Genomic DNA, 55724 nt, shown 5'->3' on the forward strand with positions numbered 1-55724 from the left:
GGGTTGGGCAGTGCGCCGGGGGTGGCGCTCAGCTTCGGCACGATGCCGGGCAACTGGACGGGGGTGCCGTCCGGCAATTGCGCGTCCAGGATCATGTCGCGCGCGCGGTAGTGCGGATCGCTGGCGATATCGGCGACGTCGTAGATCTTGCCCGCGGGGATGCGGGCGCCATTGAGCGCGTCGAGTGCCGCTTCCAGGCTGCGCTGTGCCGCCCATTCGCCAATGGCGGCGTCGAGCATCGCGACCTGGCTGACCCGGCCGTCGTTGTGGGCCAGGGCAGCGTCGTCGCGCAGGTCGGGGCGCTCGATCATGTCCATCAGCCGCCTGAAGATGCCATCGCCATTGCCAGCGATCAGCACATACTTGCCGTCGGCGCAGCGGTACGCATTGGTCGGCGCGATGCCGGGAAGACTGCTGCCGGCCGCCTGCCGCACGGCGCCGAACACCGAGTATTCCGGCAGCAGGCTCTCCATCATGCTGAACACCGACTCGTACAAGGCCACATCCACGACCTGGCCCTGGCCGCCGTTCTGCTCCCGGTGCCGCAACGCCAGCAGGATGCCGATCACACCGTGCAGCGCGGACAGGGAGTCCCCGATCGATACCCCCACGCGCACCGGGGTGCGGCCCGGCTCGCCGCTCAGGTGGCGCAAGCCGCCCATCGCTTCGCCAATGACGCCGAAGCCCGGCCGGTCGCGATAGGGGCCGGTCTGGCCATAGCCGGACACGCGCAGCATCACCAGCCCGGGGTTGGCCGTGCGCAGGCTGTCCCAGCCCAGGCCCCAGCCTTCCAGCGTGCCCGGGCGGAAGTTCTCGATCAGCACGTCGCTTTGCGCGGCCAGCTTGCGCACGACTTCCTGGCCTTGCGGCGTGCGCAGGTCCAGCGTGACCGACTGCTTGTCGCGGGACTGTGCCTCCCACCAGACCGAGGTGCCTTCATGCAACAGCCGCCACTTGCGCAGCGGATCGCCCGTGCCCGGCGGCTCGACCTTGATCACTTCCGCGCCGAACGCCGCCAGCATGCGCGCGGCAAACGGCCCCGCGATCAGCTGCCCCAGTTCCAGGACGCGTACGCCGGCAAGGGGCTTTGACTTGCTTGTTTCCATCTCCATCAGATTTGCTCCGAGAAACCTCGCCATTCATGGCGGGGAGTGAAAGGAGTGCTGCCGGCAGCAAGCAATCCCAAATTAGAATGGCCGGCATGCTTCTCGTCTATCGCTACCGGGTGAAGTCGCTGAACGGCCTGCTCAATCAGCAGAGCCGCGCGGTGAACTACGTCTGGAACTTCTGCAATGACTCGCAGAAGCACGCGCTCAAATGGGGGAAGAAGTGGCCGAGCGGGTTCGATCTGAACGTGCTGACCACCGGCAGCAGCAAGGAACTCGGCATTCATTCCGGCACGGTCAACGCGACATGCGAGCAGTACGCGAAATCGCGCAGCCAGCATCGCCGTCCTTACTTGCGATACCGCGGTAGGAAGAGCTTGGATGGGTGCCCATGAAGTGCCGCGATTTGAAGCGAGAGCGCGAGGCGTTTCGCTTTGCCGGGCATACCTTCCGCGTGTTCAATAGTCGCCTGTTGCCCGAAGGCAAGATCAGGGACGGCACCAACTTTGCGCAGGATTCGCGCGGGAACTGGTTTCTCAACATCGTGATAGAGGTTGCTGATATGCCGGCACGCCCGATTCAAACTGGCGTCGGCATCGATCTTGGTTTGAAGGACTTCGCGACGCTCTCGACCGGCGAGAAGCTCCCCAATGACCGCTTTGGCCGGCATGCCGCCGAACGACTGGCGAAGGCGCAGCGTGCGCGAAAGCACAAGCGGCATATTGCCAAGCTGTATGCCAAGGTGGCGAATGCCCGCGCCGACTTCCAGCACAAGCTTGCGCTCGAGCTCGTCCGGCGCTTCGATTACATCGCGGTCGGCAACGTGTCGGCTTTGAAACTCGCCAAAACTAAGATGGCGAAGAGCGTCTACGACGCATCCTGGTCGTCCTTCCGGGAGAAGCTCCGCTACAAAGCGATTGCGCACGGAGCTACGTTTGAGGAAGTGAACGAAAGCGGTTCTACCCAGTCCTGTTCGGCGTGCGGTTCGAAGGACAGCACGACGCGGCCGAAAGGTATCGCAGGACTGCGAATAAGAGAGTGGACTTGCAGTAGATGTGGTGTCGTGCATGACCGTGATACCAATGCTGCGTTAAACATTCTCCGATGCGGACGTGCATCGCCAAGTGTGGGAATCCCCTGCCTTTAGGCAGGGGAGGACGTCAACTCGATGGCTCCTGCTGTGTGTGTGCTGGAGATAGTGGGTCAAAAGCCGTTGCCTGGTAATCGATGGATTCTCAACCGTCCTTTCCTGACGGGAAAAGGTGGTCCATATTGCTGTACGGGGGCACCACCACCGGCACAACCCGCCACTTGTCGGCTATCCCAGGCGGATCAAGGCTAGCATCGAGATTCGGGAAGCCCGGCGCGCCGTTTGACAAGGCGCGAGCGGCTTACTAGCCTTTCCTGACTTTCAATCCAGTCGGCGCGCGTCGCCAGTGCAATCCGATGATCAATCCTGCCCATTTCGATCTCCAGTCCCTGCGCGTCTTCCAGCTGGTGGCCCAATGCGGCGGGCTGACGCAGGCGGCGAACAAGTCACACATGACGCTGTCGGCCCTGAGCAAACGGATCGCAGACCTTGAGCGCACGGTGGGATGCGCGCTGTTCCTGCGGGTTCGGCGCGGGCTTGAGCTGACGCCGGCTGGCCATGAGCTGGTCCAGCATGCGCGCATGGTGCTCGACAAGGTCAACCAGATGGCGGGCGAGATGAGCGACTTCGCCACCGGCGTGCGCGGACACGTCAAGGTCTGGGCCAATACGTCAGCCGTGATCCAGTTCCTTCCGCACGACCTGGCAAGCTTCCTGGCTTCGCAGCCGATGATCAGGATCAGCCTGGAGGAGCGCCTGAGCCAGGACGTGGTGGTGGCGCTGCTGTCCGGTGAAACCGATATCGGCGTGTTCGCCGACAACGTGCCCGCTTATGACATCAGGAAGTCTGTCTATCGGCGTGACCGCCTGGTCGTCCTGGTGCCTGCCGGGCATCCGCTGGCCGGGCGCTCGGAAGTGAGTTTCGACGAAACCCTGGAGTACGACTTTGTCGGCCTCAACCAGGGCAGCTCGCTGCTGCAGCGCCTGACCGACGCTGCATCGGCACTGGACAAGGTTGTGCGGCTGAGGATCCAGGTCAGCAGCTTCGATGCGATCTGCCGGATGATCGAGGCCGGCCTGGGCATCGGCGTCCTGCCGGATGGCGCGGTCCGGCCCGAACTGCTGGGTGCCGGGCTGCATGCCGTCTACCTGTCCGACGCCTGGGCCTCACGCATTCTCTGGCTGGGCGTGAGGGATGAAGCTGGTCTCCTGCCGGAGGCAAGGACGCTGCTGCAGCATCTGCGTGCAGCGGGGTCTGCCAGCGCGAGTCGTTGATGGCATGGATGTGCCGTGATGCCGGTCACCGACGGTCCACAGGACGCATTTCACCGTCAGCACGGCCTGCCAGGAGATGACGCCGCGCCGGGCGGCGGCTAGTCACGCAAATGCTTGCCCATGAATTTTCGGAATATTTCCATGCTCGGTGCCTCGGTTCGCCCCGCCAGGGTGAAGAAGGCATAGCGGGGGCCGTCATCGACCGCTGGGGTAGTGTCCAGTTCGCATAGTTTTCCTGCGGCAATCTCCGCACGCACTGCCGCGACGATGCTGAACAGTATCGCGTCGGAATCCAGCACAGCTTCGACCAGGCTCCGGACATTCTCGCACCTGAGGCTCAGGCAATGCTCCGGATCGGCGCGCGGTCCGAAGCGCTTCACGAGGTTGCGCGCGACTTCCGTGCTGAGCGGGGCGGAAGCCAGCGGATAACGCATGACATCGTCAAACGTTACAGCGTCTCCGCCGGCGGCCTGTTGCACAAGCGGATGTCCTGTGCGGCAGATAAAGCGACCCTGCAACGCGTTCAGCAACTCGTGGCGAAGGTCCGTTGCTGGCGCCACGCTGCTCACCTCCACGACGACTGCATCAAGCGATCGCTGACGCAGCTGGATCATCAGCGCATCGGAAGTACCAAGCGACACGCTGACCTGTATGCCGGGATGGTGCCTGGCCATGTATCGCAGAAACGGCGTCGCCAGCACTGCGCCCGGCCCGGCGCCCAGGCCGACGCGGATGGCACCCAGGTGGTGGTGGTGGAACAGTTCGACGCTGCGATGCAGTTCCGCTTCCTCGAACACGATGCGCCGGGCCCGGTTGGCAATCAGCTCCCCCAATGGGGTCAGCACATTGCGCTTGCCGTGCCGGTCGATCAGGCGGCCTCCCAGTTCATCCTCCAACGTCTGGATGCTCCGGCTCAGCGCGGACTGGGTCAGGTGCAGGCGTTGCGCCGCCTGGCTGAAGGACGCCATATCCGCCACCATCAGCAGATGCTTGAGATGTTTGAGATGCATTGCGCACTTCGTGATGAGATTTTTGAATAAATTTTAGTCTGATAATGCATTGGACGCATGCTTGATGGCGCTTTACGATCCGATTCCACAAGAACACGGATTGAGGAGACAGCCATGACCCGATTCAAGAACGTCGGCCGCCGTTGGCTCGGCGGCCTGGTTGCAGCACTGCTTCTTGCCGGCCTGGCGCCGGCACACGGCTTTCCTGACCGGCCGGTAACGCTGATGGTGCCGTTCCCGGCGGGGGGCCTCTCCGACGTTGTTGCCCGGAACCTGAACGGGCCCCTCGCCCGGCAGTTCGGGCAGCCGGTCATCGTCGAAAACCTCGGGGGAGCTGGTGGAGCAATTGCCGCGCAGAAGGTCCTTCACGCACCGGCCGACGGCCATTTGCTATTGCAGGCAGGGCCCGGCGAGCTCATCACTACGCCGCTGGCCAATGCCGCAATCAAATTCAGGAGCGAGGATTTCCGGCTGGTGCATATGGTCGGCGCGGTCGATCTTGCCATCCTGGTGCGCAGGGATCTGCCGGTAAAGGATGTCGACGAACTGGCCGCCTATGCCGCGCAGGCAGCCAAGGCCGGCAAACCACTGACGTATGCCAGCGTCGGCATCGGCTCGCTCTATCACCTCCTGGGGGCGCATATGTCCCAAACCATCGGAGCGCCGATGACTCACGTGCCTTACAAGGGCGGCGCGCCCGTGATCCAGGACCTCGTTGGCGGAATCGTCGATATCTTTATCTCGCCGTTTGGCAAGCCTGATATCGAACGCATGCGCACCGGCCAGGTCAGGATGCTGGCGGTCCTGTCGCCCACACGCGTGGATGCAGTGAAGTCGGTGCCCAGCGTCAATGAAAGCAAGGCGCTGCGGGGCTTCAACTATTCAACCTGGGCCGGGATCTTCGTGAAGAAGGACACAGCCGAGCCGGTTGTGCAGGCGGTGCACAACGCGATTGTGCATACGCTGGCCGACCCCTCGGTGCGCGCCAGCCTGGATGCCGCGAACCTGCCTGCGTCCAGGCCGGTGTCGCTTGCGGAAAGTCAGAAGGCCTATCAGCAGAGCATCGAACAATACCGCGGCATTGCCCGTGCCATCGGCTTGCAGCCGCAATAAGGACGCCATGCATCCCATCCTGGCCGCGCTGCGGGATAGCGCCGAAGAGTTCGTAGCAGTTCGCTGTGACCTGCACCGGCATCCGGAACTCGGCTTCGAGGAACATCGCACCAGCGACATCGTTGCCAGCCTGCTCGCCGAATGGGGCTATGAGGTCGGGCGCGGGCTGGGGACAACGGGGGTCGTCGGCCGGCTGCGGCGCGGTTCGGGCAACCGCAGCCTTGGCATCCGCGCCGACATGGATGCCTTGCCGATGGAGGAGGCCACAGGGCTGGCCTATGCCAGCTGCCATCCTGGCGTCATGCACGCCTGCGGGCATGATGGGCATACCACCATGCTGCTTTGCGCAGCAAAGTACCTCGCCCGGCGCGGCGGTTTCAGTGGAACGCTGAACCTTATCTTCCAGCCGGCAGAGGAGGGGTTGGGCGGTGCAAAGAAGATGATGGAGGACGGACTGTTCAGGAAGTACCCTTGCGATGCCGTCTTCGCCATGCACAACGTACCGGGCACCGCATCGGGCCGTCTGCTCTTGCGTGAGGGCGCGGCGCAGGCTTCGGCCGACAACGTGACCATTACGCTGGAAGGCGTCGGTGGCCATGCAGCGATCCCACACCACGCGGCCGATCCTGTCGTGGCCGGCGCCTCCATCGTGATGGCCTTGCAGACCATCGTGGCGCGCAATGTCGATCCGCTGCAAGCGGCGGTCATTACCGTGGGCGCATTCCAGGCCGGTACCGTCTCCAATATCATTCCCTCGCATGCCGTGCTCAGGCTGAGTGTCCGCGCACTGGACCGCGATGTGCGAGAGCAGATCGAACAGCGTGTCAGGGATCTGGTATCGGCGCAGGCGCAGAGCTATGGCGTCACGGCGCAGGTCGATTATCAGCGCGGATACCCAGTCCTGGTGAATACGCCGGCTGAAACGGCGTTCGCGAGCCAGGTTGCTCTGGAGTTGCTGGGCCCGAGCCACGTCAATTGCAAGGCGTCGCCCATTGCCGCAAGTGAGGACTTTGCCTTCATGCTGGATGCCGTGCCCGGCTGCTACCTGTGGATCGGAAACGGCGAAGGCGGAATGGCCGGAGGCTGCTCGGTCCACAATCCCGGCTACGACTTCAATGACGGGAACATTGCTGTCGGTGCGGCGTATTGGGCCCTGCTATGCGAACGATTCCTCGTGGACTAATGATCGGCCGGCGGGATGCACAGTCTTCCATCACCGGCTGGGCCGCCAGCGTTCGTCGTCCCGGCGCCACCTACGGTGATCAAATGTCGAAGTAGAGCTGGAATTCCCATGGGTGCGGCCGCACCTTCAAGGTATCGATCTCGCGCGTGCGCTTGTAGTCGATCCAGGTGCTGATCAGGTCTTCAGTGAAAACATCACCTTTTCGCAGGAACGCTGAGTCGGCTTCCAGCGCGCAAAGCGACTCTTCGAGCGAACCTGGTACCTGCCGGATGCTGGCCGCTTCCTCCGGTGGCAGATCATAGATGTTCTTGTCGAGCGGGTCGCCGGGATCCGTCTGGTTTTCAATGCCGTCCAGGCCGGCGAGCAGCATTGCCGAGAAGGCTAGATAGGCATTGGCGGACGGGTCAGGACAGCGAAATTCAACGCGCCTGGCACTTGGGGAATCCGAAACCATGGGAATCCGGGCCGCGGCGGACCGGTTGCGCTGCGACATGGCCAGGTTGACAGGCGCCTCGTATCCGGGCACCAGCCGCTTGTAGGAGTTCGTGCTCGGTGCGCAAAAAGCCATCAGCGCGGGGGCGTGGCTGAGCAAGCCGCCTATATACCAACGGCACATCTGGGACGTCTGCGCCCAACCGTTCTTGTCATAAAAGAGGTTCTCGGCGTCGCGCCAGAGGCTCTGGTGGCAATGCATGCCGCTCGCGTTGTCGGCAAACAGCGGCTTGGGCATGAAGGTGGCGACCTTGCCGTGGCGGCGCGCAACGTTCTTGCAGATGTACTTGTACATCATCACGTTGTCTGCCATTCGCATCAGTGGCGCAAAGCGCATGTCGATTTCGTTCTGGCCCGCCGTGGCGACCTCATGGTGATGCACCTCGACCTGGATGCCGGCCTGCATCAGCGCGAGCACGATTTCGGAGCGGATGTCCTGCAGCGTATCGCTTGGCGGCACGGGAAAATATCCTCCCTTGTAGCGCTGCTTGTAGCCGAGATTGCCGCCACCATAGGCGCCTTCGTCACGCCCCGAGGTCCATTCGCCTTCGGCGGATTCGACATGGTAGTAGCCAGAGTGCTGGTCCTGCCCGAAGCGGATGGAGTCGAAAATAAAGAATTCAAGTTCGGGACCAAGGTAGCAAACCGTGGCAAGACCGGTTTGCCGGAGGTAGAGCTCTGCCTTGCGTGCGATGTGGCGCGGATCGCGCGAATACGGCTGGTGCAGGACAGGGTCCAGCACGTCGCAGATCAGCGCCAGCGTTGGTGCTGCGCAAAACGGATCGATGAATGCCGTGGCCGGGTCAGGCCTGACCAGCATGTCGGACTCGTGGATTTCCTGGAACCCGCGAATGGAAGACCCGTCGAAACCGATGCCGGCCGAGAACAGGTCGTCGTTGACTTCCGGCAGCGTGATCGAGAAGTGCTGCCACACGCCGGGCAAGTCGGTGAACCTGAGGTCAACCACCTGGATCGCGTGCGTCCGGATCAGATCGATGACTTCGCCGGGGTTTTGTGGCGGTGCAACGTGATAGCTGCCGGGTTCTATTGAGACCATGCCCATATCCGCCTCCGTCATCTGCGCGCAGCTAGTTCAACATTAGCTTGTCAGATTCCGAATGGAAAGCGCCTCACCAACCCCGCAGTCCAGCCGAATGTCTGTGGTCGCCAGCCCGACTCAAGCCGGCTTCCCCAGACATTCGCTTGGTTTGCCTATTGTTCCCGCGCAGGCGATAGCACGAGTAGCGTAGACGTGCCATGGGCCAGAACGCGCCCGTCCTTCGCAAGCACGCGAGCTTCCGCGGTAATGATCTGACGGCCGTGGCTGACAACGCGGCCTTCGACACGGACCCGGCCTGTATCGGGCTTGATCGGCCGGGAGAAATTGCCCTTTGTTTCGATAGTGGTGTAACCAGTGCCGGCGGGAAGTAGGGAGTTGGCTGCGCAGCCGGCTGCGCTGTCGATGAGCGTCAGGGGCCATCCGCCGTGCACCGAACCCATTGGATTGAGCAGTCTGGACGACGGCTCGCCTTCGAACGCGGCGAATCCGTCGCCGACCTCAACTAACCAGAAGTCGAGGGCCTGTGAGATGGGCGGCTGCGGCAGGTGTCCGTCCACAATGGCTTGAAGAATTGCCCTGCCGTTCATGTTTGCGACGTCGGCGGGTGAGGCAAGGCCGTATCGATATTCCATCTCGTCAGATCTCCTCGTTGTTGGTACTATATGCAGATACAAACAATGCATCTGCATATAGTATCGGCATGCAAAAGCGAAGACAAGGAGCCAGGACCCTGCGCGCAGACGCCGCTGCGGTTCTCGATGTCGATCTCGGCTGGTGGTCGCGCCTGTTGGCGCGCAGAATTACAGCGGAGCTGGATGAGGCGTTGGCTTCATCTGGCCTGTCCAGTACCCAATTTGGATTGATGTGCCTGATCGCGTCAGCAACGGACGACACCCTTGCCTCATTGGCGCAACGAGCCGGACTGAATCAATCGACAATGTCGAGGAATGTGGATCAGCTTGTCAGCACGGGGCTGGTGGAAGTCGTCACGTCCGAAGCGGATCGCCGCCGCCGCGCGGTGTGGTTGACAGAGGCTGGCGCCTTCAAGTTGCAGCAGGCCCTGGCGCTGTGGCAGCCAGCCCACCGTGCGTTGCGCCAAAAGCTGGGTTCAGAGTTGCACGACATGGTAGGCGAGGTCGCAGCAAGGCTGGCAGAGTAGTGGCAGAGCGCCTGACCGACAACGACGCTGTTGTGGCATCCTTCCATTTCCAAAAAGAAAAAGAAGGGTAGGGGTCAACATGTATAAGGGCTTGCTGGTAGTTGCGGCCGTCGCGGCCGCCTTCATCTATTACAAAACGCACGCGCCTTTGGCAAATCCCGTTGCCCAGGCCGAGCCACAGCAGATCGAGGTTTCAGCCGTGGCAGCAACGGCGGAACCGGCATTCCGCTGCGAGGGCAAACAGCACTGCAGCCAGATGGCATCCTGCGCGGAAGCGCGCTTCTATCTGAAAAACTGCCCGGCGGTAAAGATGGATGGGGACGGCGACGGTATTCCATGTGAGACGCCGCCCCTGCAGTGCATGTTTTGACGTGCCGCTTGCTGTCCGACACCGGAACCGCGCAATGCGTCATGTGACCGACCGGCACGGGCCGTCACGAAACCAACGGCTATTGGCTTGCCCGATCATCGATCACGTGCTGCAGCGCCTGCACGAATTGCCTGACCGCTGGCGTCGCTACCTCCTCGTCGAACGCGAATTCCACGTCGAAGCGGTCAGCGACCTCAGGCAGTGGCACCAGCCGCACGGTCGGCGGACAGACGGTTGCCAGGCTTGCGGGGACAAACGCGCAACCCATCCCCGCCGAAACCAGACCGAACACGTCCGACGTGCCTGTGATCGCGGTAGAAACCGACGGTGCGGACTGCTACGCCCGCTCGGTTGCCGAAGGCAGGCCGGTGGAACTCTCACAGATCACCAGCGTGGCGATGTCGCTTGGCGCCAGGCGGCCGTGTGATGGCGCGCTCCGATGGGCGCAGCGTCACGAGATCCACAGCGTCGTTGTGTCAGACAAACAGGCGGTGGAGGCAGCGATAAGGTTTCTTGACGAACACCGCGTCCTGGTTGAGCCGGCATGCGGCGCAGCCTTGGCGGCATTGGATTGCGACACCCCGGTGCTGCAGGCGGCCTCCAGCATTGCCGTGGTGGTATGTGGCGGGGCCACGGTGACGGCACAGCAACTGCTTGACTTTGCTGCAAAGCTGGACTGAGCGGGTTTAAGGTAGCAATTTGGTAAGCTCGGCTACCCGCCGGCGAGATTCGCCCGGATTACCTGGTTCCGGGGATGCCCCTCACGGCCGATTTCTGTCAGCCTGGCGTGATCCGGAGATCGGCCAATTCCGGTGGTACAGCTAAACTCTGGCCGTGACCGCACCGTACCCCATGAGCCAACCATTGACTGACACCGGCGAATCGGTGTTGCCCGCGCCCTTGCTGGTCGTCGAGGACGAGCCACTGATGCAGACCAGGCTACGCACGATCCTGGCCACGCTCGGCTATGCCGATGAGGCCTTGTGGTTTGCCGGCAGCCTCGCCGACGCCAATGCGCTGCTAACCGCCCAGCCGTTTGCGATGGTGCTGGTTGACGTCGGGCTGCCCGACGGCAATGGCATCGACCTCATTCGCGCGTTGCACGAGCGCGATCCCGCCTTGCCAATTCTGGTAATCTCGACCTGGAACACGGAGCGCGTCATCGTGAGCGCGCTGCAGGCGGGTGCCACCGGTTACCTGCTCAAGGAGCGCGACGACCTCGAGATTTCCTTGTCGATCCGCAGTGCGCTGCGCGGCGGAGCGCCGATCGATCCTTTCGTTGCCAGGCATATCCTCGATCTGGTCGCCACGACGGCACCATTGCCCGGCGGGGCGCAAATTCATGCGCGCCGATTGGTCGGCGCGTCGCCGCTGAGCGCACGGGAAATCGAAATCCTCTCGCTGGTCGGCAAGGGCCTGACCAATCGGGAGATCGCGGATTTGCTGTCCTTGTCCAGACTGACGGTCGAATGCCACATCAGGAACATATACAAGAAGTTGGCCGTCCACTCCCGCACGCAGGCCGTTTTCGAAGCGCGTGCGCATGGCTTGTTGCGCTGATCTTGGGCGCCACGCTCCTCGCCGGCGCTGCAAACGCGCAGGAAGGGCCGGGCGCCACGGCCTTCACCCGCATAGAGGCTGCCCGATCGACCTGGCAGGGTGATAGCCCGCCGGCGGCGGGCTGGGTCCCAGTGAAGCTGCCGGACGACTGGTCCTCGCGCTGGCCCGAGTTCGACGGCGTGGTCTGGTACCGGCTGAGCTGGCAATGCACAGATGCAAGCCAACCCACGGCGCTGATGCTCGCTTACCTGAATATGGCGGGGGCGGTTTATCTCAACGGCAGCTTGCTGATGCGTGACGCGAGCCTCGTCGAACCGCTCACGCGAGCCTGGAATACTCCCCGTTATCAGTTGATATCTCCGCCGCTGTTGCGGGAGGGCACCAACACGCTGCTGATTCGCGTCTCGGGGCTGTCGGCATACCAACCCGGCCTTGGACCCGTATCGGTCGCCGACCCGGACCGCCTGCGGGCCGCTTACGAACAGGCCTACCGGCTGCGTCATGACCTGCAGTTGGTCAGCCTTGCAGTCACCGTCGCGCTAGGTTGCTTCTTCTTTTCGCTCTGGGTGATGCGCCGGCAAGAAGTGACCTACGGATGGTTCAGCCTGATGTCGCTGGCCTGGTGGTGGGTGGCGCTGAATCAGGTGGCGACGAGCACCTGGCCGTTTGCCAGTACCGATGCCTGGGGGCGCGCAAATATCATCGCGCTGCTCATCTACAGTGCTGCCTTCACGATGTCCATGGTGCGCTTCTGCGAACGGCGCCTGCCGCGCATCGAAGCGGTGCTCTGGACGCTGGTAGTGTTGGGCGCGGCCGTCATGCTCGGGGCGCCGCACGGTTACCTGACCGACGTACGCAACACGCTGACGGTGGGACTGGCGTGCAATTTCTTCGCGACGTGCCTTGTATTTCTCTGCTTTGCCTGGCGCAGTGGTCGCACCGATCATCGCATCCTCTCGTTTTGCATTGCAATTTTCCTTGTCGCCGCGGTACACGACCTGCTGAGCTTTCTTGGCATCCTCAAGGACAACCTCTACTACGCAGCCCTCACTTCGCAGTTCCAGATGATCGCCATGGCGCTGGTGCTGGCCTGGCGCTTCGTCGCCAACCTGCGCCGCATTGAACGATTCAATGACGAACTGCACTGCAAGATCGACGCGGCCAAGGCGGAGCTCGCAGCCAACCTGGATCGCCAGCGCGAGTTCGAAGTCGCCAATGCGCGGCTCAGTGAACGGCTCAATCTCGCACACGACCTGCACGACGGGCTCGGCGGCACGCTCGTCAGCGGAATTGCGACACTGGAGCGCATCCCTCACGACATCCCGCCAGGCCAGGTCCTGTCGATCCTCAAGGAGCTGCGCGACGACCTGCGCATCATCATCGATGCCACCTCCAGCCAGCAGTTTGGCGAGCACGCGCTGGCGGGTCAGATCGTGCCGCTGCGGCACCGTCTTACGCGGCTGTTCGAGAGCCACGACATCGAGTGCCGGTGGCAGCTCACTGGCCTCGATCAATGCTATCTGCCGACTTCGCAAATTCTTGATGTCATGAGGACCTTGCAAGAGGCGCTGACCAATGTACTGAAGCACAGCAAGGCGAGTCGCGCGGACGTCGTCCTGCGCAATGATGCCCGGGGACTGGAGCTGGTTGTCAGCGACAACGGAATGGGCTTCGAACCCGCCGCCATCGAACGGCATCCGGGCACCGGCATGCGCAGCATGCGCGCGCGTACCCGGCGTCTAGGCGGGACGCTCAGCGTGCGATCCACAGGGGAGGGGACTATGCTGACCGTGCGTATCCCAATCGCGGCCGCCCTTGGGTCACCACTTGACCTGCAGCCCGGCCGATCCGGTGATCGAGTTCCTGACCCTGGCATTACCCCCCGTGGCCCAAAGCCTGCCGGCTTCGGCCATAGAGACTGATCCTCCGGTACAGGGCCGAGGTTAGGCCCGCCAGCGAGACGAACATAGTCAATGTTGAACGGGCTGTGGACGCAGTTGAACCCTCGAAGCCGGGTGCAGGTCGTTCGCTGACGATCCCACGGCCAACTTCCGTAGGCGACCCAGAACGGCCAACCGATTGGTCGTGGTAGAGTCGACCATCATTTCTTATCGTGTAGCCTTATGTCGCCACCCGTTGAGATTCCGGTAATTGTTCCCGCGCAAACCGCGCTGGTGGTCATGCACTACCAGACCGACATCCTGGCGCTATTTCCCTCGGTCGCGCCCACTCTGCTCTCCAACACGCGCAAGCTGTGTGACGCCGCGCGGGCCAGGGGCGTCAGCGTCTATTTCGCCAAGATCCACTTTGCTCCAGGCTATCCGGAAGTCAGTCCGTTGAACCGGAACGGGCAGGGAATCAAGCAGCTTGGTCTTTTCGTCGACGACCAGATCTCGCCGGAACTCGGCCAGCAGGCCACTGAGCCGCTGATCATCGCGCATCGCGCCAGCGTGTTCTTTGGTACCGACCTGCAGGTACGGCTTTCCGCGCAGGGTATCGATACCCTGCTCATGGTGGGCATTGCGTCGACCGGTGTGGTGCTGTCGTCGGTCGCCTATGCGAGCGATGCGGACTTCCGCTTATTCACGGTCAAGGATTGCTGCTACGACCCGGATCAGGTCGTGCACGACCATCTCTTTTCAACGGCATTCGATTCGCGCACAACGGTGCTTTCGCTCGCTGATGCCTTGCGCTTGCTTGCCTAGCATTTCGACCTGCCAGGAGTGCCGCCGTGCCATCCCTCAGGCAGACGGGAAGAGCAGATGATCGGTCAGGTTGCCCTTCAGATCGAGCATCGAATAATTCCGGCGGCTGAAGCGCCAGCGTCCCTCGACCTTTTCGAAGGCGTCATGATAGCGACCGGCTGCGATCACCTGTAGTGGGATACGCTCGGATGCCTGGAGAACCGTATAGTACGATCTGACGGTTGCCGTCAGCTTGTCCGGAGCAATCTCAATGATCGGATTGCTGATGACATGCCGGGTTCTGGGCGTTCCATCCGCATGCAATTTCACATAGGCTTGCCAAAGCTTGAGCATGGCCTCGGAACCTCGCAGCACTGCATCTCCGGTTTCGATCTCCGCATGTTCGAACAGTGCGGCGACCCCCGGCAGATCACCGGCGTCCATGCGCTCGGCATAGATGTAGAGGAGATTGGCAAGCTGCACGGCATCGTCGGTCATCGACTCGTCTCCGGTGGTTTGCGAGGATTAAAGCAGTCCGGCGCTACTCCGGCATCGTCCGCTTGGAGTACGAAGCCCTCACCCCATCCCCACCACACTGGACAGCAACATCTTCACCAGCACCGCCTGCCGCGTCGCCCCGGTCTTGGCAAAGATGCCCCGCAGGTGCGCCCGTGCCGTATTCTTTTTGACGCCGAGCCGCATCGCGGCTTCGTCCAGCGTCAGCCCGTCGACCATCAGCAAAGCCAGTTCGATCTCGGTCGGGGTCAGGTGGAACAGCTTGCGCAGGCTGGCGTGGGTGTTGCGCGGCGATCCCGCCGGGTCGCGGATGAACACCGCCACCGCGGGTCGGCGCGACTTGTCTTCGCTGCGATAGCTGAGCGGGATCGGCCGCACCAGCACGCTCAGGGGCGTGGACGCGGCGGGCCGGCTCAGCGTGGTGACTTCGCTGCGCGGTGCGGCCAGCGCGTGGGCCTGGGCCGCGTCCTCCAGGATCTTGCGGAACCTGCGGTTCTCCACCGGGCAGTGCGCGTGCAGCGCGCCCTCCGACAGGTAGAGGCCGTCGCGCGCCTGCAGCAGGCGGCCGGCGACGTCGTTGGTCCGGATGGTCCTGCCGTGCTCGTCCAGGATCACCGTGCCGACCTGCAGCCGGTCGACCGCATCCGCGTACAGGGACCGTTCGGATGCAAGCACATCGAGCGCGGCATGCAGGTCCACTGCGCGCTTCAGGTGCGGCAGCAGGCCGTGCAGCAGTGCCTTGTCGGCCTCGCCGAAGTCCTGTCCCGCGTGGACGCGGCTGATGAACAGCGCGCATTCCACGCCGTCGGGCGTGACCAGGTTGGCCGCCAGGATATAGCGCAGGCCCAGCGGTTGAAGGTATTGCGTGTAGAACGGGTGTGCCAGCCAGCCGGCTTCGCCAAACAGTTCGTCGGCGCTGAAGAGCCGGTCCGGGTGCAGGTCCAGGAAGGGGCACAGCGCGTAGTACTGCTCGCTGTACGAGGGCTCGCCCGGCAGGTGCGGGCCGTAGTCGGAGGCATTGACGATCAGCCCCGGCCGGTCGGTGGCCGGGTGGCGCAGCACCAGCGTGACGAAGGTGGCGCCCAGGCGCTGGCGCACGCTTTCCAGGAAACTTGCCCAGGGCACGGCTTCGGTCGGGCCCTGGTAGAGCTGGGCGAGCAGGGCGCTCAGCTCGGCGGCGGGCAGGGAGGCTGGCAGCATGATGGCGGTGCGACGGTTTGCTCCCCTCTCCCGCGTGCGGGAGAGGGGCAGGGGTGAGGGCCGGCGGTGGCATACCAGCAGCCGGAACTTCGTGGACATTCCCGCCCTCATCCCAACCCTCTCCCGCAAGCGGGCGAGGGAGCGCCCAATCGGTCATGCAAAGGCCATGACTGGCGCCAGACGTGGCGGTAGTCCAGGGCAGGAATCCCTGTCCCATCGTACCGACCCCGTCCGTCGCCTCATCGTCCGTTCGGCCTAGGGCTTCTCCCGCAGCCACGCCACGATCCGCTCCGCCGCCTGCTCCGCGCTGTCGGCGGTGGTGTCGATGCGGATCTCGGGCCGCTCGGGCGGCTGGTACGGCGAATCGATGCCGGTGAAGTTCTTCAGCTCGCCGCGCCGCGCCTTGCGGTACAGGCCCTTGGGGTCGCGTTGCTCGGCCACCGCCAGCGGCGTGTCGATGAAGACTTCGACGAAATCGCCGTCGCCGGCCAGCGCGCGGGCCATGTCGCGTTCCGAGCGGAACGGCGAGATAAAGGACACCAGCACGATCAGGCCCGCATCGAGCATCAGCCTTGCCACTTCCGCCACGCGCCGGATGTTCTCGACGCGGTCGGCCTCGGCGAAGCCCAGGTCCTTGTTCAGGCCGTGGCGCACGTTGTCGCCGTCGAGCAGGTAGGTGTGGTGGCCCAGCGTGTGCAGGCGCTTTTCCACCAGGTTGGCGATGGTGGACTTGCCCGCGCCGGAGAGCCCGGTGAACCAGACGATGCGCGGCGACTGGTGCTTGAGCGCGGCATGGGCGCGGCGGTCCACGTCGATGGCCTGCCAGTGCACGTTCTGCGCCCGGCGCAGCGCAAAGTGCAGCATGCCGGCGCCGACCGTGTTGTTGCTGAGACGGTCGATGATGATAAAGCCGCCCAGCTCGCGGTTGCGCGCGTAGGGATCGAAGGCCACCGGCTGGTCCAGGTGCAGGTTGCACACGCCGATCTCGTTCAGCTCCAGCGTGCGCGCGGCCAGGTGTTCGAGCGTGTTGACATTGACCTTGTACTTGGGCTGCGCCACGGTCACGCCCACGGTGCGCGTGCCGAGCTTGAGCAGGTAGGGGCGCCCGGGCAGCATGGCGTCCTCGTTCATCCACACCAGCGTGGCCTCGAACTGGTCGGCCACTGCCGGCGGGTCTTCCGGGCAGGCCAGCACGTCGCCGCGGCTGATGTCGATCTCGTTCTCCAGCGTCAGCGTCACCGCCTGGCCGCGCATGGCGTGCTCGCACGCGCCGGCGGCGCCGACGATGCCGGCCACGCGGCTCTCGCGGCCCGAGGGCAGCGCGCGCACGCGGTCGCCACGGCGGATCTCGCCGGCGCTGACGGTGCCGGCAAAGCCGCGGAAGTCCAGGTTGGGCCGGTTGACCCACTGCACCGGCAGCCGGAACGGTTCGCCTTGCACGGGCGCGTTGTCGATCGGCACGTTCTCCAGGTGGGCCATCAGCGTCGGGCCGTGGTACCACGGGGTGTTCGCACTGGGCTCGGTGATGTTGTCGCCGCGCAGGGCCGACATCGGAATGCAGGTGATATCGGTCAGGCCGATCTGCCGGGCGAACTCCCGGTACTCGTTCTCGATGCGCGTATGGACCTCGCGCGAGTAGTCGACCATGTCCAGCTTGTTGACGGCCAGCACCACGCGGCGGATGCCAAGCGTCGCCACCAGGTAGCTGTGGCGGCGCGTCTGGGTCTGCACGCCGCGGCGCGCATCCACCAGCAGGATGGCCAGGTCGGCGGTGGAGGCCCCGGTGACCATGTTGCGCGTGTACTGTTCGTGCCCCGGCGTATCGGCGACGATGAACTTGCGCTTGTCGGTGGCGAAGAAGCGGTAGGCCACGTCGATGGTGATGCCTTGTTCGCGCTCCGCGGCCAGGCCGTCCACCAGCAGCGCGAAGTCGAGGTCCTCGCCCTGCGTGCCCATCTTCTTCGAGTCGGCTTCCAGCTGGGCGAGCTGGTCTTCGAACAGCATCTTGGATTCATACAGCAGCCGGCCGATCAGCGTGCTCTTGCCATCGTCGACGCTGCCGCAGGTGATGAAGCGCAGCAGGCTCTTGTTTTGCTGGGCGTGCAGGTAGCGGGCGATCTCGCCCGAGGTGGCGGTGGCTTGCGCGGCGTCCTGCGCAGGCGCGGGCGCGGTGTCGATCAGGGTTTCCATCAGAAGTATCCCTCCTGCTTCTTCTTTTCCATCGATCCGGCCGAGTCGCTGTCGATCAGCCGTCCCTGGCGCTCCGAGGTGGTCGCCAGCAGCATTTCCTGGATGATGCCGCCGAGGGTGTCGGCCTCGCTCTCGATCGCGCCGGTGAGCGGGTAGCAGCCCAGCGTGCGGAAGCGCACCTTGCGCAGCTGCGGCGTTTCTCCGGGGCGCAGCGGCAGGCGCTCGTCGTCGACCATGATCAGCGTGCCGTCGCGCTCCACCACCGGGCGCTCCTTGGCGTAGTAGAGCGGCACGATGGGGATGTCGTTCAGGTAGATGTATTGCCAGATGTCCAGCTCGGTCCAGTTGGACAGCGGGAACACGCGCAGGCTTTCGCCCTTGCGCTTGCGGGTGTTGTACTGGCGCCAGAGCTCGGGGCGCTGCATCTTCGGGTCCCAGCGGTGCTGGGCGGTGCGTACCGAGAACACGCGCTCCTTGGCGCGCGACTTCTCCTCGTCGCGGCGCGCGCCGCCGAAGGCGGCGTCAAAGCCGTAGTGGTCCAGCGCCTGCTTCAGGCCCTGGGTCTTCCACACGTCGGTATGGACGGCGGAGCCGTGCTCGTGCGGGCTGATGTTGCGTGCCAGCCCCTCGGGATTCACATGCACGCGCAGGTCCAGGCCAAGCCGCGCGGCGGTCTGGTCGCGGAACGTGATCATCTCGCCGAACTTCCATGTGGTATCGACATGCAGCAGCGGGAACGGCGGCCGCGCGGGATAGAAGGCCTTCATGGCAAGGTGCAGCATCACGGCGCTGTCCTTGCCGATGGAATAGAGCATGACGGGGTTTTCGCATTCCGCCATCACCTCCCGCATGATGTGGATGCTCTCCGCCTCCAGTTGCTCCAGGTGGGTCAACATCGGGATCTCCTCTTGGTTTGCCGGTGCCGTGCAGGGATGTCGCGGCGGTCTGGCATGGCCACAAGGTAGCGAGCCGGGGCCCTTCGCCACTTCGTCCGGGCGGACTAAGAAATCGCGGGACGCGGCGCGCATTTCCTAGTCCACCCGGACGAGGCTGGGGCGGCCCCGCGCTCGGTATCGTTGCTTCGCCGACGAACCACGGGAGCAGGCAGATGGCGAACTCCGCCGAAGAACAAATGCTGAGCGGCCAGACCTGGGCCGAGTTTTGCGAGGTGCTCAAGCGCAGCGGGCAGCAGATCCTGCGCCCGGAGGCCCCGTCGGATGCGCTCACGCGCGCCGAGGGCTTCCGCTACCTGAGCCGCCTGCTGCGTATTGCGCTGGAGATGCATGTGGAATTCGCCGATCCGGCGTTTCCCGGCTTCTTCTCGCCGTCGCACGAAACCGCCAAGATCGGCGCGGACAATCCGGACAATCTCTATCGCTACGCACGCCTGGACGGCAGTGCCGAGTACCGCATCCGCGGCCGGCGCGGCACCGTGGCCTACCTGAGTTTCGGCACACAGAAGGGCGGCTACGAAACCGACGGGCGCATGGTCCAGACCGGCTTTATCGACTGCAACAAGCTGGCAGTGGCGGCGGATGGCAGTTTCGAGATCATCCTCAGCGCGCGCCAGCATGAAGGAAACTGGGTGCGCATGGAGCCGGGCACCAATGCGCTGGTGGTGCGGCAGACCTTTCTCGAGCGCAAGGCCGAGACCCCGGCCGAACTGCACATCGAGCGCCTCAATGGCAGCGGCAAGCCGCCCGTGCTAGATGCCGAACGCCTGCACGGCGGCCTGCTGCGCGCCGCGGGCTTTGTCGAGGGCACCGCGCGCATCTTCGCCGACTGGGCCCAGGGCTATGGCGGCCATGTCAATGCGCTGCCGCCTGCCGACCAGGCCGTATGCCAGGCGGCAGGCGGCGATCCCAACATCTTCTACTACCACTCCTGCTGGGCGCTGGCGGACGACGAAGCGCTGGTGGTCGAGGTGGACCGGGTGCCGGCCTGCGATTTCTGGAATTTCCAGATCAACAACTACTGGATGGAGTCGCTCGACTACCGCTACCACGACATCTGCCTGAACAAGCACAGTGCCCGGCTGGATGCCAACGGCGGCGTCACCGTCGTCCTCAGCGCGCGCGATCCGGGCCTGCCCAACTGGCTGGAAACCGCCGGCCACCGCAACGGCACCATGTGCTGGCGCTGGGTGGGGGCGGCGCAGCCGGTGCATCCGCGCACGCGCGTGGTCAAGCTTGAATCGCTCAGGAATGAATGCAGGGAGAACGCATGAACACCATCGCATCCGACGACACCGCAGTGCTTGACGTGGAGCGACTGCTGGCACAGGCCAGCGCACAGGCCGGCGGGCTGACTGACTTTGGCCCGGGCGACTACCGCGAGGCGCTGGAGGTGCTGTTTGACTCGCTTGCACGCGAAGCCGGGCTGTCGCCGCAGGGCGCGCAGATGCTGCAAGGCAAGCTGCAGGCGCAACTGGTGAACCGGCTGGTGATCCAGGACTACTGCCGGCGCCATCCAGAAATCCTGGAAGAGCGCGTCGACGATCCGCTGGTGATCGTCGGCCTGCCGCGCACCGGCACCACGCTGCTGCAGCGCATGCTGGCCACGGACGCGCGCTTCCACTCGGCGGCCTGGTGGGAAACGCGCTACCCGGCGCCGCTGCCCGGCGAGGACGTGCGCGACGCCGGCCGGCGTATCGGGCTGGCGCGCGAGGAAGTGGCGCAGATGATCCGCTTTATCCCGGACATCCTCGCCATCCATCCGCTCGACGCGATGGCGGCCGACGAGGAATTCATGCTGATGGAGCATTCCTTCCTGTGCGCGATGGATTCCTACGCCAACGTGCCGTCCTATACCGACTGGCTGGCGCGCCAGGACCACACCCAGGTCTATGCCTGCCTGAAGACCATGCTGCAGTTCCTGCAGTGGCAGAAGCGGCAGCGCGGCGAGGCGCCGGCGCAGCGGTGGGTGCTGAAGACGCCGCAGCACCTGCATACGCTGGAAATCCTGTTCCGGGTCTTCCCCGGCGCGCAGGTCGTGCTGACCCATCGCGACCCCGCCCAGACCATTCCGTCGATGGCCAGCATGGCGCATACGCTGTGGAAGCTGTACGCCGACGCGCCCGATGCCGCCACGGTGGGGCGGCAGTGGAGCGGGCAGATGCAGCGCGCCACCGCCCATGCCATGACGGTGCGCGACGGTCTGCCTGCCGATCGCTTCCTCGACGTGCGCTTCGAGGATACCGTGCGCGATCCCTTCGGCGTGGCGCAGGCGGTCTACCGCTTTGCCGGCATGCCGCTGACCGAGTCCGCGCGCGCCGGCATGTGGGCGTGGATGGAGGGCAACCCGCGCAACCAGCGCGCGGCCCACGCCTATAGGCTGGAGCAGTTCGGACTGAGCCAGGAACAACTGGAACGCGATTTCGCCGGCTACCGCGCGCGGCACATCCTTAAGCAAAACTAAGACAGCGCACTGCGCATCACAGGAGACAACACCATGCTGTTGAAAGACAAGGTCGTCATCGTGTCGGGAATCGGTCCCGGGCTGGGCGTCAAGCTGGCCGTGGAGGCGGCGCGCGAAGGCGCGCGTGCCGTTGCCATCGCCGCGCGCACCGCGGCGAAGCTGGACGACGCCCAGGCCCGCATCGATGCACTGGGCGCCGACTGCGAAGTGCTCAAGGTGGTGACCGACATCACCGACCGGGCCCAGTCCCGGCACCTGGCCGGCGAGACCATGCGCCGCTTCGGGCGCATCGACGCGCTGGTCAACAGCGCCTTCCAGCACGGCAACTTCCCCGAGCCGGTGGAAGCGGCCGACCTGGACGTCTGGCGCCAGGTGTTCGACACCAACGTGTTCGGCACCATGACGCTGACGCAGGAAGTGGCGGCGCTGATGAAGCCGCAGGGCGGCGGCGCCATCGTCATGATCAACACCCAGGCCACGCGCAAGCCGATGCCCGGCGAATCCGGCTACGCGGCGTCCAAGGGCGCGCTGGCGGTGGCGGTCAAGTACCTGGCGCGCGAACTGGGCCCGCATGGCATCCGCGCCAACAGCATCTTCATGGGCTGGATGTGGGGCGAGCCGGTGCAGGGCTATGTGCGCCACGCCGCGGCCGAGCAGGGCGTGAGCGAGGACACCGTGGTCGCTCCGGTGACCGCGCAGATTGCGCTGGGCCGCATGCCGACCGACGACGACTGCGCGCGCGCGGCGCTGTTTCTCGTGTCAGACTACGCCAGGGCCATCACCGGCGCTTCGCTCGACGCCAACGGCGGCGATTTCATGCCCTGAGTCCTGACCACACCTGCCATGACACGCTACTTTGCCTTCAACGGCGATGCCGACGGCCTGTGCGCCCTGCAGCAGCTGCGCCTGGCGCATGCCGGCGACGCCACGCTGGTCACCGGCGTCAAGCGCGATATCCGGCTGCTCGAGCGCATCGACGCCGGGCCCGGCGACACCGTGACCGCGCTGGACATCTCGCTAGAGCAGAACCGCGATGGCCTGATGCGGCTGCTCGGCGCCGGTGCGCGGGTGGACTACTTCGACCACCACCATGCCGGCGAACTGCCCGGGCATGCCGGCCTGCGCGCGCATATCGACGAGGGGCCGGAGGTCTGCACCAGCCTCCTGGTCGACCGCCACCTGGACGGCTGCCACCGGCGCTGGGCGATCACCGCCGCGTTCGGCGACAACCTGGGCAGCGTGGCGCGCGCGCTGGCGGCGCAGGCGGGGCTGGGCGAGTGCGAAACCGCGGTGCTGGAACAGCTGGGCACGTGCCTGAACTACAACGCCTACGGCGAGTGCGTGGCGGACCTGCATTTCGATCCCGCCGAGCTGGCGCGGCACATGCTGCCGTTTGCCGACCCGCTGGCCTTCGCCGCGCAATGCGGCGCCTATGCGGTGCTGTGCGACGGCTATGCGGACGACATGGCCCGCGCGCGCTGCCTGGCGCCAGCGCACGAAGTGCCCGGCGCCGCGCTGCTGGTGCTGCCTGACGCGCCGTGGGCGCGGCGCGCGATCGGCGTGCTGGCCAATGAACTGGTGCGCGGCCGGCCCGGCGACGCCATCGGCCTGCTCTCGCCGAAGTCCGGCGGCGGCTTTGCCGTCAGCGTGCGGGTGCCCGCCCACAGCGCCACCGGAGCGGCCGATTTCTGCCGCGGCTTCGAGACCGGCGGCGGCCGGCGCCTGGCAGGCGGCATCAACCACCTGCCAGACGCCGAAGTGGAGCGCTTCACGCGCAGCTTTGCCGATTGCTTCGGTCCCCGTTCCTGACCGATCAGCACGGCGGCACGAACTCCGTGACCTCCAGGTCGAAGCCGGTGACGGCGCGATACGGCACCGGATGGCTGAGCAGGCGCAGCTTGTGCGCCCCCACATCGCGCAGGATCTGCGCCCCGACCCCCAGCGCGCGTTGCGCGAAGGCCGGCGCCGGCGAGGCGGCGGCCGGCGCTGCCAGCCGGTCCAGCCGCTGCTGCGGCGATTCACGTTCATCCAGCAGCACCAGCACCCCGCAACCTTCGGCGCCGATGCGGGCGAGCGAGCGCTCCAGGTTCCAGGCGGGCAGGGCCGGCGTGCCGAAGCCCAGTACGTCGCGCTGCATTTCCACAGTCTGAACGCGCGTCAGCACCGGCTGCCCAGGATCGGGCTGGCCCAGCACCAGCGCAAGATGAAGCGCATCCACCGGCGCGTCGTGGTAGGCGTGCACGGTGAAGCATCCGAAGGGCGTGGCCAGTTCCGTCGAATGCGTGCGGCGCAGCGCGCTTTCGGTCAGCAGCCGGTGGTGGATCAGGCCGCTGATCGAAACCGCCGGCAAGCCGTGGTGCCGCGCGAAGGCCAGTAGCGCGGGGCCGCGCAGCAGGTCGCCGTCGTCATCGAGCAGCATCGCATAGGCGCCGGCGGCGACGCGCCCGGCCAGCGCCGGCAGGTCGGAGCAGGCCTCGGCAAAGCCCGCGCGGCGCAGCACGCCGTCGGGCTGGGCCACCACCGGGAAGATGTGGCCGGGCTGGACCAGGTCATGCGGCTGCGCGCGCGCTGCCGCCGCCACGCGCAGCGTGAGCGCGCGGTCGGCGGCGGAGATGCCGGTGCTGACGCCGCCGGCCGCTTCGATCGACACCGTGTAGCGCTCGCGCTGGCGGTGGTTCGCGGCCATCGGCGGCAGCTGCAGCCGCGCGCGGCGCGCCTCGGTGATCGCCATGCAGACCAGGCCGCGCGCCTCGGCGGCCATGAAGTTGACGTCGGCCTCGCTGGCGCGCTCGGCGGCAACCAGGACGCAGCCGGTGGCCTCGTCGGTCTCGTCCTCGATCACCAGCACACGCTGGCCCGCGGCCAGCGCCGCCAGCACGTCGGCCATCGGCGGCAGTGTGGTGGCGGGGCTCATGCTGCCTCCTGCCGGCTGGTGCTGCCGAAGGCCTGCCGCAGCGATGCCGCGGCCGCATCCAGCGCATCGCTGGCGGCATCGATCATCCCCTGCATGCTGATAAAGCCGTGGAACTGGCCGGGCCAGCGGCGCACGGTGGCGTTGCCGCCCGCGCGCTGCAGGGCCTCGCCATAGGCCTCGCCCTGGTCGCGCAGCGGGTCGTATTCCGCGGTGATGATGGTGGCTGGCGGCAGGCCGTGCAGCTCGCGCTGGTGCAGCGGGCTGGCGCGCACATCGGTGGCGTCCGCCGGGTTGGCCAGGTACTGGGCGCGATACCAGTCCAGTTCCGCGGCACTGAGGAAGTAGCCCTGCGCGCATTCGCGGTAGCTGGCGCTGGCGGCCGCGGCGTCGCTGCAGTCCAGGTAGGGGTAGAGCAGCAACTGGTGCCGCAGCGCGATGCCGCTGCCGCGCAGCTGCTGGCAGGCAACGGCGGCAAGGTTGCCGCCGGCGCTGTCGCCGGCCACGGCAAGGCGGGCCGGGTCGGCGCCCAGTTGCGCCGCATGCGCGGCGGCCCAGCGCACGGCCGCGACGGCGTCGTCGGCCGCGGCCGGGAAGCGTGCCTCCGGCGCGAGCCGGTAGTCGACCGACAGCACCAGCGCGCCGCTGCGACGCGCCAGGCCGCGGCAGATGTTGTCGTGCGAATCGAGGCCGCAGAGGACAAAGCCGCCGCCATGGAAATAGACCACGAGCGGCAGTGCGGTGCTGTCGTCGGGCCGGTACAGGCGGGCCTTCAGCTGGCCTGCGGCGCCATCGATGGTGAGATCTTGCTGCGCGGCGACGGTGTCGCCGGGCGCGAACGCGGGCATGGCAGCCAGCGCGGCACGGTAGTCGGCCGCGCGCAGGGTGGAGAAGTCGGGGCTGGGCATGGCGGCCATGGCTTCAAGCACGGCGCGGGCCTGGGGATCGAGCGGCATGGGGTCTCCTGGATTGCGGTGGGGAAATCAGTGTCAGAGCGCGAATGCCGGCGTGGTGCCGGCGGCAATGCCTTGCGCGCGCGCCAGCGCCGCATGCACGGCCTGCTCGTGCGGCAGGATCCAGAACTGGCCGGCCGAGACCCCGTCCAGGATGTAGCGCGCGACCGCGTCCGGCGTCATGCCGGCGGCAATGCCGCTGCGCAGCGCGCCGTTCATGTGGTCCACCTCCTGCGCGCCGCCGCCGTCCAGGCCCGCAGCGATGCCGGTGGCCACCGGCCCGGGGCAGACCACGGACACGCCCAGCGGCAGGCCCGCGGCCTGCAGCTCCAGCGCGAGCCCTTCGCTGAGCGCCACCACCGCCTGCTTGGACAGCGTGTAGGGGGCCAGCCAGGGCCCCACGGCGAGGCCGGCCATCGAGGCCACGTTGACGATATGGCCGGCGCCTTGCGCCGCCATGCGCGGCACGAAGCAGCGCAGCGCGTGCAGCACGCTCCACAGGTTGACGCGCATCACGTGGTCGAACACTTCCGGCGGCAGCTCCCAGCAGCGGCCGGTGACGAGCACGCCGGCGTTGTTGACCAGCAGGTCGACACGGCCCAGGCGCAGGAAGCTTTCCTCGCACAGGTGCTCGATCTGCCGCGCGTCGCAGACATCGGTGGGCACGGCGATGACGTTTGCCCCCTGGCCGGCAAGCGCCTCGCGCACCGCTTCAAGCGCGCCGGCGTCGATATCGGCCAGCGCCAGCGCGTAGCCTTGCGCTGCCAGCGCCTGCGCGAGCGCGCGGCCGATGCCGCTGGCCGCTCCGGTGATCACTGCGGCTTGCTGCCGCGGGTTTGCCGCCATGGTCATGTTTCTCCGTGAAAAGAAGGCGGCGGGGATCGCCGCGCATGGCTGACTTGTAGCGGCAGCGCGGCGGCACGGCATCGTCTGTTTGGGTAGGAGGGCGGCGTCACATGGTGTCTAGGGGTTTGCCCTCGACAGGCCGGGATGGGTCTGTCCTTAGTCTGTTTGGAGTATGTGTTCGGCCCGCCGGCGCGTGAGGATTGGCCTGTCCCGCAGGACTAGTCCGGCCAGCGTGTGCAGCCGGTCTTGCCTAGGGCAAACCATGAAGGCGGGGGCAAGCCGCGACCCCTTTGCCGTCCCTATAATCAGGGCACAAAAAAGGGCCACAGAGCCCGTAGCAGGCCAGCGCCGACCCGGCACGCCCGAAGCGCTGCGCACGCCACAATGGAGACAGAGGAAAATGCTGATGGAGGTTAGCCAGAACCAGGCGGCCGCACACCTGTTCGCGCAGGCGACGGTGTCGCTGTCGGAGTTCAGCACATTGCTGGGCAATATCTACCAGGGTCCGATGGAGCAGGTGCCCTGGGGCAAGGCACTGGAACAGATCCGCCGCCAGCTCAACGCCAACTATTGCACCCTGATCCTGCGCTCGCCGGCCACGGACCGGCCCGGGCTGATGATCAATGCGTCCGAGCATGGCTCGACCCTGCCGGGCGAGACCTCCTACAACAACTACTACTACGCGCTCGACCCGTTCATCGGCCTGCCGTCGGACCGGGTGGTGACCATCGATGAGCATCTCGGGCCCGGCGCCTGGTGCCAGAGCGAGCTCTACCAGCAGTTCCTCAAGGACATCGGCATCCGCTACATCCTTGGCGCGGACCTGCGTACCGATGACGGCGTCGAATGCCGCTTCCGCGTGTGCCGCGAGCATGACGGCCGCGACTTCTCCGCCGCGGACAAGGCGCTGTGCACCGCGCTGCTGCCGCACCTGAAGCGCGCGGTGGACCTGCACTCGCGCATCGACGTGGTTGAATCCGAGCGCACCGTCTATGCCAGCGCCATCGACCGCATGCTGGTCGGGATGGTGATCCTGGACGAGTCCGGCACCATCATCAAGACCAATGCGGCCGCCGATGAAATCCTGGGCGCCAAGGATGGCATCCGTGTCGCCAAAGGCAGCCTGGACGTGGAATACGGCCAGGAGAACCGCAAGTTCCAGCGCCTGCTGCGCCAGGCCATGATGGGCCACCTCGGCACCACGCCGGCGCTGATGGAAGCGATGTCGATCACGCGCCCGTCCGGCAGCGCCAGGCTGGGCGTGCTGATCCGCACCATCCCGCTCAGCGAGTGGTCCGAGGACAACCGCAAGCGCCCCGCCTGCGTGGTGTTCATCCGCGACCCCGAGCGGCGCTCGCAGGCCTCGCACGAGGTGGTGCGCCAGCTGTTCGACTTCACCCCGGCGGAGACGCAGCTGGCGCTGCAGCTGGCCAACGGGCTCACGCTCGATGAGGCCGCGGACGAGCTCGGCATCAGCAAGAACACGGCGCGCGCGCACCTGCGCGCGATTTTCTCCAAGACCGGCGTGACCCGGCAGGCCACGCTGGTGCGCATGCTGCTGAGCAGCGTGATTTCTCTCGGCTAAGCCACGTAACGCACGTCAGGGCTTTGCGCTGAGCACCAGCGCAAAGCCTTCCGGCGTTTCCAGCACTGCGCGCGTCTCATGCGGCCCCTGCGCCGCGGGCAGCGTTACGCTGGCGCCGGCACCCACCAGCCGCGCCATCGCCGCGGCGATATCGTCAGCCTCATCCACCTTGAAGGCCAGCGCGGGCTGGTCCACCAGGCGTTCCTCGCCGGCCACCAGCGCCAGCGTCAGCGCGCCCGCGTCGAGCGCGCAATAGCGGTTTCCGTCGCGAAACTTCACCGGTAGTCCGAGTCCTTCCGTGAAGAACGGCAGCGCGGTGTCGATGTCCGCGACGGGGTAAAGCAGCAGCCTGGCTTGCATGATGTCCTGATCCTCCTGGTGAAAGCGGGCGTGATGCCCGTGGCCAATGATAGGGAGGCTCCATGTACTGCTCATAATCCAATCAGACGATGTTGCAACGCCTTGCGCCGACCACACTGCGATCACACAGGCCGCTTCGGGCCGGTGGCGCGGCAAGGGGCGGCGCCCCGGCGGCGGTCCTGAACCATCAATGCCAGACAAGGGGACTGCAATGCGTTTTTCACTGATCTATGAAGCCCAGACCGTCGATGCCTCGCGTGCCGGCGACCACAAGGTGTTCGATGAAATCATGGAACAGGTGGTGCTGGCCGAGGACATGGGCTTTGACGTGGTCTGGGCGGTCGAGCACACCGCACTGACCAACTATGCGCACATGAGCGCGCCGGAAACCTTCCTGGCCTTCGTCGCCGGGCGCACGCAGCGCATCGGCATCGGCCACGGCGTGGTGTGCCTGCCACCGGCGATGAACCATCCGGTCAAGGTGGCCGAGCGCATCGCCACGCTGGACATCCTGTCCGGCGGCCGCGTGCACTTCGGCGTGGGCAAGGGCGGCACCCAGCAGGAGGCCGGCACCTTCGGCTACGACCTGAACAGCCTGCACCCGATGATCGACGAGTCGATGTACCTGATCCCGAAGATCATGACGCAGGACGAGATCGAGCACGACGGCGAGTTCATCAAGATCCCGCGCCGCCCGATCCACCCCAAGCCGCGCCAGGACCCGCACCCGCTGATGTACCTGGCCTGCACCAATGCCGACACGCTGCAGCGCGCCGGCGCGCGCGGCATGGGCGCGCTGGTGCTCGGCTTTGGCGGCCCCGAGGATGTCGCCAAGAAGAACGAGATCTACCGCGCTGCGTGGGAGACCCGCAAGCCTGAGGACCAGGTGGGCTTCCGCCCGCACCAGCACCTGGCCGCGCTGTGCCCGACCATCGTGCTGGAAGACGGCCTGGCCGCGCGCAAGATCGGCATCAAGGGCCAGCGTTATTTCATGGAGTCGCTGTCGTACTGGTATGCCGGCGGCGAGCGGCCCGACCCGTCGACCTGGGACGACGAGCATGTCACCGCCACGGACGCGCAGGGCAAGGCCGTCATCAACACCAAGTTCGCCTCAGAGAAGGTCTCGGTGGATTTCAGCGACCCGGCGATGATGATGCTCAACCCGAACCATGCCTACGGCACGGTGGAGGACTGCATCGGCTACGTGCAGCGCCTGATCGATTCCGGCGCCGACGAGATCCTGTTCATCTGCCAGATGGGCACGGTGCCGCAGTGGGCGCAGCTGGAAACCATCCGCAATATCGGCGAGCACGTGATCCCGCACTTCCGCAAGCAGGGACGGAAGCTGCGCGCGCTGGCTTGATCGGCGCTATGCAAGCCTGCGGGTTTGCTCCCCTCTCCCGCTTGCGGGAGAGGGGCAGGGGGAGAGGGCCAGCACATCCACGAAGTCCCACTCACCAAATCGCGACATAGCTAGTCCCAACAGACGATGGCACCCGGCCCCACCGGTGCAAACATCAAGGCCAGCTACAAGACCAAGCAACAAGGAGACCGCGGTGCATCACGACAACAATTCCAAGGAACTGGCGGCACGGCTGATCGCGCGTGCCGAGCAGATGATTCCGGTGCTGGCCGAGCGCGCCGCGCAGGCCGAGGCCGAAGCGCGCATTCCCGCCGAGACCATCGCCGACATGCAGGCCGCGGGCTTCTTCAAGGTGCTGCAGCCCCGCCGCCACGGCGGCTACGAACTCGATCCGCAGACCTTCTTCCGCATCCAGATGGCGCTGGCCAAGGGCTGCATGTCCACCGCCTGGGTCTATGGCGTGGTCGGCGTGCACAACTGGCAGCTGGCGCTGTTCGACGAGCGCGCGCAGCAGGAAGTGTGGGGCAGCAACCCTGCCACGCTGATCGCCTCGACCTATATGCCGGTGGGCAAGGTCACGCCGGTCGAAGGCGGCTATCGCTTCTCCGGCCACTGGAAGTTCTCCAGCGGCAGCGAACTGTGCGACTGGATCTTCCTGGGCGGGCTGGTGCCGCCGGCCGAGCCGGGCGGCGCCTATGACTACCGCACCTTCCTGCTGCCGCGCTCCGACTACAAGATCGTGCGCAACTGGGATGTGCTGGGCCTGCGCGCGACCGGCAGCCACGACATCGTGGTCGACGACGTGTTCGTGCCCGAGTACCGCACCCACCGCGCCGTCGATGGCGCCATGGGCACCAGCCCGGGGCTGGCGGTCAATGACGTGCCGCTGTACCGGCTGCCGTTCGCGCAGATCTTCGTGCGCGCGGTGTGCACCGCCTGCATCGGCGCGCTGGAAGGCACGCTCGATGACTTTGTCGCCTATGCCGACGGCCGCGTCAGCAGCAACGGTGGCGGCAAGACCGCGGAAGACGGCGGCGCGCAGATGGCTTGCGCCAACGCGCAGGTCGCCATCGACGAGATACGGACCATCCTTGAGCGCAATTTCGACGAGCTGCTGGCCGTTGCGCGTGAAGGCGGCCAGGTGCAGACCCCGCGCCGCCTGCATTTCCGCTACCAGTCCGCGCAAGTGGCCGAGCGCTGCGCGCAGCTGGCCAACGGCCTGCTGCGCTATGCCGGCGGCAACGGCATCTACCGCAGCAACCCGATGGTGCGCCGCTTCCTCGACCTGCATGCGGCCCGCGCCCACTACGCCAACAACCTGGACCGCTTCGGCCAGAACCTGGGCGGCGTGATGATGGGCCGCGCCAACACTGACTTCTTCATCTGAGCCGCGCGCCGCACGGAGACCCAATATGAGCCAGAGCAGAGCGCGCATGCAGCCCAGCGAGTTCGACGTGGTGGTGGTCGGCTCGGGCGCCGGCGGCATGCTGGCCGCCTGCCGCGCCGCGGACCGCGGACTGTCGGTGGTGGTGCTGGAAAAGAGCAGCCAGTACGGCGGCACCTCGGCGGTGTCCGGCGGCGGCATCTGGATTCCGCTCAACCACCATATCGCGCCGGCGGGCGGGCGCGACGACAACGCCACGGCGCTGGAATACATCCTGGCGTGCGCCGGCGAGCACGGCGATCCGCAGCGCGTGCGCGCCTATCTTGAGCAGGCGCCCCGCATGCTCCAGTACCTGGAGCAGCAGGCCGGCGTGCGCTACTACACGCTGCCGCGCTACGCGGACTACTTCCAGAAGGTTCCGGGCGCGATGCCGGGCTACCGCGCGCTCGACCCGATGCCGTTCGACGGCGCGCAGCTGCGCGAGGAATTCGCGCGGCTGCGGCCGCCGTCGCCGGGCACGCTGGTGGGCGGGCGCGTGGCCGTGACCTCGGCCGAGGCGCATGCGCTGCTGTGCCGCGCGCCCGGCTGGCTGGGCCTGGCGGTGCGCCAGTTTGCCCGCTACTGGCTCGACCTGGGCTGGCGCCGCAAGACCCGGCGCGACCGCCGGCTCACGCTCGGCAACAGCCTGGTCGGCGGCCTGCGGCGGGCCATGATGGACCGCGCGATTCCGCTGTGGCTCGACACCGCGCTGCAGGACCTGATCGTCGAGGACGGCACCGTGCGCGGCGTGCGCGCGGTGCAGGACGGGCGCGTGGTGGAGATCCGCGCGCTGCGCGGCGTGATCCTGGCCGCCGGCGGCTTCGAGCGCAACCAGGCCATGCGCGAACAGTACCTGCCGCAACCGACCCAGGCTGCCTGGAGCGCGACCCCGCCCAACAACACCGGCGACGGCATCCGCGCCGCCCAGGCCGCCGGTGCCGGCGTCGCGCTGATGTCCCACGTCTGGGGCGCGCCCACCGTGCATGTGCAGGGCGAGGAAAAGCAGCGCGCGCTCTTTATCGAGCGCGCCATGCCCGGCTGCCTGGTGGTGAACGGGCAGGGCCGGCGCTTCGTCAACGAGGCCGCGCCGTATTCCGAGTTCGTTCCCGCCATGTACCGCGACCACGAGAAAACCGGCAGCAGCGTGCCGGCGTGGATGGTGTTCGACGCCACCTTCCGCCACAAATATCCGTGCGGGCCGATCCTGCCCGGCTCGGTCATGCCGGACCGCAGCATTCCGGCAAGCCTGTCCGGCATCCTGGTGCGCGCCGACTCGCTGGCGCAGCTGGCACAGCAGATCGGTGTCGATGCCGGCGGCCTGGCCGACAGCGTGGCGCGCATGAACCACTATGCGGCCACCGGCGTGGACGAGGAGTTCGGCAAGGGCGACAACCTGTTCGATACCTACTACAGCGACCCGGCAGTGCGGCCCAACCCGTGCCTGGCGCCGATCGGCAAGGCGCCGTTCTACGCCGTGCGCATCGATGCCGGCGACATCGGCACCAAGGGCGGCCTGGTGACGGACGCCGGCGCGCGCGTGCTGCGCGACGACGGCTCCGCCATCGCCGGACTGTTCGCCATCGGCAATACCAGTGCCTCGATGATGGGCACCAGCTATCCCGGCGCGGGCTCCACCCTGGGCCCGGCCATGACCTTCGGCTTTATCGCTGCCGACGTGCTCTCGCAGAACGCGCGCCAGCCTGCCGCCGCGCCCCATGCTCAAACCGTACAGGAGGCCTTATGAGCGCCAGTCAAGACAAACGCGCCGAACCCAGCACCGCGCTGCGCGATGACATGTTGATGGCGATGCGCCGCATGGCGCGCTCGGTGGCGGTGATCAGCTGCCGCCATGGCGAGCGCCGCTATTCGATGTCCGTGACCGCGGTCGATTCGCTGTCCGCGGACCCGCCTTCGCTGCTGATCTGCATCAACCGCAATTCTTCGATCTACCCGCCGCTGGATGCCGGCGCGGACTTCTGCATCAACCTGCTGGCAGCCGACCACCGCGATATTGCGGTGGATTGCAGCGGACGCCTCAAGGGGGAAGAGCGCTTCACCAGTGGCGAGTGGGAGGACGACCTGCTCGGCGTGCCGTGCCTGCGCGATGCCCAGGCGAACCTGGTGTGCCAGCAGGATGGCCGCTTCGACTACGGCACGCACGCGGTCTTCATCGGACGCCTGCGCGAGGTAAAGCTGGCTGGCGAGGTGTCGCCGCTGGTCTATGTCGATGGTGCCTACACCACGTCCGCGCCGCTTGGCGCACTGTGTTCGGCCTGAGCCGGGAGCGCAAGCCAGCATGTACCCTCCGACCGATTCCGCCACGCCGGTCCACGCGCCGCTGCGCCTGGACGATCCGGACGCCCACCCGTGGCAGGCCGCGTGCGATGCCGTGGTGGTGGGCTTCGGCGCCGCCGGGGCCTGCGCCGCGCTGGAAGCCGCGCATGGCGGCGCGCGCGTGATCGTTGCGGAACGCTTTGAAGGCGGGGGCGCCAGCGCCCGGAGCGGCGGGGTGGTCTACGCCGGCGGCGGCACGCCGTACCAGTCCGCCGCGGGCTATGCCGATACACCGCAGGCGATGGCGGACTACCTGCGCCAGGAGACCGGCGGCGTTGTCAGCGATGACACGCTGCAGGCGTTCTGCCAGCGCAGCCGCGAGATGATCGGCTGGCTCGAAGGCCTGGGCGTGCGCTTTGCCGCCACCGTGCCGCCGCGCAAGACCTCTTATCCGGCGCAACCCTACTACCTCTACTACTCCGGCAACGAAGCGGTCGCCGCCTACGCGCAGCACGCCGCGCCCGCGCCGCGTGGTCACCGCGTGAAAGGCCCCGGCATGTCCGGCCGCACGCTGTACGGCGTGCTGCGCGCCGCCGTGCAGGCCCGGCCGGAGGTGACTGTGATGCGCCAGACCGCGGCGCGGCGGTTGATTCTCGACCAGGACGGCGCGGTCGTCGGCATCGAGCTGTGGCAACTGCCGCCGGGCCGCCACCAGAAACGCCACGCCCGCCTGGCGCGCCTGGCCGAGCGCCTGCACAACGCAGCGCCTGCGCTGGCCGACCTGCTGCGCGAGCGCGTGCTGCAACTGGAACTGCGCCATGCGCGCCCGGTCGCGGTGCGCACCGGCGCGGTGGTGCTGGCCACCGGCGGCTTTATCTTCAACCGCGCCATGGTGGCGCGCCACGCCGGCAAGTACCTGCAGAACTGGCGCCTTGGCGCGACCGGCTGCGACGGCAGCGGCATCCGCCTCGGCGAGTCGGCGGGCGCGGCCACGCGGCACCTGGCGCGGGTCTCGGCATGGCGCTTCATCAATCCGCCGTTCGACTGGGCGCGCGGCTGCGTGGTCGATGCGCAGGGTGCGCGCATCGGCAACGAGGAAACCTACGGCGCCACCCTTGGCCACGCCATCTGCGAACGGCACGGCGGGCGGGCCTGGCTCATCCTGAACCGCGAACTGGCGCGCGCCGCGCTGCGTGAATGCCTGGGCGGCCGGCTGTGGGCCTTCCAGGCCTTGCCCGCGGCGCTGCTGATGCTGGCCGGAGCGCGGCGCGCCGCCACCCTCGAAGCGCTTGCCGGCAAGCTGGGCATGCCCGGCGCGGCGCTGCGGGCGACCGTCGATGCCTATAACGCCGCGGCCCGCGGCGAGATCCCCGATCCGGCCGGCAAGTCGGCGCCGATGTGCGCGTCGCTTGAAACCGGGCCGTGGCTTGCCATCGACATCTCGGCCAACAGCCGCGTCTTTCCGTGCCCTGCCATCACGCTGGGCGGATTGTCGGTGGAAGAGTCCAGCGGCCGTGTACTGGCCGCCGCTGGCGGGGCGCCCATTGCAGGGCTCTACGCCGTGGGCCGCACTGCCGTTGGCATCGCGTCCAACCATTACATAAGCGGCCTGTCGCTTGCCGACTGCATCTGGTCGGGGCGCAACGCGGGCCGGCACCTGACACGACAGCCTGCCGGCGACCGGCAGGCACACACCAACGAGGAGACCACCCATGAGCCAACGTACTGAAGGAAAGATCGCCATCGTCACCGGGGCCGCCAGCGGCGTCGGCAAGGAAGACGCGCTGCTGCTGGCGCGCGAGGGCGCGCGCGTGGTGCTGACCGACCTCAACGAGGAAGCGGGCCATGCCCTGGCGCGCGAGATCGGTGAAACCGCACTGTTCGTGCCGCATGACATCGCCAGCGAAGCCGGCTGGCAGCAGGTGATGGCGCGCACCGAAAAGCAGTTCGGCGCGCCCAGCGTGCTGGTCAACAATGCCGCCATCCTGTTGCTGGGTTCGGTCGAGGACGCCACGCTGGAGCAATGGCAGCGCGTGATGCGCATCAACGCCGACGGCTACTTCCTCGGCTGCAAGTACGGCGTGGCCGCGATGAAGGCGGGCGGCGGCAGCATCGTCAACATGTCGTCGGTGGCGGCGCTGGGCGGCATGGGCGCGTTCTGCGCCTACAGCGCCAGCAAGGGCGCGGTGGCCGCGCTCACGCGTGCGGTGGCGGGGCACTGCAAGCAGAGCGGCTACCGGATCCGCTGCAACTCGATCCACCCGGACGGCATCCTTACGCCGATGACCGCGGCCTTCCTGCCGGGCGGCGCCACGGCCCTGCCGGAGGAGGTGGGCGGCGCCGAGCCGATGCAGCGCATGTGCCATCCGCGCGACGTGGCCAACCTGGTGCTGTTCCTGGCCTCCGACGAATCGCGCTTTGTCAACGGTGCGGAACTGCGCATCGACAACGCGCAGACCATCATGGGCGTGGCCTGACCCCGCCCCAAGCAGAAGAAGGACATCATGGCGCCAGTGCAATTCCACCGGCTGCAGATCGCCGAAGTCGTCACGGAAACGGACCAGGCGCATTCGCTGGTATTCGCGCTGCCGGACGGCCTGCGCGATGCGTTTGCCTACCGTCCCGGGCAGTTCCTGACCCTGCGCGTGCCCGTCGACGGCGTGCCGCTGCAGCGCTGCTATTCGCTGTCGAGCACGCCTGAGGTGGACAACGCGCTGCGCGTGACGATCAAGCGCGTGCAGAGCGGGCGCGTGTCCAACTGGATCTGCGACCATCTGGGCGCGGGCGATACGGTCGAGGTGATGCCGCCCGCCGGGGTGTTCACCCCGCCCGCGCTGCATGGCGATTTCCTGCTGCTGGCCGGCGGCAGCGGCATCACCCCGGTGCTGTCGATCGCCAAGGCGGCGCTGCGCCACGGGCGCGGCGCGGTCACGCTGGTCTATGCCAACCGCGACGAGCGCTCCATCATCTTCCGCGAGGCGCTTGCGGAACTGGCACGAAGCCACCCCGGCCGGCTGCGCGTGATCCACTGGTTGGACAGTGTGCAGGGGCCGCCCACGCAGCGCCAGATCGAGGAACTGGTGCGGCCGTGGAGCATGGCGCAATGCTTTGTGTGCGGGCCCGGCCCGTTCATGGACGGCGCCCAGGCCGCGCTGCAGGCACTGGGAGTGCCGCGCGGGCAACTGCATGTCGAGCGCTTCGTGTCCTTGCCCGATGTGCCGGCGGCCAAGGCACCGGCAAGCGGGACCGCCAGCGCGGGGGACACCGCCCCGGCATCGCCCGCGCCCGCGATGCGCGGTGCCGCGCTGACCGTGCAGCTCGACGGCGAGACCCACCACGTCGGCGTGGCGCCGGACGAAACCGTGCTCGATGCCCTGCAGCGCGCCGGCGTGGCCGCGCCCAATTCCTGCCGCGCCGGGCTGTGCGGCGCCTGCATGTGCCAGGTGACGCAGGGCGACGTGACGCTCGGCGAGAACCATGTGCTCGACCGCGCCGACCTGGAGGCGGGCTGGACCCTGGCTTGCCAGGCCCGCCCGTCCAGCGCCGAAATCCACCTGAAGTTCCCGGATTGACATGACCCCATCTGACATCATCGACGCCATTGCGGCACCGGCCGGCCTCGACCTCGACCTCGCCGCCGCCAACGACGACATTGCCGCGACCATTCCCGAGCTGGTGCGGCGCGCGGCCAGGCGCCACGGCGAGCGCATCGCCATCCAGGAAGACGGGTTGCGCCTCACCTACGCCGCGCTCGACGCCAGCCGGATACAGGCGGCCCGGGCGCTGATGGCGCTGGGCGTGCAGCCCGGCGACCGGGTTGCCGTCTGGGCGCCGAACTTCTCCGAATGGATCATCGCGGCGCTGGCCACGCACAGCATAGGCGCGGCGCTGGTGCCGCTCAACACGCGCATGAAGGGGGCCGAGGCCGGCGCCGTGCTGGCCGACAGCGGCGCGCGCCTGCTGTTCTGCGTCGACGCTTTCCTCGGCGAAAGCTATCCGCAGATGCTGGCGCCACACCGCCCCGCCACGCTGGAGCGGCTGGTGATCCTGCGCCCCGGGCAGGGCCGGACGCCCGGCCCCGACGAGCTGGCCTGGGAAGCCTTCCTCGCGCTGGCGCCACAGGCGGACATGGCGGCGTTCGCCAGTCGCGAGGCCGGCGTGCGCGGCGACACGCTGATGGACATCATGTTCACCTCGGGCACCACCGGGCGTCCCAAGGGGGTGATGACCGCCCACGCACAGAACCTGCGCGCGATCGACGGCTGGGCAGCCATCACCGGCGTGCGGGCGGGCGACCGCTACCTGATCGTCAATCCGTTCTTCCATACCTTCGGCTACAAGGCCGGCTGGCTTGCCGCGCTGTCGCGCGGCGCCACGGTGCTGCCCCACCTGGTGTTCGACGCCGAGGCCGTGATGACGCGCGTGGAGAACGAACGCATCACGGTGCTGCCCGGGCCGCCGACGCTCTACCAGACCCTGCTCAACGCGCCGCGCCTGCGTGAGTTCGACCTGTCGTCGCTGCGTGTCGCGGTGACCGGCGCCTCGGCGATCGCGCCCGCGCTGATCCAGCGCATGCGCGACGAACTGGGCTTCGACACCATCATCACCGGCTACGGCCTGACCGAGTCGTGCGGCTTTGCCACGCTGACCCGCGCCGGCGACGACGCCGAAACCGTCGCCGCCACCTCCGGCCGCGCCATGCCGGGCATCGAGATCCGCTGCATCGATGGGCAGGGGCAGCCGGTCGCCACCGGCGAGCCGGGCGAGGTGCTGGTGCGGGGCTACAACGTGATGCAGGGCTACTTCGGCTTGCCCGAAGCCACCGCCGAAGCCATCGACAGCGACGGCTGGCTGCATACCGGCGATGTCGGCACGCTCGATGCGCGCGGCTACCTGCGCATCACCGACCGCATCAAGGACATGTTTATCGTGGGCGGCTTCAACTGCTATCCGGCGGAGGTGGAAAAGCTGCTGGTGGCGCATCCGGCCGTGGCCCAGGTGGCGGTGGTGGGCATGCCGCACGAGCGGCTCGGTGAAGTGGGGCGTGCCTACGTGGTGCTGCGCCACGGCGCGCGCGTGGACGCCGAAACCCTGATCGCCTGGGCGCGCCGGCACATGGCCAACTACAAGGTGCCGCGCGAGGTGCTGTTCGTGACGTCGCTGCCGGTCAGCGCGGCAGGCAAGGTGTTGAAGTACCAGTTGCGCGAAGCCTGATGAACAAGGAACCGATCATGACCGACATTGCCGCCATTGCCGACCGTGTCGCGCGGCTGGAAGCCGCGGAGGCGATCCGCGCGCTCAAGCTGCGCTACCTGCGCGCTTGCGATGACAAGGACCCTGACGCGATGCGCGCCTGCTTCGTGCCGGACAACGCGCATATCCACTATGACCGGATCGGCAGCTTTGCCGGGCGCGAGGCGCTGGTGCAGTGCTTTGCGGAGCTGGCGTGCCGGCCAACGCTGCGGGAGATGCATTTTGCGGGGCAGGCGGATATCCGTGTGCTGAATGACAGCACGGCGCAGGGTAGCTGGGATCTGGCCTACCTGGCGCTGGATGATGCCAGTGGCTCGCGTACGTTCCTGACCGGGCGCTATGCGGATGAGTATGTGCGGGTTGATGGGGCGTGGATGATCCGGTCGACGGTGTTTACGACGGGGTTGTTGTCACAGGGAGGGTAGAAGGCCGCGCTTGTTTGCTCCCCTCTCCCGCTTGCGGGAGAGGGGAGCGTATGCGAAGGGTGATGGCTAGTCCAACCCTATTCCACAATCGCCGGATGCACCGGCGGAGGCCCGCCCAGTGCCTGCCGGTACGACGGCGGCTGCACCCCCTCGGCATCGACGATGCCATAGGCCAGCGCCGCCTCGGCGCCGATCAGCACGCGACCGGATTTATCCATCAGCGCGGGGTCGCGATACAGCGCATCGATAATCCGCCCGGTGAACTCCGGCGTCTCCGCCACCGGCGCGAAGCCCGCGTACTTGTCCGGATGCTTCTCCCATACCCGCAGCGTGCGCGCCGTGCGCAGCGGCCCCATCCACAGCGACACCGCCGCCACGCCATAGGGCCGCAGGTCGACCGCCATGTCATGCGCGAACTTGTCGATGCCCGCCTTCTGCGCGCCGTAGGCCGGACCGTGCATATAGCAGTTGGCGCCAAATGACGAGGTGAACACGATCAGCCCGCGGCCCTGCGCGGCCATGATGGGCGCGGCATGCCAGCTGGCGACGTAGCCTGAGCGCAGGCCCACGTCGAAGATGCCGGCCATCTCCAGCGGCTTCTGCCAGAACGGCCCCGGCATGATGAGTTCATCGTGCAGGAAGGTCGCATTGTTGACCAGGATGTCGATCCGACCGGATTCCTCGCGCACACGCGCGAACAGACGCGCCACCTGCTCATCGTCGCGATGATCGCACGCGACCGCGATGCCGCGCCCGCCCAGCGCATCGATCTCGCGTGCCGTGGCGTGGATGGTGCCGGGCAGCGGCGCGCTGCCTTCCTCCTCGGTGCGTCCGGTCACGTACACCGTAGCGCCCGCCGCACCGAGCGCCAGCGCGATGCCCTTGCCGGCACCGCGCGAGCCGCCCGTGACGACGGCGACGATGGCCTGTTCCGCCTGCTTCATGTGTGTCTCCTGTGTCATTGATGTCATTGAAGCTTGGGGCGGGCGCGGCGTCGCTACATCCTTCGTTCGGACTAAGCGGTATCCGGTCCGGATACTCCACGCGGACGATGGCCCCCGGCGCGGCAAGGCCGACGATAGTCCCCATCCCAACGACTGCCCGCGCTGCATATCGCGGCGCTGGCGGTCACAACAAGGAGTGAGACTGGCCATGTCTGAACTGGAGTGCAAGGAAGCCATCCATGCCCTGACCTGCCGCTATGCGCAGGCGGTGGACCGGCGCGATTTCCCGAAACTGGCGGCGCTGTTCACGGCGGATGCATGGCTGAGCGGGCCGGGCTTCCGCATGGAGGGAGCGCAGGCGATTGCTGACGGCATGGCATCGCTCGGCCAGTACAGCGCCACGCAGCATCACGTGCACCAGCAACTGGTCGACGTCGATGGCGATACCGCGACCGGCGAAACCTATTGCGTGGCCAACCACCTGTACGAACAGGACGGCGTGCCGCGCAAGCTGGACTGGGGCATCCGCTACCAGGACCGCTTCGTGCGGCGCGGCGGCCAGTGGCGCATTGCCGCGCGCGAGCTGGTGGTGGACTGGACGCAGGACCTGCCGCTGCGGGGGGCATGATGACGACGACCCGTGTACTGGAAGGCAAGACCGCCCTCGTCACCGGCGGCGCCGGCGGCATCGGTGCGGCCAGCGCGCTGGCGCTGCTGCGCGACGGCGCGACGGTGGTCCTCATGGGGCGGCGGCGCGAAGCGCTGGAAGCGGCACGGCGCAGCCTGTGCGCGCAGGTGGCCCGCGCCACCGTGGCAATCAGCGTCGGCGACGCTTGCCGCGAGGATGACGTCCAGGCCGCGCTGCAGCAGGCCTGGGAGCTGCAGCAGCGCCTCGATATCGTGGTCGCGACCGTTGGCGGGGGCGGTTTCCGTCCGCTGCTGATGCATGACGCGGCCTCGCTGATGGCGGAGCTGGAGCTGAACATCGCCAGCGCATTCCTGGCGGTGCGCCACGCGTCGCCGCTGATGGCACCGCATGGCGGCGCCATCGTCTGCATCTCGTCGAACGCGGCGCGCATGACCTGCCGCTGGCTGTCGGCGTACTGCGCCGCCAAGGCGGGGCTGGAAGCGTTCGTGCGCGCCGCGGCCGAGGAGCTGGCGGGATGCGGCATCCGCGTCAATGCGGTGCGGCCGGGACTCACCCGCTCCGGCGCGACCGGGCCGATGTTCGACAACCCGGCCATCCTCGACAAGTTCGTCGCGCAGATGCCGCTGGGCCGCGCCGGCGAACCGGACGACATTGCCAGCGCGGTGCGCTACCTGGCAGGACCGGAATCGGGCTGGGTGACCGGACAGAGCATCGCCGTGGACGGCGGCAGCGAACTGCGCGGCAATCCCATCCTCGATGAAACCGTGGCTGCGGTGTATGGCGAAGCCGCGCTGCAGGCCGTGCTGGCCGGCAGGATTCCCGAAGCCGGCTGAAGCCGGCAACCCAAGGAGATAAGCAATGAATCAAGTCAGGGACAAGGTTGCGCTGGTCACCGGCGCGGCCAGCGGGGTAGGGCGCGCCGATGCGCTGCTGCTGGCGGCCGAAGGCGCGCGCGTGGTCATCGGCGATGTCAACCAGGAGGGCGGGCAGGCACTGGCCCGCGAGATCGGGGATGCGGCCATGTTCGTGCGCCACGACATTGCCAGCGAGGAGGACTGGCGCAAGGCCATGGCCGCCACGCAGGACCGCTTCGGCCGGCTCGACGTGCTGGTCAACAACGCGGCCATCTGTCCGCTCGGGTCGATCGAGGAAACCTCGCTCGACAGCTGGCGGCAGGTCATGCGGGTCAATGCCGACGGCTATTTCCTGGGCTGCAGGTTCGGTGTGCAGGCGATGAAGGGCAACCCCGCCGGGGGCTCCATCGTGGTGATGTCGTCGGTGGCGGCGCTGGGCGGGCTGCCGATGATGTGCGCGTACAGCGGCGCCAAGGGCGCCGTTACCGCGCTGACGCGCAGCGTGGCCGTGCACTGCAAGCAGAATGGCTACCGGATCCGTTGCAACTCGATCCATCCCGATGGCGTCTGGACGCCGATGACGCAGGCGCTGGTGCCGGACCTGGATCCGGCCACGCTTGGTATCGGTACGGACCCGATGGCACGCATGTGCCAGCCGGAGGATGTGGCCAACCTGGTCCTGTTCCTGGCTTCGGACGCGTCGCGCTTTATCAATGGCGCGGAATTGCGCATCGATAACGCGCAGTTGATCTCGGGGCTGTAAGGCCCGCTGCGGCGGCCCGCGCAAGCAGGCCGCCGCAGCGCCAGGCTAGCTGTACTGCGTCACGATCTCGCCGACCGTGCGCAGGATGTCGCGGCGGCGATAGCCGAGCAGGGCGGTCTCGGCCGCATCCGGCTCGTAGTAGAGCGTGTTGCCCCGGCCGAAGCAGATGGCCGAGTCCGGCAGCAACGGATGCTCCTGGTCGATGACAGGCGGCACCGGGCGGCCAGCGTCGCGGAAGAAGGCACCGAAATAGTCCTGAAACGACAGGTTCTCGTCACCTACCAGGTAAGCCTTGCCGTTTTCACCGCGCAGCAGGGCGCCTTCGATCGCTTCCGAGAGCGAAGTGGCCGAGATGAAGTTGACGCCGCCGGGCGGCGCGAAATCCGGCATCGGCGCAAAGTTGCCGCGGGCGTAGTCGGTATAGGCCTTGAACATCGGGACCATCAGGCCCGGCACCGTGCCCACGACGAACGGCGCGTTCACGCTGCTCACGCGGAAGGCATCGGTGGCCAGCGCGCGCACGCCTTCGTCGGCCAGCTTGCGCGAGCGGATATAGGCGTTGTCCTCGGCCAGCTGCGGCTGCGCCTGCGGGTAGAAGCTGCCGACGTAGACGGCGACCCGGATCCCGGCAGCGCGCGCCGCGCGCAGGAAACGCGGCACGCCCTCGATGTTGGCGCGCTCCCAGTGCGCGGCTTCGTCGCCGCCGGGCGGCACGTGGCGCACATCGTTGCCGGCGGCGAAGACCAGCGCGTCGAAGGTGCCGAGCTGCGCGGCCGGCACGTCGTTGGCGATGTAGTCGCAGCGCAGGAAGTCCAGCCCGCCCAGCGCCGTGCCGGGCGCGGGGCGGTTGCGCCCCGCGATGGTGACCTCGTGCCCGCAGCTGCGCAGGTGCAGGGCCGCGTGGCCGCCGATCATGCCAGTGCCGCCGACGATCAGTATCTTCATGCTTGTCTCCTTGGTGGGGTGGTGTGGCCGCGGTGCGCGGCCATCAGAGGTTCATGCCGTTGCCGCCGATGACCGGCATGTTGGTCCACGCGCCCTTGGGGTCGCGATACCAGCCGGCCGCGGCCAGCGCGCCGCCATTGACATGCAGCGCCGTGCCGGTGATCCAGGCCGCGCGCGCGCTGGCCAGGAACAGGATGCCGTCGGCAATGTCGCGCGGCGTGCCGAAGCGGCCCAGCGGAATCCAGCGCGGGATATGGTGCTGGTGTTCCGCAGCGACCATCTGCGACACCGGAACCTGCGGCGTTTCGGTGGTCTCGGGGGCGATCAGGTTGACGCGGATGCCCGCCGGCGCCAGCTCCAGCGCCAGGCTCTGCGTGAAGCCGGTGATGGCGGCCTTGAAGGCGCCGTAGACGCTGCAGTACGGAATGCCGCGGAAGGCCTCGATCGACGACACCGTGACGATGCTGCCGGCGGCACTGCGCCGCAGCAGCGGCAGCATGGCGCGCGTGACGGTGAAGACGTGGCCGAGGTTGGCGGCGTAGAGGCTGGCGATCTCGTCGTCGGCATAGTGCTCGAACGGCTTGGCGATGCGCAGGAAATCGCCGACGTTGTTGACCAGCACGTCCAGCACCCCGAAACGCTGTTCGACCTGCGCAGCCAGTTCGCGCACGGTGCCGGCATCGGTGGCATCGCCCTGTACCACCAGCACTTCCGCGCCGGTCTTGCCCAGCAGCGCCCGGGCCTGCTCGGCGCGCTGTGCGTCGATCTCGATCAGCGCCACGCGCGCACCCTGTTCCAGGAAGGCTTGCGCGGTGGCGAGCCCGATGCCGGCGCCGCCGCCGGTGACCAGCACGGTCTTGTCGGTGAAATCCATCTGAGTCGTTCTCCTTCGGTTGCACTGTGGTGTGCGGCCATTTGATCGGCGGCAGGCGGGACCGGCATCGTCCGATTGCAGGTCAGGGAAAACACTTAGATGGCGCAAACCAGGGCGAACAAGGGCGCCGCGCGCCGGACATCGGCAGGCAGCCTCCCTATAATCTGCGCTGCCCAGGTGCCGCAGAGCACCGGCCAGTCCCCGCATGGGGTGGGGAAACAGGAGACAGACAATGTTGATGGCGACCGTTGAGGCGCAAGGGGTGGCGTCGCCCTGGTTTGCGCAGTCCGGACTGAGCCTGCCGCATTTCAGCGCGCTGCTGGCGGCGGTCTACGAAGGGCCGATGGAACCCGTGCCCTGGGGCCGCGCGCTGGAAATGCTGCGCAAGCAACTTGGTGCCAGCTATGTGAGCTTCATCCTGCGCTCGCCCGCGAGCGACCGCAGTGGCATCGCGGTGCACGCGTCGCAGCACGGCACTTCGCTGGAGGCCGAGGCGTCGTACAACACCTACTACTACGCCATCGATCCCTTTATCAACCTGCCCACCGACCGGGCCGTGACGGTCGACGAAGCGATGGGCGCCGGCAACTGGTGCCGCAGCGAGATCTACCGTCAGTTCCTGCAGCCGCTTGGCGTGCGCTACCTGCTGGGCGCCGATATCCGCACCGAAGACGGGGTCGAGTGCCGGCTGCGCGTCTGCCGCCAGCACGACGCGCAGGACTTCTCCGAGGTGGACAAGGCGGCGTGCGCCACCATCCTGCCGCACCTGAGGCGCGCGGTCCGGCTGCATTCCAGGCTGGATGTGGTCGAATCGGAACGCAGCCTCTATGCGGGCGCGATCGACCGCATGCTGGTGGGCATGGTCATCCTCGACGCAGCCGGCGCAATCCTGAAGAAGAATGCGGAAGCCGACGAGATCCTGGCGGAGAACGACGGCATCCGCCTCAATGGGGGCAACTTCGAGATCGCCTACGCACAGGAAAGCCGCAAGTTCCAGTACCTGCTGCGCCGCGCCCAGATGGGGCACCACGGCAGCGCGCCGGCGCTGGCCGAAGCCATGTCGATCACCCGCCCCTCGGGGCGCGGCAAGCTGGGCGTGCTGATCCGCACCATTCCGCTCAGCGAATGGTCCGAAGACCACCGACATCGCCCGGCCTGCGCGGTCTTTATCCGCGATCCGGAGCGCAAGTCGCGCGCCTCGCACGAGGTGGTGCGCAAGCTGTTCGACCTCACGCCCGCCGAAACCGCGCTGGCGCTGGTGCTTGCCGACGGCATGACGCTCGACGAAGCCGCCGAGGCGCTGGGCACCAGCAAGAACACGGCGCGCGCCCACTTGCGCGCGATCTTCTCCAAGACCGGGGTCACGCGGCAGGCCACGCTGGTGCGCATGCTGCTGAGCAGTGTGGTGACGCTCGGCTGAGCGCCAGGGCTTGATCCACGCACGCGTGTTCCAGGGCACGCGTGACTCCCTTGTGGCCCGATGACCGGTCCTCCTAGTCCGAATGGAGGATGAGTCCCGCCATCCGCGCCCCTAGCATGCATCCGACAAGCGGGCGCGGCACACGGATGGCACCTCAGACGGACGCAGCGACGCGTGCTGTCCGCGCTTGGTCCTGTTCCGCGCACGCATCAACCTGTCCGGCCCCGGCCGGCACCTGTACCAGGGAGCGTGGAGCATGGAAAAAGTCATCTATATCGTCTGGCGCGATTCTCAGACCGAGCCGGGGGAGTTCGCGCGCCGGCTGCGCACGACGCTTGCGGACAAGCTATTGGCGCTGGGCGCGCGCGGACTGCAGGTGAACGTGGCCGATGACGCGGTGTTGCCGGCCGCGGGCCTGCGCCAGGCGAATACCCGCCCGCAGATGGAAGGGCTGGTCTCGGTCTGGATGGACAGCGCCATCGACCGCCTGCGGCAGCCGTTCGACCAGGCGATCGCGACCGCCGTGGGCCGCATGGCCGGCTACCTTGTGACGGAGTCCCAGCCCATCCGCAATACACGTTTCCCGGCCGCGCCGGGCGAACGCACGCCCGGCTTCGCGCAGCTTGCCTTCCTTACCCGGCCGCCCCGGCTTACGCCGCAGGCCTGGCTGGACCTCTGGCACAACCACCACACGCCGGTGGCGGTCGAGACCCAGGACAACTTCCTCTACGTGCAGAACGTGGTGGTGCGGCCGCTCACCTACGCCGCGCCGCACTACGACGCCATTGTCGAAGAGGGCTTCCCCGATGCGGCGATGACCGACCCGCAGGCGTTCTTCGACGCGGCCGGCGACGAAGACAAGTTCCAGCGCAACCTGCAGGCCATGATGGAAAGCTGCCAGCGCTTCATCGACTTCGACAAGATCGACGTGATCCCCACCAGCCAGTACCTCGTGCGCCCGGCAGCGGGCTGACGCCAGCGCCGGACCGGCTAGTCCCACTGGACGATGTGCCGGGCTGCAGCGCACGGAAGAATGGTCCCATCAGCCAGCAGTGGCAACGAACCTGAGGAGACCGGCATGTTGGATATCCGTGCGCTTGGCTACATCGTGGTCGAGTCCACCGACCTGGGGCAATGGCGGCACTATGCCGAACAGGTGCTGGGCATGACCTGTTCCGGCGCCCCCGGCGGTGCGCTGTACGTGAAGATGGATGAGCGCGACTACCGCTACCTGGTGGTGCCGGGCGCGCGCGACCGCTACCTGGCATCGGGCTGGGAGCTGGCCGACGAACCGGCCTACCGCTACGCGCTTGACACGCTGCGCCAGGCGAACGTTGAGGTCGTGCACGCCAGCGCCGCGGAACTGGCACAGCGCCGCGTGCAGGCCATGGCCTGGTTTGCCGATCCCTCGGGCAACCGCCATGAGATCTCCTGGGGCATGCGCTCGGACTTCCTGCGCTTTATCTCGCCGGTGGGCGTGCCGCGCTTCATCACGGACCCGATGGGGGCGGGCCATGCGGTGCTGCCCGCGCCGGCCTTCGACGAGACCTATGCCTTCCTGTGCGAGGTGATGGGTTTCGGTTTGTCCGACATCTTCCGCGTGCGCTTTACCAACGACCCGGCCGAACCGGAAAAGCGCATCCACTTCCTGCATTGCGGCAACGCCCGCCACCACAGCCTGGCGATCTTCGAGATGCCGTCGGAAGCGGGCTGCATCCACGTGATGGCCGAGGTTCCGGACATGGCCGAGGTGGGCCGCGCGCTGGACCGCGTGCAGCAGCACGGCGTGAAGCTCTCGGCCACGCTGGGCCAGCACTGCAATGACCGCATGACTTCCTTCTACATGAAGACCCCCGGCGGCTTTGACCTCGAGTTCGGCCACGGCGGCCTGGAGGTGGACTGGAGCCACCACGCCGCCTACGAGGCCACGCGCGTCAGCCTGTGGGGACACGACTTCAGCATCGGATACCGCTAAACACACCATGACCAAGACAATCGACAAGACCATGAGCGCGGCCGACGTGGTCGGCCAGCTCGCCGATGGCATGACCATCGGCATCGGCGGCTGGGGCCCGCGCCGCAAGCCGATGGCGCTGGTGCGCGAAATCCTGCGCTCGCCGCTGAAGGACCTGACCGTGGTCGCCTACGGCGGCCCCGAGGTGGGCATGCTGTGCGCGGCCGGCAAGGTGCGCCGGCTGGTGTTCGGCTTTGTCTCGCTCGACGTGATTCCGCTCGAGCCCTACTTCCGCCAGGCGCGCGAGCGCGGCGTGCTGGAGGTGACTGAGCTGGACGAAGGCATGCTGCAGCTGGGCCTGCGCGCCGCGGCCGCGCGCCTGCCGTTCCTGCCGACGCGCGCCGCGCTGGGCACCGACGTGCTGGACAAGAACCCCCAGCTGAAGACGGTGCGATCGCCCTATGCCGACGGCGAAGTGCTGGTGGCGATGCCGGCGATCGCGCTCGATGCCGCGCTGCTGCACGTGAACGACAGCGATGTGCTCGGCAACACCCGCATCGACGGCCCCGATCCGTTCTTCGATGAATGGTTCGCACGCGCCGCGCACCGCTGCTATGTGAGCTGCGAAACACTGCACCCGCGCCTCGAGGATGAAGACCTGGCGCGCGCGCGCAACAACGCCTTCGAGCGCTCGCTGGTAAGCGGCGTGGTGCACGCACCCGGCGGCGCCCATCCCACTTCCTGTGCGCCGGCCTACGGCTGGGACCTGCCTGCGCTGAAGGCGTACTGCGCCAGCGCCGAGGCCGAGGACGGCTTCCGCATCTGGCGCGACGAGGTGGTGGGCGCGAGCGAAGCGGCCTACCTGGAGCGCATCAGCGGCCTCGGCCATGTGCACGACCTGCCGCTGCCGGTACTTTGAACCCGCCAACCCAAGGAGCGACCGTGAGCGCCACTTATGAATTCACCCGCGCCGAGCTGATGATTGCCGCCGCCGCCCGCGCATGGCGCGACGACGGCGAGGTGCTGGCCACCGGCATCGGCACCGGCCCGCGCATCGCCGCCGGCCTGGCGCGGCTTGCGCACAACCCGGGCCTGCTGCTGACCGACGGCGAGGCCTACCTGGTGGAAACGCCGGTGCCGCTGGGCCCGCGCGAGCCCGGCTACAAGGTGCGCGCCAGCGGCTGGATGGGCTATTCGCGCGTGTTCGACTGCCTGTGGGGCGGGCGGCGCCACGCGCTGGTGATGCCGACGCAGATCGACCGCTTCGGCCAGGCCAATATCTCCTGCCTGGGCGGCACGCATGCGCAGCCCAAGACCCAGCTGCTGGGCGCGCGCGGCTTTCCCGGCAATAGCATCCACCACGCCAACTCCTTCTTCGTGCCGGCGCACAGCACGCGCGCGTTCGTCGCCGGTGAAGTCGACATGGTCTGCAGCGCCGGCTACAACCCGGCCCGCCGGCTGGAGGGCATGCGCAGCTTCGTTGACCTGCGCGTGATTGTCACCGACCTGTGCGTGATGGATTTCAGGGGGGCTGACCATGCCATCCGCGTGCGCTCGCTGCACCCGGGGGCGAGCTTCGACCAGGTACAGGCGGCCACCGGCTTTGCGCTGGCGAACACGCCCGGCGAGGCCCTGCCGGAGACGGCGCCGCCGACACCGGAAGAGCTGCGGCTGATCACCCAGCTTGATCCGCACAACCTGCGCGCGGCCATCGTGCGCGGCAATCCTTCCGGACGCGTGTGAGGCCGACATGACAACGCCAGCTACCGAAGCCATCAGCCTTGGCCCCAATGCCGAGGTGCTCTACCAGGTCGCGGACGGCATTGCCACCGTGACCATGAACCGGCCGCAGTTCCACAACGCGCAGAACTCAAAGATGACCTACGCGCTGGACGAGGCCTACCGGCGCGCCGCCGCGGACGACGCGGTCAAGGTGATCGTGCTGCGCGGCGCCGGCAAGCATTTTTCGGCCGGGCACGACATCGGCACGCCCGGGCGCGACATCAATGAAACTTTCGAGCGCGCCTCGCTCTGGTATGACCATGTCAACAAGCCGGGCGGCGAGTTCCTCTATGCCCGCGAGCAGGAGGTCTACCTGGGCATGTGCCGGCGCTGGCGCGAGCTGCCCAAGCCGACCATCGCCATGGTGCATGGCGCCTGCATCGCCGGCGGGCTGATGCTGGCGTGGGTGTGCGACCTGATCGTGGCGTCGGACGATGCTTTCTTTGCTGATCCAGTGGTGCGCATGGGCATTCCCGGCGTCGAGTACTTCGCCCATCCCTACGAGCTCCATCCGCGCATCGCCAAGGAGTTCCTGTTCCTGGGCGAGCGCATGGGTGCCGAACGCGCCGAGCGCATGGGCATGGTCAACCGCGTGGTGCCGCGCGGCGCGCTGGAAGACACCGCCTACGGCATGGCCGCCAAGGTCGCGCAGATGCCGCGGCTGGGCCTGACGCTGACCAAGCAGGCGGTCAACCATGTGGAAGACCTGCAGGGCAAGCGCACCGCGATGGATGCCGTCTTTGCCTGGCACCACTTCGCCCATGCGCACAACGAACTGGTCAGCGGCGACAAGCTCGGCGGCTATGACGCGCGCGCCATGGCCGCTTCGCAACGCACCGGCGAGGACAAGGCATGAGCACCGCGAGCCTGCACACCGTGCTGTGCGACCTGCTGGGCTGCCGCTACCCCATCGTGCAGACGGCGATGGGCTGGGTGGCGGATGCGAAGCTGGTCGCGGCCAGCGGCAATGCCGGGGCCTTCGGCTTCCTGGCCGGCGCCACCATTGCGCCCGGCGAGGTCGAGCGCGAGATCCTGCGCGTGAAGGCGCTCAGCGACCGGCCCTTCGGCATCAACTTCCACATGTTCCAGCCCAACGCGGAAGAAGTGATCGAGATGGCGATCCGCCACCGGCTGCGCGCGGTCAGCTACGGGCGCGGCCCGGACGCAAAGATGATCGGCAAGCTCAAGGCGGCTGGCGTGGTCTGCATGCCGACCGTGGGCGCGGCCAAGCATGCGGCCAAGGCCGTGGAACTGGGCGCGGACGTGGTCACCGTGCAGGGCGGCGAGGGCGGCGGCCATACCGGCGGCACACCGACCACGCTGCTGCTGCCGCAGGTGCTGGACAGCGTGAGCGTGCCGGTGGTGGCCGCCGGCGGCTTCTTCGACGGCCGCGGACTGGCCGCGGCGCTGGCCTACGGCGCGGCCGGCGTGGCCATGGGCACGCGCTTCCTGATGTCGGCCGAATCGCCGGTGCCGGCGCCAACGCTTGAGCGCTACGTCAAGGTGCGCGACCCGGCCAGCATCCGCGTATCGCTGGCCATCGACGGCCTGCCGCAGCGAATGATCGACAACGACCTGCTGCTGGCGCTGGAGAAGGCCGGTCCGCTGCGGCGCACCTGGCTGGCGCTGGCGGCCGCGCGCAAATGGCAGGCACGTACCGGCATGCGCAGCGCGCAGATGCTGGCCACCGCCTGGCGCGCGATGCGCGAGCAGGACTACAGCGCCGCCCAGACCCTGATGGCCGCCAACGCGCCGGTGCTGATCCAGCGCGCGATGGTGGAGGGATGCCCCGATGAAGGCGTGCTGCCCAGCGGCCAGGCGGCAGCGGCGATCCGGGCCATCGAATCCTGCGAGCAGATCGTGGCCGGCATGGCCGCGCAGGCACAGGCGCGCCTTGCGGCGCTGGCTGGCGCCGGACTGGCTGCAGCGGCCTGACCCACAGACAGAGGAAACCATGCAAACGAACAAAAAGACCGGGCCGTTCCGCATCGACACTGCCGACGGCATCGCCGAACTGGTGATCGACCATGCGCCAGTCAATGCGCTCGACTGCGCCGGCTGGCATGCGCTGGCCGCCGCGATCGACCAGCTGGGCACCGATTCCGCCGTGCGCGTGATCGTGCTGCGCGGCGAAGGCCGCGGCTTCTGCGCCGGCGTCGACATCAAGGAGCTGGCCGCGCACCCGCAGCGCATCGTCGATGTCAACGCCGGCAACTACGCCACCTTCCGCGCCGTGCACCGCAATCCCAAGCCGGTCATCGTGGCCGTGCACGGCTTCGTGCTGGGCGGCGGCATCGGCATCTGCGGCGCGGCCGACATCATCGTGGCCGCAGATTGTGCGCGCTTTGGCGTGCCGGAGATCGACCGCGGCGCCATGGGCGGCGGCGCCCACCTGCAGCGCATGTTCGGCGTGCAGAAGGTCAGGGCGATGTACTTCACCGGCGAGATGATCGATGCCGCCGAGGCGTACCGGCTGGGCGCGGTCGAGCGCGTGGTGCCGCGCGCAGAGTTGCGCGAGGCCGCCATGACGCTGGCCCGCCAGATCGCCGCCAAGAGCCCGGCCATGCTGCAGCTGGCCAAGGAAGCGCTCAACGGCGTGGAAGACGGCAACCTGGAGGACAAATACCGCTGGGAACAGGGCTTCACGCTGCAGGCCTACATGAGCGCCGATTCCGGCGAGGCGCGCGCCGCCTTTGTCGAAGGCCGCGAAGCCCGCTTTGCGCAGGGAGAGCGCGATGCAGCTTGAATACACCGACGCCCAGCGTGCCTTCCGCGCCGAGGTGCGCGACTGGATGGCCGCGCACGTGCCGCGCACGCCGCTGGCGAGCTTCGATACCGAAGCGGGCTTCGCCCAGCACCGCGCGTGGGAGGCCACGCTCAACCAGGGCCACTGGAGCATGGTCACGTGGCCGGCCGAGCTGGGCGGGCGCGGCTGCGACCTGATCGAGTGGCTGATCTTCGAGGAAGAGTACTGGCGTGCCGGCGCGCCGATGCGCGTCAACCAGAACGGCATCTTCCTGCTCGGGCCCACGCTGATGGAATTCGGCACCGAGGCGCAGAAGGCGCGCTTCCTGCCGCGCATGGCCTCGGGCGAACATGTCTGGGCGCAGGGCTGGTCCGAGCCGAACGCAGGCTCGGACATGGCCGCGATCCGCTGCAGCGCGATCCGGCAGGGCGATGACTATGTGATCAACGGCCAGAAGATCTGGTCGACGCGGGCGGTGTGGGCGGACTGGCTGTTCGGCCTGTTCCGCACTGACCCGGCCTCGACCCGACACCATGGCCTGACCTTCATCCTGATGCCGCTGGACACGCCCGGCATCACCGTGCGCCCGATCCGCCAGCTCAACGGCCAGACCGGCTTTGCCGAGATCTTCTTCGACGACGTGCGCGTGCCGGTGGAAAACCGCCTGGCCGCAGAAGGCGCCGGCTGGCAGGTGGCCATGGCCACCGCCGGCTTCGAACGCGGCCTGATGCTGCGCTCGCCGGCGCGCTTCCAGGAAACCGCGCGCGCGCTGGTCAGGCTGTACCAGGCCAACCGCGAGGCGGCGGACCGCGACCCGTCGCTGCGCGAGGCGGTGCTGCGCGCCTGGATGGACGCCGAGGCCTACACGCTGTCCACCTACGCCACCGCGAGCCGCCTGGTGCGCGGCGGCCATATCGGCGCGGAGTCGAGCACGAACAAGGTGTTCTGGTCCGAGCTGGACATCCATATGCACGATACCGCGCTGGCCATCCTGGGGCAGTCGGCAGAGGTCACGCCCGACGGCCAGCCGCCGGGTTCGCTCGGCCACTGGCTGGACGGCTTCCTGTTCTCGCAGGCCGGGCCGATCTATGCCGGCACCAACGAGATCCAGCGCAATATCGTCGCCGAGCGCCTGCTCGGCATGCCGCGCGCATGACGGCACCCGGGGAAAACACCATGGATTTCGCATTGACCGAAGAGCAGGAGCAGTTTGCCGAGGCGATCCGGCGCTTCCTGATGACCGAGATGACGCCCGAACTGACGCGCGAGCTGTGGGCCACCGAGTCCGGCCGCTCCGACGCGCTGTGGCGCCAGCTTGCCAACCAGGGCCTGACCGCGGTGATGGTGCCGCAGGAGCAGGGCGGACTGGGGCTGGGCGAGGTCGAATGGGCGCCGCTGGCGCAGGCCTGCGGCTACTTTGCGCTGCCCGAGCCTTTGCTGGACACCGCGCTGGTCGCGGCCGGGCTGCTGCGCGATGCGCTCGCGGCGGCGCCGAACGCCTCGGCGCACGAACGCTGCGCCACGCTGCTGGAGCGCATCGCCGCCGGCGATGCCCGCGTGGCGGTGGCGCATCCGCAAGAGCGGCTGGTCGCCGACGCCCATGTCGCCGACGCCATCCTGTGTGCGCACGAAGGCGCCGTGCACCTGCTGCGGCCCGACCAGGCCGTGCTGACGGCGCGCACCGGGCTCGATCCTTCGCGCCGCTTGTTTGAGCTGGCGTGGACGCCGGCCGCGGAGTCCGAACTGATCCCGTCCGGCAGCGGCCTGTGGAACAGCGCGCTGAACCGCGGCGCGCTTGGCGTGGCCGCGCAGCAGCTGGGCCTGACCCAGCGCATGCTGGACCTGGCGATCGATTACAGCGCGCAGCGCAAGCAGTTCGGCAAGGCCATCGGCGCCTACCAGGCGGTCAAGCACCTGCTGGCCGACGTGGCGATCCAGCTCGAGTTCGCCCGGCCGGTGCTGCTGCGCGCCGCCGCCGCGCTGGCGCACGGCCTGCCCGATGCGGGCCTGCATGTCTCGCACGCCCGCGTGGCCGCCGCGCGCTGCGCGTGGAGCGCGGCGCGCCAGGCGATCCAGGTGCATGGCGCAATGGGCTACACCTGGGAGCTGGACCTGCAGATCTTCACCAAGCGGGCCTGGGCCCTGGCGGGAAGCTGGGGCGACCGTGCCTTCCACAAGGCGCGCATGGGCGCGCACATCCTTGACGGCGCGCATGAGATCGGCGCCGGCGCCACCTTCGCCTGAATCCAAAGAGAACCAAGACCATGAAAGACGCCTATATCGTTGATGCCCTGCGCACGCCCACCGGGCGCCGCAAGGGCGGACTGTCGCACATGCACGGCGCCGACCTCGGCGGCTTCGTGCTGGCCGAGCTGGTGCGCCGCAACGGCATTCCCGCCGAGGACTATGACGACGTGGTGTTCGGCTGCGTCGACACCATCGGCCCGCTGGCCGGCAATATCGCCCGCAGCGCGTGGCTGGCGGCCGGCCTGCCGCTGACGGTGCCGGGCGTGACCGTGGACCGCCAGTGCGGCTCGTCGCAGCAGGCGGTGCACTTTGCCGCGCAGGCAGTGATGAGCGGCACGCAGGACGTGGTGATCGCCGGCGGCGTGCAGACCATGACCCAGATCCCGATCTCGTCGGCCATGCTGGCCGGGCAGGCACTGGGCTTTGCCGACCCGTTCTCGGGCAGCAAGGGCTGGCAGGTGCGCTTTGGCGATGCGCCGGTGTCGCAGTTCCATGCCGCGCAGCGCATTGCCGATCACTGGAAGCTGTCGCGCGAGGCCATGGAAGCCTACGCGCTGGCAAGCCACCAGCGCGCCGCCGCGGCCATCGAAGGCGGCCGCTTTGCGCGCGAGATCGTGCCGTGCGAGGGCGTGAAGCATGACGAGACCCCGCGCCCCGATTCCACGCTGGCGAAGATGGCTGCGCTGGAACCGCTGATGCCCGGCAGTTCGCTGACCGCGGCCGTGTCCAGCCAGACCGCGGATGCCGCCGCCGCGCTGCTGATCGTCTCGGAAGACGCGCTCAAGCGCTACCAGCTCAAGCCGCGTGCGCGCATCGCGCATATGAGCGTGCTGGGCGACGACCCGCTGTGGATGCTGACCGCACCGATCCCGGCGACCAAACGCGCACTGGAGCGCTGCGGCCTGCGCCTGGCCGATATCGACGTGGTCGAGATCAATGAAGCGTTCGCCTCGGTGGCGATGGCATGGCTGGCCGAGACCGGCTACGCGGCCGAGCGCACCAACCCCAATGGCGGCGCCATCGCACTGGGCCACCCGCTGGGCGCCACCGGGGCGCGCCTGATGACCACGCTGCTGCATGAGCTGGAACGCACCGGCGGCCGCTACGGCCTGCAGACCATGTGCGAAGGCGGTGGCCTGGCCAACGTCACCATCATCGAACGCTTGTAAGGAGACCGCCATGGGAATCTGTGACGCACGCACCGTCATCATCACCGGCGCCGGCGGCGGGCTGGGCCGTGCCTATGCGCTGGCCTTCGCCGCCGAGGGCGCCAATGTGGTCGTCAACGACATCCGGCGCGAGGCGGCCGAGGCCGTCTGCACGGAGATCCGCGCGGCCGGCGGCAGCGCACTGGCCAGCGCTGACGACATCACCCAGCTGGCCACCGCGAAGCGCATCGTCGATGCCGCGGTCGAGGCCTTCGGCGAGGTCCATGTGCTGGTCAACAACGCCGGCATCTGCCGCGACCGCATGTTCGTCAGCCTGACCGAGGCCGACTGGGACGACGTCATGCGCGTGCACCTGCGCGGCCACTTCTGCCTGGCCAACCTGCTCGCCAAACGCTGGCGCGATGCCGCCAAGGCCGGCCGCGCCGTCGACGCGCGCATTATCAACACCAGCTCCGGCGCGGGCCTGCAGGGTTCGGTCGGGCAGTCCAACTACGCCGCCGCCAAGGCCGGCATTGCCGCGCTCACGCTGGTGCAGGCGGCGGAACTTGGCCGCTACGGCA

General features: G+C 67.5%; 53 protein-coding genes and 2 pseudogenes (1 of these 55 running past the window's edge). 39 read left to right on the forward strand and 16 right to left on the reverse strand.

The window, feature by feature from the left end:
• Positions 1 to 1106 (reverse strand): CaiB/BaiF CoA transferase family protein (locus AC3WON_RS19850; protein ID WP_492352582.1); only part of this gene is annotated, 1106 nt, incomplete at its 3' end.
• Between the two features lie 95 nt (positions 1107 to 1201).
• On the opposite strand from AC3WON_RS19850, the pseudogene AC3WON_RS19855 reads away from it, so the two are divergent.
• A pseudogene (locus AC3WON_RS19855) lies at positions 1202 to 2253 on the forward strand (RNA-guided endonuclease InsQ/TnpB family protein).
• Positions 2254 to 2552: 299 nt separating this feature from the next.
• Entirely contained in the window at positions 2553 to 3470 is a 918-nt protein-coding gene (locus AC3WON_RS19860; RefSeq protein WP_492321062.1) for a LysR family transcriptional regulator, read from the forward strand.
• 98 nt (positions 3471 to 3568) lie between these two features.
• On the opposite strand, the gene AC3WON_RS19865 is transcribed toward AC3WON_RS19860, so the two are convergent.
• Positions 3569 to 4480, reverse strand: coding sequence for a LysR family transcriptional regulator (locus AC3WON_RS19865; RefSeq protein WP_492352548.1), 912 nt, complete (start codon positions 4478 to 4480; stop codon positions 3569 to 3571).
• Positions 4481 to 4594: 114 nt separating this feature from the next.
• Between AC3WON_RS19865 and AC3WON_RS19870 the strand changes: the two genes are divergently transcribed.
• Both AC3WON_RS19870 and AC3WON_RS19875 read left to right on the forward strand, forming a co-directional pair.
• Positions 4595 to 5593 carry a tripartite tricarboxylate transporter substrate binding protein gene (locus tag AC3WON_RS19870; protein WP_492352549.1) on the forward strand — a complete coding sequence of 333 codons (999 nt, stop codon included), beginning with the start codon at positions 4595 to 4597 and terminating at the stop codon, positions 5591 to 5593.
• Between the two features lie 7 nt (positions 5594 to 5600).
• Positions 5601 to 6776: a M20 aminoacylase family protein gene (locus AC3WON_RS19875; RefSeq protein ID WP_492352550.1), complete on the forward strand. Its 1176-nt coding sequence runs from the start codon at positions 5601 to 5603 to the stop codon at positions 6774 to 6776.
• Between the two features lie 79 nt (positions 6777 to 6855).
• Here AC3WON_RS19875 and glnA read toward each other — a convergent pair whose 3' ends face one another.
• The gene (gene glnA, locus AC3WON_RS19880; RefSeq protein WP_492352551.1) at positions 6856 to 8331 is read right to left on the reverse strand and encodes a type I glutamate--ammonia ligase; all 1476 of its coding nucleotides are present in this window, start codon (positions 8329 to 8331) and stop codon (positions 6856 to 6858) included.
• Between the two features lie 149 nt (positions 8332 to 8480).
• Positions 8481 to 8960 carry a PaaI family thioesterase gene (locus AC3WON_RS19885; RefSeq protein ID WP_492321067.1) on the reverse strand — a complete coding sequence of 160 codons (480 nt, stop codon included), beginning with the start codon at positions 8958 to 8960 and terminating at the stop codon, positions 8481 to 8483.
• 68 nt (positions 8961 to 9028) lie between these two features.
• Between AC3WON_RS19885 and AC3WON_RS19890 the strand changes: the two genes are divergently transcribed.
• Together AC3WON_RS19890 and AC3WON_RS19895 are read left to right on the forward strand one after the other, a co-directional pair.
• Positions 9029 to 9487 (forward strand): MarR family winged helix-turn-helix transcriptional regulator, encoded by a 459-nt coding sequence (locus AC3WON_RS19890; RefSeq protein WP_492321068.1) that lies wholly within the window; start codon positions 9029 to 9031, stop codon positions 9485 to 9487.
• Between the two features lie 79 nt (positions 9488 to 9566).
• A complete protein-coding gene (locus AC3WON_RS19895; protein ID WP_492352552.1) occupies positions 9567 to 9857 on the forward strand; it encodes an excalibur calcium-binding domain-containing protein in 291 nt (96 codons plus the stop codon).
• Positions 9858 to 9936: 79 nt separating this feature from the next.
• On the opposite strand, the gene AC3WON_RS19900 is transcribed toward AC3WON_RS19895, so the two are convergent.
• The gene (locus tag AC3WON_RS19900) at positions 9937 to 10149 is read right to left on the reverse strand and encodes a LysR substrate-binding domain-containing protein (protein WP_492352553.1); all 213 of its coding nucleotides are present in this window, start codon (positions 10147 to 10149) and stop codon (positions 9937 to 9939) included.
• 4 nt (positions 10150 to 10153) lie between these two features.
• On the opposite strand from AC3WON_RS19900, the pseudogene AC3WON_RS19905 reads away from it, so the two are divergent.
• From AC3WON_RS19905 to AC3WON_RS19920, 4 genes and pseudogenes are all read left to right on the forward strand, one after another.
• Positions 10154 to 10537 (forward strand): annotated as a pseudogene (locus AC3WON_RS19905) (pyridoxal-phosphate dependent enzyme); the annotation flags it as partial.
• Positions 10538 to 10709: 172 nt separating this feature from the next.
• On the forward strand, positions 10710 to 11417 hold the full coding sequence (locus AC3WON_RS19910) for a response regulator (protein WP_492352554.1): 708 nt from the start codon (positions 10710 to 10712) through the stop codon (positions 11415 to 11417).
• 2 nt (positions 11418 to 11419) lie between these two features.
• On the forward strand, positions 11420 to 13339 hold the full coding sequence (locus AC3WON_RS19915; protein ID WP_492321070.1) for a sensor histidine kinase: 1920 nt from the start codon (positions 11420 to 11422) through the stop codon (positions 13337 to 13339).
• 201 nt (positions 13340 to 13540) lie between these two features.
• The gene (locus AC3WON_RS19920) at positions 13541 to 14122 is read left to right on the forward strand and encodes a cysteine hydrolase family protein (RefSeq protein ID WP_492352555.1); all 582 of its coding nucleotides are present in this window, start codon (positions 13541 to 13543) and stop codon (positions 14120 to 14122) included.
• 36 nt (positions 14123 to 14158) lie between these two features.
• On the opposite strand, the gene AC3WON_RS19925 is transcribed toward AC3WON_RS19920, so the two are convergent.
• From AC3WON_RS19925 to cysD, 4 genes are all read right to left on the reverse strand, one after another.
• The gene (locus AC3WON_RS19925) at positions 14159 to 14599 is read right to left on the reverse strand and encodes a nuclear transport factor 2 family protein (RefSeq protein WP_492321072.1); all 441 of its coding nucleotides are present in this window, start codon (positions 14597 to 14599) and stop codon (positions 14159 to 14161) included.
• Positions 14600 to 14677: 78 nt separating this feature from the next.
• Positions 14678 to 15817, reverse strand: coding sequence for a helix-turn-helix transcriptional regulator (locus AC3WON_RS19930; protein ID WP_492352556.1), 1140 nt, complete (start codon positions 15815 to 15817; stop codon positions 14678 to 14680).
• A 255-nt stretch (positions 15818 to 16072) separates the two neighbouring features.
• A complete protein-coding gene (cysN, locus tag AC3WON_RS19935) occupies positions 16073 to 18007 on the reverse strand; it encodes a sulfate adenylyltransferase subunit CysN (protein WP_492321074.1) in 1935 nt (644 codons plus the stop codon).
• A complete protein-coding gene (cysD, locus tag AC3WON_RS19940; protein ID WP_492352557.1) occupies positions 18007 to 18903 on the reverse strand; it encodes a sulfate adenylyltransferase subunit CysD in 897 nt (298 codons plus the stop codon). The genes cysN and cysD overlap by 1 nt, the downstream gene beginning before the upstream one ends.
• Positions 18904 to 19115: 212 nt before the next feature.
• Between cysD and AC3WON_RS19945 the strand changes: the two genes are divergently transcribed.
• Genes AC3WON_RS19945 through AC3WON_RS19960 form a run of 4 tightly spaced genes read left to right on the forward strand, consistent with a single transcriptional unit; the run spans position 19116 to position 23233 of the window.
• A complete protein-coding gene (locus AC3WON_RS19945) occupies positions 19116 to 20234 on the forward strand; it encodes a DUF1214 domain-containing protein (protein ID WP_492352558.1) in 1119 nt (372 codons plus the stop codon).
• Positions 20231 to 21424: a sulfotransferase family protein gene (locus AC3WON_RS19950; RefSeq protein WP_492352559.1), complete on the forward strand. Its 1194-nt coding sequence runs from the start codon at positions 20231 to 20233 to the stop codon at positions 21422 to 21424. Before AC3WON_RS19945 ends, AC3WON_RS19950 begins: the two co-directional genes overlap by 4 nt.
• Before the next feature lie 33 nt (positions 21425 to 21457).
• Positions 21458 to 22249, forward strand: a complete 792-nt coding sequence (locus AC3WON_RS19955) for an SDR family oxidoreductase (RefSeq protein ID WP_492321078.1) — start codon at positions 21458 to 21460, stop codon at positions 22247 to 22249.
• An 18-nt stretch (positions 22250 to 22267) separates the two neighbouring features.
• Complete coding sequence (locus AC3WON_RS19960) at positions 22268 to 23233, forward strand: acetyltransferase (RefSeq protein WP_492352560.1); 966 nt, start codon at positions 22268 to 22270, stop codon at positions 23231 to 23233.
• Between the two features lie 4 nt (positions 23234 to 23237).
• On the opposite strand, the gene AC3WON_RS19965 is transcribed toward AC3WON_RS19960, so the two are convergent.
• From AC3WON_RS19965 to AC3WON_RS19975, 3 genes are read right to left on the reverse strand one after another with little or no spacing between them, the layout of a single operon-like run.
• Positions 23238 to 24338, reverse strand: a complete 1101-nt coding sequence (locus AC3WON_RS19965) for a 3,4-dihydroxy-2-butanone-4-phosphate synthase (RefSeq protein WP_492352561.1) — start codon at positions 24336 to 24338, stop codon at positions 23238 to 23240.
• Positions 24335 to 25291 carry a LipP1 family hormone-sensitive lipase gene (lipP1, locus tag AC3WON_RS19970; RefSeq protein WP_492321081.1) on the reverse strand — a complete coding sequence of 319 codons (957 nt, stop codon included), beginning with the start codon at positions 25289 to 25291 and terminating at the stop codon, positions 24335 to 24337. The genes AC3WON_RS19965 and lipP1 overlap by 4 nt, the downstream gene beginning before the upstream one ends.
• Positions 25292 to 25324: 33 nt before the next feature.
• Positions 25325 to 26134 carry an SDR family NAD(P)-dependent oxidoreductase gene (locus AC3WON_RS19975; protein WP_492352583.1) on the reverse strand — a complete coding sequence of 270 codons (810 nt, stop codon included), beginning with the start codon at positions 26132 to 26134 and terminating at the stop codon, positions 25325 to 25327.
• Between the two features lie 400 nt (positions 26135 to 26534).
• Between AC3WON_RS19975 and AC3WON_RS19980 the strand changes: the two genes are divergently transcribed.
• Positions 26535 to 27719 (forward strand): helix-turn-helix transcriptional regulator, encoded by a 1185-nt coding sequence (locus tag AC3WON_RS19980; protein ID WP_010814001.1) that lies wholly within the window; start codon positions 26535 to 26537, stop codon positions 27717 to 27719.
• Between the two features lie 15 nt (positions 27720 to 27734).
• Here AC3WON_RS19980 and AC3WON_RS19985 read toward each other — a convergent pair whose 3' ends face one another.
• A complete protein-coding gene (locus AC3WON_RS19985) occupies positions 27735 to 28079 on the reverse strand; it encodes a VOC family protein (protein WP_492321082.1) in 345 nt (114 codons plus the stop codon).
• Positions 28080 to 28290: 211 nt separating this feature from the next.
• Here AC3WON_RS19985 and AC3WON_RS19990 point away from each other — a divergent pair, with 211 nt between their 5' ends.
• From AC3WON_RS19990 to AC3WON_RS20030, 9 genes are all read left to right on the forward strand, one after another.
• Positions 28291 to 29442, forward strand: coding sequence for an LLM class flavin-dependent oxidoreductase (locus tag AC3WON_RS19990; protein WP_492352562.1), 1152 nt, complete (start codon positions 28291 to 28293; stop codon positions 29440 to 29442).
• A gap of 193 nt (positions 29443 to 29635) precedes the next feature.
• Positions 29636 to 30829: an acyl-CoA dehydrogenase family protein gene (locus AC3WON_RS19995; protein ID WP_492352563.1), complete on the forward strand. Its 1194-nt coding sequence runs from the start codon at positions 29636 to 29638 to the stop codon at positions 30827 to 30829.
• A gap of 25 nt (positions 30830 to 30854) precedes the next feature.
• Entirely contained in the window at positions 30855 to 32609 is a 1755-nt protein-coding gene (locus AC3WON_RS20000) for an FAD-dependent oxidoreductase (RefSeq protein ID WP_492352564.1), read from the forward strand.
• Positions 32606 to 33142 (forward strand): flavin reductase family protein, encoded by a 537-nt coding sequence (locus AC3WON_RS20005; RefSeq protein WP_492321086.1) that lies wholly within the window; start codon positions 32606 to 32608, stop codon positions 33140 to 33142. Before AC3WON_RS20000 ends, AC3WON_RS20005 begins: the two co-directional genes overlap by 4 nt.
• 19 nt (positions 33143 to 33161) lie before the next feature.
• A complete protein-coding gene (locus AC3WON_RS20010; RefSeq protein WP_492352565.1) occupies positions 33162 to 34868 on the forward strand; it encodes an FAD-binding protein in 1707 nt (568 codons plus the stop codon).
• Positions 34852 to 35616: an SDR family oxidoreductase gene (locus AC3WON_RS20015; protein ID WP_492321088.1), complete on the forward strand. Its 765-nt coding sequence runs from the start codon at positions 34852 to 34854 to the stop codon at positions 35614 to 35616. The genes AC3WON_RS20010 and AC3WON_RS20015 overlap by 17 nt, the downstream gene beginning before the upstream one ends.
• 27 nt (positions 35617 to 35643) lie before the next feature.
• A complete protein-coding gene (locus AC3WON_RS20020) occupies positions 35644 to 36711 on the forward strand; it encodes a 2Fe-2S iron-sulfur cluster-binding protein (RefSeq protein WP_492352566.1) in 1068 nt (355 codons plus the stop codon).
• Position 36712: 1 nt separating this feature from the next.
• Positions 36713 to 38353: a FadD3 family acyl-CoA ligase gene (locus tag AC3WON_RS20025; RefSeq protein ID WP_492352567.1), complete on the forward strand. Its 1641-nt coding sequence runs from the start codon at positions 36713 to 36715 to the stop codon at positions 38351 to 38353.
• On the forward strand, positions 38353 to 38817 hold the full coding sequence (locus AC3WON_RS20030) for a nuclear transport factor 2 family protein (protein WP_492321091.1): 465 nt from the start codon (positions 38353 to 38355) through the stop codon (positions 38815 to 38817). The genes AC3WON_RS20025 and AC3WON_RS20030 overlap by 1 nt, the downstream gene beginning before the upstream one ends.
• A gap of 77 nt (positions 38818 to 38894) precedes the next feature.
• On the opposite strand, the gene AC3WON_RS20035 is transcribed toward AC3WON_RS20030, so the two are convergent.
• Positions 38895 to 39761: an SDR family NAD(P)-dependent oxidoreductase gene (locus AC3WON_RS20035; protein ID WP_492352568.1), complete on the reverse strand. Its 867-nt coding sequence runs from the start codon at positions 39759 to 39761 to the stop codon at positions 38895 to 38897.
• Between the two features lie 208 nt (positions 39762 to 39969).
• Between AC3WON_RS20035 and AC3WON_RS20040 the strand changes: the two genes are divergently transcribed.
• From AC3WON_RS20040 to AC3WON_RS20050, 3 genes are read left to right on the forward strand one after another with little or no spacing between them, the layout of a single operon-like run.
• Positions 39970 to 40389 (forward strand): nuclear transport factor 2 family protein, encoded by a 420-nt coding sequence (locus AC3WON_RS20040; RefSeq protein ID WP_492321093.1) that lies wholly within the window; start codon positions 39970 to 39972, stop codon positions 40387 to 40389.
• Positions 40386 to 41243, forward strand: a complete 858-nt coding sequence (locus tag AC3WON_RS20045) for an SDR family NAD(P)-dependent oxidoreductase (RefSeq protein ID WP_116384509.1) — start codon at positions 40386 to 40388, stop codon at positions 41241 to 41243. The genes AC3WON_RS20040 and AC3WON_RS20045 overlap by 4 nt, the downstream gene beginning before the upstream one ends.
• 25 nt (positions 41244 to 41268) lie before the next feature.
• Positions 41269 to 42027, forward strand: coding sequence for an SDR family oxidoreductase (locus AC3WON_RS20050; protein WP_492352569.1), 759 nt, complete (start codon positions 41269 to 41271; stop codon positions 42025 to 42027).
• A gap of 45 nt (positions 42028 to 42072) precedes the next feature.
• On the opposite strand, the gene AC3WON_RS20055 is transcribed toward AC3WON_RS20050, so the two are convergent.
• On the reverse strand, positions 42073 to 42972 hold the full coding sequence (locus AC3WON_RS20055; RefSeq protein WP_492321094.1) for an NAD-dependent epimerase/dehydratase family protein: 900 nt from the start codon (positions 42970 to 42972) through the stop codon (positions 42073 to 42075).
• Between the two features lie 43 nt (positions 42973 to 43015).
• On the reverse strand, positions 43016 to 43846 hold the full coding sequence (locus AC3WON_RS20060) for an SDR family NAD(P)-dependent oxidoreductase (protein ID WP_116384512.1): 831 nt from the start codon (positions 43844 to 43846) through the stop codon (positions 43016 to 43018).
• Positions 43847 to 44078: 232 nt separating this feature from the next.
• On the opposite strand from AC3WON_RS20060, the gene AC3WON_RS20065 reads away from it, so the two are divergent.
• From AC3WON_RS20065 to AC3WON_RS20120, 12 genes are all read left to right on the forward strand, one after another.
• The gene (locus tag AC3WON_RS20065) at positions 44079 to 45266 is read left to right on the forward strand and encodes a helix-turn-helix transcriptional regulator (RefSeq protein ID WP_340520975.1); all 1188 of its coding nucleotides are present in this window, start codon (positions 44079 to 44081) and stop codon (positions 45264 to 45266) included.
• Positions 45267 to 45522: 256 nt separating this feature from the next.
• Positions 45523 to 46239, forward strand: a complete 717-nt coding sequence (locus tag AC3WON_RS20070; RefSeq protein WP_492321096.1) for an EthD domain-containing protein — start codon at positions 45523 to 45525, stop codon at positions 46237 to 46239.
• Between the two features lie 105 nt (positions 46240 to 46344).
• On the forward strand, positions 46345 to 47241 hold the full coding sequence (locus AC3WON_RS20075; RefSeq protein ID WP_492352570.1) for a VOC family protein: 897 nt from the start codon (positions 46345 to 46347) through the stop codon (positions 47239 to 47241).
• 7 nt (positions 47242 to 47248) lie between these two features.
• Positions 47249 to 48139 (forward strand): CoA transferase subunit A, encoded by an 891-nt coding sequence (locus tag AC3WON_RS20080; RefSeq protein ID WP_492352571.1) that lies wholly within the window; start codon positions 47249 to 47251, stop codon positions 48137 to 48139.
• 23 nt (positions 48140 to 48162) lie between these two features.
• On the forward strand, positions 48163 to 48963 hold the full coding sequence (locus AC3WON_RS20085) for a CoA-transferase subunit beta (protein WP_492352572.1): 801 nt from the start codon (positions 48163 to 48165) through the stop codon (positions 48961 to 48963).
• Between the two features lie 7 nt (positions 48964 to 48970).
• The gene (locus tag AC3WON_RS20090) at positions 48971 to 49858 is read left to right on the forward strand and encodes an enoyl-CoA hydratase (RefSeq protein WP_492352573.1); all 888 of its coding nucleotides are present in this window, start codon (positions 48971 to 48973) and stop codon (positions 49856 to 49858) included.
• Positions 49855 to 50937 carry an NAD(P)H-dependent flavin oxidoreductase gene (locus AC3WON_RS20095; RefSeq protein WP_492321101.1) on the forward strand — a complete coding sequence of 361 codons (1083 nt, stop codon included), beginning with the start codon at positions 49855 to 49857 and terminating at the stop codon, positions 50935 to 50937. Before AC3WON_RS20090 ends, AC3WON_RS20095 begins: the two co-directional genes overlap by 4 nt.
• A gap of 19 nt (positions 50938 to 50956) precedes the next feature.
• On the forward strand, positions 50957 to 51748 hold the full coding sequence (locus AC3WON_RS20100; RefSeq protein ID WP_492321102.1) for an enoyl-CoA hydratase family protein: 792 nt from the start codon (positions 50957 to 50959) through the stop codon (positions 51746 to 51748).
• Positions 51738 to 52904: an acyl-CoA dehydrogenase family protein gene (locus tag AC3WON_RS20105; RefSeq protein WP_492352574.1), complete on the forward strand. Its 1167-nt coding sequence runs from the start codon at positions 51738 to 51740 to the stop codon at positions 52902 to 52904. The genes AC3WON_RS20100 and AC3WON_RS20105 overlap by 11 nt, the downstream gene beginning before the upstream one ends.
• Before the next feature lie 20 nt (positions 52905 to 52924).
• Complete coding sequence (locus AC3WON_RS20110; RefSeq protein WP_492321104.1) at positions 52925 to 53992, forward strand: acyl-CoA dehydrogenase family protein; 1068 nt, start codon at positions 52925 to 52927, stop codon at positions 53990 to 53992.
• Between the two features lie 20 nt (positions 53993 to 54012).
• A complete protein-coding gene (locus AC3WON_RS20115; protein ID WP_492352575.1) occupies positions 54013 to 55164 on the forward strand; it encodes an acetyl-CoA C-acetyltransferase in 1152 nt (383 codons plus the stop codon).
• A 10-nt stretch (positions 55165 to 55174) separates the two neighbouring features.
• Positions 55175 to 55724: the 5' portion of an SDR family oxidoreductase gene (locus tag AC3WON_RS20120; protein WP_492352576.1), read on the forward strand. 326 nt of this gene lie beyond the right edge of the window; the window shows 550 of its 876 coding nt (coding positions 1-550); it begins with the start codon at positions 55175 to 55177; its stop codon lies beyond the right edge, outside the window.

This window comes from Cupriavidus sp. FW305-46 (assembly GCF_058787075.1).

Excerpts from the sequence above, each read along its gene's own strand:
- AC3WON_RS19950 (WP_492352559.1), top strand. The coding sequence starts at position 20,231 with ATGAACACCATCGCATCCGACGACACCGCAGTGCTTGACGTGGAGCGA.
- AC3WON_RS20110 (WP_492321104.1), top strand. The coding sequence starts at position 52,925 with ATGGATTTCGCATTGACCGAAGAGCAGGAGCAGTTTGCCGAGGCGATC.
- AC3WON_RS20005 (WP_492321086.1), top strand. The coding sequence starts at position 32,606 with ATGAGCGCCAGTCAAGACAAACGCGCCGAACCCAGCACCGCGCTGCGC.
- cysN (WP_492321074.1), bottom strand. The coding sequence starts at position 18,007 with ATGGAAACCCTGATCGACACCGCGCCCGCGCCTGCGCAGGACGCCGCG.
- AC3WON_RS20095 (WP_492321101.1), top strand. The coding sequence starts at position 49,855 with ATGAGCACCGCGAGCCTGCACACCGTGCTGTGCGACCTGCTGGGCTGC.
- AC3WON_RS20055 (WP_492321094.1), bottom strand. The coding sequence starts at position 42,972 with ATGAAGATACTGATCGTCGGCGGCACTGGCATGATCGGCGGCCACGCG.
- AC3WON_RS19865 (WP_492352548.1), bottom strand. The coding sequence starts at position 4,480 with ATGCATCTCAAACATCTCAAGCATCTGCTGATGGTGGCGGATATGGCG.
- AC3WON_RS20075 (WP_492352570.1), top strand. The coding sequence starts at position 46,345 with ATGTTGGATATCCGTGCGCTTGGCTACATCGTGGTCGAGTCCACCGAC.
- AC3WON_RS19985 (WP_492321082.1), bottom strand. The coding sequence starts at position 28,079 with ATGCAAGCCAGGCTGCTGCTTTACCCCGTCGCGGACATCGACACCGCG.
- AC3WON_RS19870 (WP_492352549.1), top strand. The coding sequence starts at position 4,595 with ATGACCCGATTCAAGAACGTCGGCCGCCGTTGGCTCGGCGGCCTGGTT.
- AC3WON_RS20025 (WP_492352567.1), top strand. The coding sequence starts at position 36,713 with ATGACCCCATCTGACATCATCGACGCCATTGCGGCACCGGCCGGCCTC.
- AC3WON_RS20010 (WP_492352565.1), top strand. The coding sequence starts at position 33,162 with ATGTACCCTCCGACCGATTCCGCCACGCCGGTCCACGCGCCGCTGCGC.
- AC3WON_RS20040 (WP_492321093.1), top strand. The coding sequence starts at position 39,970 with ATGTCTGAACTGGAGTGCAAGGAAGCCATCCATGCCCTGACCTGCCGC.
- AC3WON_RS20100 (WP_492321102.1), top strand. The coding sequence starts at position 50,957 with ATGCAAACGAACAAAAAGACCGGGCCGTTCCGCATCGACACTGCCGAC.
- AC3WON_RS19885 (WP_492321067.1), bottom strand. The coding sequence starts at position 8,960 with ATGGAATATCGATACGGCCTTGCCTCACCCGCCGACGTCGCAAACATG.
- AC3WON_RS20030 (WP_492321091.1), top strand. The coding sequence starts at position 38,353 with ATGAACAAGGAACCGATCATGACCGACATTGCCGCCATTGCCGACCGT.
- AC3WON_RS19960 (WP_492352560.1), top strand. The coding sequence starts at position 22,268 with ATGACACGCTACTTTGCCTTCAACGGCGATGCCGACGGCCTGTGCGCC.
- AC3WON_RS19945 (WP_492352558.1), top strand. The coding sequence starts at position 19,116 with ATGGCGAACTCCGCCGAAGAACAAATGCTGAGCGGCCAGACCTGGGCC.
- AC3WON_RS20080 (WP_492352571.1), top strand. The coding sequence starts at position 47,249 with ATGACCAAGACAATCGACAAGACCATGAGCGCGGCCGACGTGGTCGGC.
- AC3WON_RS19955 (WP_492321078.1), top strand. The coding sequence starts at position 21,458 with ATGCTGTTGAAAGACAAGGTCGTCATCGTGTCGGGAATCGGTCCCGGG.
- AC3WON_RS19895 (WP_492352552.1), top strand. The coding sequence starts at position 9,567 with ATGTATAAGGGCTTGCTGGTAGTTGCGGCCGTCGCGGCCGCCTTCATC.
- AC3WON_RS20105 (WP_492352574.1), top strand. The coding sequence starts at position 51,738 with ATGCAGCTTGAATACACCGACGCCCAGCGTGCCTTCCGCGCCGAGGTG.
- AC3WON_RS20035 (WP_492352568.1), bottom strand. The coding sequence starts at position 39,761 with ATGAAGCAGGCGGAACAGGCCATCGTCGCCGTCGTCACGGGCGGCTCG.
- AC3WON_RS19860 (WP_492321062.1), top strand. The coding sequence starts at position 2,553 with ATGATCAATCCTGCCCATTTCGATCTCCAGTCCCTGCGCGTCTTCCAG.
- AC3WON_RS20020 (WP_492352566.1), top strand. The coding sequence starts at position 35,644 with ATGGCGCCAGTGCAATTCCACCGGCTGCAGATCGCCGAAGTCGTCACG.
- AC3WON_RS20065 (WP_340520975.1), top strand. The coding sequence starts at position 44,079 with ATGTTGATGGCGACCGTTGAGGCGCAAGGGGTGGCGTCGCCCTGGTTT.
- AC3WON_RS20070 (WP_492321096.1), top strand. The coding sequence starts at position 45,523 with ATGGAAAAAGTCATCTATATCGTCTGGCGCGATTCTCAGACCGAGCCG.
- AC3WON_RS19990 (WP_492352562.1), top strand. The coding sequence starts at position 28,291 with ATGCGTTTTTCACTGATCTATGAAGCCCAGACCGTCGATGCCTCGCGT.
- AC3WON_RS20050 (WP_492352569.1), top strand. The coding sequence starts at position 41,269 with ATGAATCAAGTCAGGGACAAGGTTGCGCTGGTCACCGGCGCGGCCAGC.
- AC3WON_RS19975 (WP_492352583.1), bottom strand. The coding sequence starts at position 26,134 with ATGGCGGCAAACCCGCGGCAGCAAGCCGCAGTGATCACCGGAGCGGCC.
- AC3WON_RS19930 (WP_492352556.1), bottom strand. The coding sequence starts at position 15,817 with ATGCTGCCAGCCTCCCTGCCCGCCGCCGAGCTGAGCGCCCTGCTCGCC.
- AC3WON_RS19980 (WP_010814001.1), top strand. The coding sequence starts at position 26,535 with ATGCTGATGGAGGTTAGCCAGAACCAGGCGGCCGCACACCTGTTCGCG.
- glnA (WP_492352551.1), bottom strand. The coding sequence starts at position 8,331 with ATGGGCATGGTCTCAATAGAACCCGGCAGCTATCACGTTGCACCGCCA.
- AC3WON_RS20060 (WP_116384512.1), bottom strand. The coding sequence starts at position 43,846 with ATGGATTTCACCGACAAGACCGTGCTGGTCACCGGCGGCGGCGCCGGC.
- AC3WON_RS19890 (WP_492321068.1), top strand. The coding sequence starts at position 9,029 with ATGCAAAAGCGAAGACAAGGAGCCAGGACCCTGCGCGCAGACGCCGCT.
- AC3WON_RS20000 (WP_492352564.1), top strand. The coding sequence starts at position 30,855 with ATGAGCCAGAGCAGAGCGCGCATGCAGCCCAGCGAGTTCGACGTGGTG.
- cysD (WP_492352557.1), bottom strand. The coding sequence starts at position 18,903 with ATGTTGACCCACCTGGAGCAACTGGAGGCGGAGAGCATCCACATCATG.
- AC3WON_RS20015 (WP_492321088.1), top strand. The coding sequence starts at position 34,852 with ATGAGCCAACGTACTGAAGGAAAGATCGCCATCGTCACCGGGGCCGCC.
- AC3WON_RS19965 (WP_492352561.1), bottom strand. The coding sequence starts at position 24,338 with ATGAGCCCCGCCACCACACTGCCGCCGATGGCCGACGTGCTGGCGGCG.
- AC3WON_RS19920 (WP_492352555.1), top strand. The coding sequence starts at position 13,541 with ATGTCGCCACCCGTTGAGATTCCGGTAATTGTTCCCGCGCAAACCGCG.
- AC3WON_RS19875 (WP_492352550.1), top strand. The coding sequence starts at position 5,601 with ATGCATCCCATCCTGGCCGCGCTGCGGGATAGCGCCGAAGAGTTCGTA.
- AC3WON_RS19910 (WP_492352554.1), top strand. The coding sequence starts at position 10,710 with ATGAGCCAACCATTGACTGACACCGGCGAATCGGTGTTGCCCGCGCCC.
- AC3WON_RS19925 (WP_492321072.1), bottom strand. The coding sequence starts at position 14,599 with ATGACCGACGATGCCGTGCAGCTTGCCAATCTCCTCTACATCTATGCC.
- lipP1 (WP_492321081.1), bottom strand. The coding sequence starts at position 25,291 with ATGCCGCTCGATCCCCAGGCCCGCGCCGTGCTTGAAGCCATGGCCGCC.
- AC3WON_RS20115 (WP_492352575.1), top strand. The coding sequence starts at position 54,013 with ATGAAAGACGCCTATATCGTTGATGCCCTGCGCACGCCCACCGGGCGC.
- AC3WON_RS20045 (WP_116384509.1), top strand. The coding sequence starts at position 40,386 with ATGATGACGACGACCCGTGTACTGGAAGGCAAGACCGCCCTCGTCACC.
- AC3WON_RS20090 (WP_492352573.1), top strand. The coding sequence starts at position 48,971 with ATGACAACGCCAGCTACCGAAGCCATCAGCCTTGGCCCCAATGCCGAG.